This is a genomic window from Micromonospora sp. WMMD1128 (genome assembly GCF_027497235.1).
Lineage (GTDB): Bacteria > Actinomycetota > Actinomycetes > Mycobacteriales > Micromonosporaceae > Micromonospora.
Map to the genome: position 1 here is coordinate 6,720,644 of NZ_CP114902.1, position 57,671 is coordinate 6,778,314.

The 57,671-nt window shown below is 72.2% G+C and carries 52 protein-coding genes and 1 riboswitch (2 of these 53 running past the window's edge); of the genes, 29 read left to right on the top strand and 23 right to left on the bottom strand.

Features of this window, described 5'->3' with window-relative positions; translation table 11 throughout:
* Positions 1–219, bottom strand: the beginning of a protein-coding gene (locus O7602_RS30495) for a hypothetical protein (protein ID WP_281586033.1). It extends 327 nt beyond the left edge of the window; only the first 219 of its 546 coding nucleotides appear in the window; its start codon is at positions 217–219; the stop codon falls past the left edge of the window.
* 98 nt (positions 220–317) lie between these two features.
* Positions 318–456: riboswitch (cobalamin riboswitch) on the bottom strand.
* 126 nt (positions 457–582) lie between these two features.
* Here O7602_RS30495 and O7602_RS30500 point away from each other — a divergent pair.
* Positions 583–1,314, top strand: a complete 732-nt coding sequence (locus tag O7602_RS30500) for a DUF2470 domain-containing protein (protein WP_281586034.1) — start codon at positions 583–585, stop codon at positions 1,312–1,314.
* 54 nt (positions 1,315–1,368) lie between these two features.
* On the opposite strand, the gene O7602_RS30505 is transcribed toward O7602_RS30500, so the two are convergent.
* The 4 genes from O7602_RS30505 to O7602_RS30520 all read right to left on the bottom strand — a co-directional run bounded on the left by O7602_RS30505 (position 1,369) and on the right by O7602_RS30520 (position 4,795).
* The gene (locus tag O7602_RS30505; RefSeq protein WP_281586036.1) at positions 1,369–2,055 is read right to left on the bottom strand and encodes a VTT domain-containing protein; all 687 of its coding nucleotides are present in this window, start codon (positions 2,053–2,055) and stop codon (positions 1,369–1,371) included.
* Between the two features lie 36 nt (positions 2,056–2,091).
* Entirely contained in the window at positions 2,092–2,631 is a 540-nt protein-coding gene (locus O7602_RS30510; RefSeq protein ID WP_281586037.1) for a phosphatase PAP2 family protein, read from the bottom strand.
* 98 nt (positions 2,632–2,729) lie between these two features.
* On the bottom strand, positions 2,730–4,115 hold the full coding sequence (locus O7602_RS30515; RefSeq protein WP_281586039.1) for a HAMP domain-containing sensor histidine kinase: 1,386 nt from the start codon (positions 4,113–4,115) through the stop codon (positions 2,730–2,732).
* A 2-nt stretch (positions 4,116–4,117) separates the two neighbouring features.
* On the bottom strand, positions 4,118–4,795 hold the full coding sequence (locus tag O7602_RS30520; protein ID WP_281586041.1) for a response regulator transcription factor: 678 nt from the start codon (positions 4,793–4,795) through the stop codon (positions 4,118–4,120).
* 907 nt (positions 4,796–5,702) lie between these two features.
* On the opposite strand from O7602_RS30520, the gene O7602_RS30525 reads away from it, so the two are divergent.
* The 3 genes from O7602_RS30525 to O7602_RS30535 all read left to right on the top strand — a co-directional run bounded on the left by O7602_RS30525 (position 5,703) and on the right by O7602_RS30535 (position 8,506).
* On the top strand, positions 5,703–7,076 hold the full coding sequence (locus O7602_RS30525; protein WP_281586042.1) for a histidine kinase: 1,374 nt from the start codon (positions 5,703–5,705) through the stop codon (positions 7,074–7,076).
* On the top strand, positions 7,043–7,711 hold the full coding sequence (locus tag O7602_RS30530; RefSeq protein WP_281586043.1) for a response regulator transcription factor: 669 nt from the start codon (positions 7,043–7,045) through the stop codon (positions 7,709–7,711). The genes O7602_RS30525 and O7602_RS30530 overlap by 34 nt, the downstream gene beginning before the upstream one ends.
* Before the next feature lie 135 nt (positions 7,712–7,846).
* A complete protein-coding gene (locus O7602_RS30535; RefSeq protein ID WP_281586045.1) occupies positions 7,847–8,506 on the top strand; it encodes a LuxR C-terminal-related transcriptional regulator in 660 nt (219 codons plus the stop codon).
* Positions 8,507–8,588: 82 nt separating this feature from the next.
* Here O7602_RS30535 and O7602_RS30540 read toward each other — a convergent pair whose 3' ends face one another.
* The 4 genes from O7602_RS30540 to O7602_RS30555 form a co-directional block, all read right to left on the bottom strand.
* The gene (locus tag O7602_RS30540) at positions 8,589–9,269 is read right to left on the bottom strand and encodes a response regulator transcription factor (protein ID WP_281586046.1); all 681 of its coding nucleotides are present in this window, start codon (positions 9,267–9,269) and stop codon (positions 8,589–8,591) included.
* 102 nt (positions 9,270–9,371) lie between these two features.
* Positions 9,372–10,124, bottom strand: coding sequence for a hypothetical protein (locus O7602_RS30545; RefSeq protein ID WP_281586047.1), 753 nt, complete (start codon positions 10,122–10,124; stop codon positions 9,372–9,374).
* 28 nt (positions 10,125–10,152) lie between these two features.
* Positions 10,153–10,887, bottom strand: coding sequence for a sulfotransferase (locus tag O7602_RS30550; RefSeq protein WP_281586049.1), 735 nt, complete (start codon positions 10,885–10,887; stop codon positions 10,153–10,155).
* Entirely contained in the window at positions 10,884–11,708 is an 825-nt protein-coding gene (locus O7602_RS30555; RefSeq protein ID WP_281586050.1) for an inositol monophosphatase family protein, read from the bottom strand. The genes O7602_RS30550 and O7602_RS30555 overlap by 4 nt, the downstream gene beginning before the upstream one ends.
* A 267-nt stretch (positions 11,709–11,975) precedes the next feature.
* Here O7602_RS30555 and O7602_RS30560 point away from each other — a divergent pair, with 267 nt between their 5' ends.
* The 15 genes from O7602_RS30560 (at position 11,976) to O7602_RS30630 (ending at position 28,226) form a co-directional block, all read left to right on the top strand.
* Positions 11,976–13,253, top strand: coding sequence for an aspartate aminotransferase family protein (locus O7602_RS30560; RefSeq protein ID WP_281586051.1), 1,278 nt, complete (start codon positions 11,976–11,978; stop codon positions 13,251–13,253).
* The gene (locus O7602_RS30565) at positions 13,250–14,284 is read left to right on the top strand and encodes a Gfo/Idh/MocA family oxidoreductase (RefSeq protein WP_281586052.1); all 1,035 of its coding nucleotides are present in this window, start codon (positions 13,250–13,252) and stop codon (positions 14,282–14,284) included. Before O7602_RS30560 ends, O7602_RS30565 begins: the two co-directional genes overlap by 4 nt.
* Positions 14,281–15,435 carry a hypothetical protein gene (locus tag O7602_RS30570; protein ID WP_281586054.1) on the top strand — a complete coding sequence of 385 codons (1,155 nt, stop codon included), beginning with the start codon at positions 14,281–14,283 and terminating at the stop codon, positions 15,433–15,435. Before O7602_RS30565 ends, O7602_RS30570 begins: the two co-directional genes overlap by 4 nt.
* Positions 15,436–15,550: 115 nt before the next feature.
* Positions 15,551–17,323 (top strand): fatty acyl-AMP ligase, encoded by a 1,773-nt coding sequence (locus tag O7602_RS30575; RefSeq protein ID WP_281586055.1) that lies wholly within the window; start codon positions 15,551–15,553, stop codon positions 17,321–17,323.
* A gap of 1 nt (position 17,324) precedes the next feature.
* A complete protein-coding gene (locus O7602_RS30580) occupies positions 17,325–19,046 on the top strand; it encodes an acyl-CoA dehydrogenase family protein (RefSeq protein WP_281586057.1) in 1,722 nt (573 codons plus the stop codon).
* Positions 19,046–20,752 (top strand): acyl-CoA dehydrogenase family protein, encoded by a 1,707-nt coding sequence (locus O7602_RS30585; protein WP_281586059.1) that lies wholly within the window; start codon positions 19,046–19,048, stop codon positions 20,750–20,752. Before O7602_RS30580 ends, O7602_RS30585 begins: the two co-directional genes overlap by 1 nt.
* Positions 20,749–21,021, top strand: a complete 273-nt coding sequence (locus O7602_RS30590) for an acyl carrier protein (protein ID WP_281586060.1) — start codon at positions 20,749–20,751, stop codon at positions 21,019–21,021. The genes O7602_RS30585 and O7602_RS30590 overlap by 4 nt, the downstream gene beginning before the upstream one ends.
* The gene (locus O7602_RS30595) at positions 21,018–21,947 is read left to right on the top strand and encodes a 3-oxoacyl-[acyl-carrier-protein] synthase III C-terminal domain-containing protein (RefSeq protein WP_281586062.1); all 930 of its coding nucleotides are present in this window, start codon (positions 21,018–21,020) and stop codon (positions 21,945–21,947) included. Before O7602_RS30590 ends, O7602_RS30595 begins: the two co-directional genes overlap by 4 nt.
* 9 nt (positions 21,948–21,956) lie before the next feature.
* A complete protein-coding gene (locus tag O7602_RS30600; RefSeq protein WP_281586063.1) occupies positions 21,957–23,336 on the top strand; it encodes an ATP-grasp domain-containing protein in 1,380 nt (459 codons plus the stop codon).
* On the top strand, positions 23,333–24,589 hold the full coding sequence (gene lysA, locus O7602_RS30605) for a diaminopimelate decarboxylase (RefSeq protein WP_281586065.1): 1,257 nt from the start codon (positions 23,333–23,335) through the stop codon (positions 24,587–24,589). The genes O7602_RS30600 and lysA overlap by 4 nt, the downstream gene beginning before the upstream one ends.
* 36 nt (positions 24,590–24,625) lie before the next feature.
* Positions 24,626–24,901: an acyl carrier protein gene (locus tag O7602_RS30610; RefSeq protein WP_281586066.1), complete on the top strand. Its 276-nt coding sequence runs from the start codon at positions 24,626–24,628 to the stop codon at positions 24,899–24,901.
* A gap of 5 nt (positions 24,902–24,906) precedes the next feature.
* Positions 24,907–25,746: a hypothetical protein gene (locus O7602_RS30615; RefSeq protein ID WP_281586067.1), complete on the top strand. Its 840-nt coding sequence runs from the start codon at positions 24,907–24,909 to the stop codon at positions 25,744–25,746.
* Positions 25,743–26,396: a hypothetical protein gene (locus tag O7602_RS30620; RefSeq protein WP_281586069.1), complete on the top strand. Its 654-nt coding sequence runs from the start codon at positions 25,743–25,745 to the stop codon at positions 26,394–26,396. Before O7602_RS30615 ends, O7602_RS30620 begins: the two co-directional genes overlap by 4 nt.
* On the top strand, positions 26,393–27,550 hold the full coding sequence (locus O7602_RS30625) for an acyl-CoA dehydrogenase family protein (protein ID WP_281586070.1): 1,158 nt from the start codon (positions 26,393–26,395) through the stop codon (positions 27,548–27,550). Before O7602_RS30620 ends, O7602_RS30625 begins: the two co-directional genes overlap by 4 nt.
* The gene (locus O7602_RS30630; protein ID WP_281586072.1) at positions 27,543–28,226 is read left to right on the top strand and encodes a 4'-phosphopantetheinyl transferase superfamily protein; all 684 of its coding nucleotides are present in this window, start codon (positions 27,543–27,545) and stop codon (positions 28,224–28,226) included. The genes O7602_RS30625 and O7602_RS30630 overlap by 8 nt, the downstream gene beginning before the upstream one ends.
* A 52-nt stretch (positions 28,227–28,278) precedes the next feature.
* On the opposite strand, the gene O7602_RS30635 is transcribed toward O7602_RS30630, so the two are convergent.
* Positions 28,279–29,358 (bottom strand): inositol-3-phosphate synthase, encoded by a 1,080-nt coding sequence (locus O7602_RS30635; protein WP_281586074.1) that lies wholly within the window; start codon positions 29,356–29,358, stop codon positions 28,279–28,281.
* Positions 29,359–29,527: 169 nt separating this feature from the next.
* Here O7602_RS30635 and O7602_RS30640 point away from each other — a divergent pair, with 169 nt between their 5' ends.
* The 3 genes from O7602_RS30640 (at position 29,528) to O7602_RS30650 (ending at position 33,592) form a co-directional block, all read left to right on the top strand.
* The gene (locus O7602_RS30640) at positions 29,528–30,679 is read left to right on the top strand and encodes a histidine kinase (protein ID WP_281586076.1); all 1,152 of its coding nucleotides are present in this window, start codon (positions 29,528–29,530) and stop codon (positions 30,677–30,679) included.
* 28 nt (positions 30,680–30,707) lie between these two features.
* Positions 30,708–31,373 carry a response regulator transcription factor gene (locus O7602_RS30645; RefSeq protein WP_281586078.1) on the top strand — a complete coding sequence of 222 codons (666 nt, stop codon included), beginning with the start codon at positions 30,708–30,710 and terminating at the stop codon, positions 31,371–31,373.
* A 113-nt stretch (positions 31,374–31,486) separates the two neighbouring features.
* Entirely contained in the window at positions 31,487–33,592 is a 2,106-nt protein-coding gene (locus tag O7602_RS30650; protein ID WP_281586080.1) for an MMPL family transporter, read from the top strand.
* Between the two features lie 51 nt (positions 33,593–33,643).
* Here the strand turns inward: O7602_RS30650 and O7602_RS30655 are convergent, their stop codons facing one another.
* The 4 genes from O7602_RS30655 to O7602_RS30670 are packed head-to-tail and all read right to left on the bottom strand — an operon-like array spanning position 33,644 to position 38,295.
* Positions 33,644–35,080: a hypothetical protein gene (locus O7602_RS30655; RefSeq protein ID WP_281586082.1), complete on the bottom strand. Its 1,437-nt coding sequence runs from the start codon at positions 35,078–35,080 to the stop codon at positions 33,644–33,646.
* Positions 35,068–35,757 (bottom strand): hypothetical protein, encoded by a 690-nt coding sequence (locus O7602_RS30660; RefSeq protein WP_281586083.1) that lies wholly within the window; start codon positions 35,755–35,757, stop codon positions 35,068–35,070. Before O7602_RS30660 ends, O7602_RS30655 begins: the two co-directional genes overlap by 13 nt.
* Complete coding sequence (locus O7602_RS30665) at positions 35,732–36,958, bottom strand: hypothetical protein (RefSeq protein ID WP_281586085.1); 1,227 nt, start codon at positions 36,956–36,958, stop codon at positions 35,732–35,734. The genes O7602_RS30660 and O7602_RS30665 overlap by 26 nt, the downstream gene beginning before the upstream one ends.
* On the bottom strand, positions 36,955–38,295 hold the full coding sequence (locus O7602_RS30670; protein WP_281586086.1) for an MATE family efflux transporter: 1,341 nt from the start codon (positions 38,293–38,295) through the stop codon (positions 36,955–36,957). The genes O7602_RS30665 and O7602_RS30670 overlap by 4 nt, the downstream gene beginning before the upstream one ends.
* 748 nt (positions 38,296–39,043) lie before the next feature.
* Between O7602_RS30670 and O7602_RS30675 the strand changes: the two genes are divergently transcribed.
* Both O7602_RS30675 and O7602_RS30680 read left to right on the top strand, forming a co-directional pair.
* Positions 39,044–39,196 (top strand): hypothetical protein, encoded by a 153-nt coding sequence (locus tag O7602_RS30675; RefSeq protein ID WP_281586087.1) that lies wholly within the window; start codon positions 39,044–39,046, stop codon positions 39,194–39,196.
* A gap of 244 nt (positions 39,197–39,440) precedes the next feature.
* Entirely contained in the window at positions 39,441–41,099 is a 1,659-nt protein-coding gene (locus tag O7602_RS30680) for a cellulose-binding protein (protein WP_281586089.1), read from the top strand.
* A 52-nt stretch (positions 41,100–41,151) separates the two neighbouring features.
* Here O7602_RS30680 and O7602_RS30685 read toward each other — a convergent pair whose 3' ends face one another.
* The 6 genes from O7602_RS30685 to O7602_RS30710 all read right to left on the bottom strand — a co-directional run bounded on the left by O7602_RS30685 (position 41,152) and on the right by O7602_RS30710 (position 47,927).
* Positions 41,152–42,597, bottom strand: a complete 1,446-nt coding sequence (locus tag O7602_RS30685) for an FAD-dependent monooxygenase (protein ID WP_281586090.1) — start codon at positions 42,595–42,597, stop codon at positions 41,152–41,154.
* A 212-nt stretch (positions 42,598–42,809) separates the two neighbouring features.
* Complete coding sequence (locus O7602_RS30690; RefSeq protein WP_281586092.1) at positions 42,810–43,880, bottom strand: HAMP domain-containing sensor histidine kinase; 1,071 nt, start codon at positions 43,878–43,880, stop codon at positions 42,810–42,812.
* On the bottom strand, positions 43,873–44,556 hold the full coding sequence (locus O7602_RS30695) for a response regulator transcription factor (protein WP_281586094.1): 684 nt from the start codon (positions 44,554–44,556) through the stop codon (positions 43,873–43,875). Before O7602_RS30695 ends, O7602_RS30690 begins: the two co-directional genes overlap by 8 nt.
* 5 nt (positions 44,557–44,561) lie before the next feature.
* The gene (locus tag O7602_RS30700) at positions 44,562–45,215 is read right to left on the bottom strand and encodes a VanZ family protein (RefSeq protein WP_281586095.1); all 654 of its coding nucleotides are present in this window, start codon (positions 45,213–45,215) and stop codon (positions 44,562–44,564) included.
* Between the two features lie 250 nt (positions 45,216–45,465).
* Positions 45,466–46,686 carry a hypothetical protein gene (locus tag O7602_RS30705; protein ID WP_281586097.1) on the bottom strand — a complete coding sequence of 407 codons (1,221 nt, stop codon included), beginning with the start codon at positions 46,684–46,686 and terminating at the stop codon, positions 45,466–45,468.
* Positions 46,680–47,927, bottom strand: coding sequence for a DUF4145 domain-containing protein (locus O7602_RS30710; protein ID WP_281586098.1), 1,248 nt, complete (start codon positions 47,925–47,927; stop codon positions 46,680–46,682). Before O7602_RS30710 ends, O7602_RS30705 begins: the two co-directional genes overlap by 7 nt.
* A 294-nt stretch (positions 47,928–48,221) precedes the next feature.
* On the opposite strand from O7602_RS30710, the gene O7602_RS30715 reads away from it, so the two are divergent.
* The gene (locus tag O7602_RS30715; RefSeq protein WP_281586100.1) at positions 48,222–50,492 is read left to right on the top strand and encodes a glycoside hydrolase family 44 protein; all 2,271 of its coding nucleotides are present in this window, start codon (positions 48,222–48,224) and stop codon (positions 50,490–50,492) included.
* Positions 50,493–50,553: 61 nt separating this feature from the next.
* Here O7602_RS30715 and O7602_RS30720 read toward each other — a convergent pair whose 3' ends face one another.
* Entirely contained in the window at positions 50,554–52,341 is a 1,788-nt protein-coding gene (locus O7602_RS30720; RefSeq protein ID WP_281586101.1) for a HAMP domain-containing sensor histidine kinase, read from the bottom strand.
* Positions 52,338–53,027: a response regulator transcription factor gene (locus O7602_RS30725; RefSeq protein ID WP_281586103.1), complete on the bottom strand. Its 690-nt coding sequence runs from the start codon at positions 53,025–53,027 to the stop codon at positions 52,338–52,340. Before O7602_RS30725 ends, O7602_RS30720 begins: the two co-directional genes overlap by 4 nt.
* 99 nt (positions 53,028–53,126) lie before the next feature.
* Between O7602_RS30725 and O7602_RS30730 the strand changes: the two genes are divergently transcribed.
* Genes O7602_RS30730 through O7602_RS30740 form a run of 3 tightly spaced genes read left to right on the top strand, consistent with a single transcriptional unit; the run spans position 53,127 to position 56,199 of the window.
* Positions 53,127–54,326, top strand: a complete 1,200-nt coding sequence (locus O7602_RS30730) for an efflux RND transporter periplasmic adaptor subunit (protein ID WP_281586105.1) — start codon at positions 53,127–53,129, stop codon at positions 54,324–54,326.
* A 29-nt stretch (positions 54,327–54,355) separates the two neighbouring features.
* Positions 54,356–55,003 carry an ABC transporter ATP-binding protein gene (locus O7602_RS30735; RefSeq protein ID WP_281590635.1) on the top strand — a complete coding sequence of 216 codons (648 nt, stop codon included), beginning with the start codon at positions 54,356–54,358 and terminating at the stop codon, positions 55,001–55,003.
* Positions 55,000–56,199, top strand: a complete 1,200-nt coding sequence (locus tag O7602_RS30740; RefSeq protein WP_281586106.1) for an ABC transporter permease — start codon at positions 55,000–55,002, stop codon at positions 56,197–56,199. The genes O7602_RS30735 and O7602_RS30740 overlap by 4 nt, the downstream gene beginning before the upstream one ends.
* Before the next feature lie 63 nt (positions 56,200–56,262).
* Here the strand turns inward: O7602_RS30740 and O7602_RS30745 are convergent, their stop codons facing one another.
* On the bottom strand, positions 56,263–56,808 hold the full coding sequence (locus O7602_RS30745) for a hypothetical protein (RefSeq protein WP_281586108.1): 546 nt from the start codon (positions 56,806–56,808) through the stop codon (positions 56,263–56,265).
* A 415-nt stretch (positions 56,809–57,223) separates the two neighbouring features.
* On the opposite strand from O7602_RS30745, the gene O7602_RS30750 reads away from it, so the two are divergent.
* Positions 57,224–57,671, top strand: partial view of a non-reducing end alpha-L-arabinofuranosidase family hydrolase gene (locus O7602_RS30750; RefSeq protein WP_281586110.1) — the beginning only. 1,085 nt of this gene lie beyond the right edge of the window; the window shows 448 of its 1,533 coding nt (coding positions 1–448); the start codon lies at positions 57,224–57,226; its stop codon lies off the right edge, out of view.

The following is a 57,671-nucleotide window of genomic DNA, read 5'->3' on the forward strand; positions in this document are numbered from 1 at the left end:
GGCGTAGTCGACGACGACTGTGACGCCGGAGGTGCCGGTGCAGGCCGCCGCGTGCGCGGCCTGCGGCGCGGGCTCGACGGCGATCAGGGCGACGGCGGCCAGCGCGGCGGTCAGCAGACCGGCGAGCCGGGCCCGGACGGTGGACGGGCGGAGGGCGAGGGCGGCAAGTGTGCCGCGGAACAGGGCGAGCGGGGATTGCCGGCTCAGGCGAACGACCATCGGTAGCGCCTTTCCGGCCCGGCGGTCGTCAGAAACCCGGTCGCCCGGCGGTGCGCGGGGTCGACCGGGACTCCGACCCGTGGGCCACGACGGGTGGGGAGCGGATGCGCGCGTACGCCGGGTATTCGGGCTCACCGCCGGGTGTCTGCCACCTCGACGGCCTACCGTTGCGGGCCAGCGCCGGACTTCGACCGGACTTCCCCCGCACGGACGCGCGGTGTGTTCAGTTGTGGCCACAGTCTGTCCGCACCGGATTACCCATGTCAATCGTCCCTGCTCGGGGTGGTTGACGTCGACGACTCCGGTCCGATGGTCTAGCCTACCAGTTAGGTAAGGCTAACCTTTCTTGAGGAGGTCGGGACCATGCGCCCCAGCCCGGCGGAAATCGTGCGTACCCTCGTCGCGGGCTGGCTGCCCGCCCTTGTCCACCTGGCCCGACACGCCGGGCCGCACCAGGTCCGGCACGCCACCGACCCGGACGGCCGGGTGCTGCTGCTGGTGCCGATCGTCAGTGATCTCGCCGCGGCGCTGTCGCCGCCGGACGGGGGTGCCGACGTCGCCACCGTCCTCGACGTGCTCGACCTGCCGCCCGCCGCCGGCGCTCCCTCCCTCGGCCGGGCCTGGATCTCCGGCTGGGCGAAGCGGCTGGACGGGGACGAGGCGCGCCGGGCCGCCGTGGACTTCGCCGCCACCCAGCCGACCGGGGACCTGCTCGACGTGGGCCGCCGGTTCCGCCTGTACCGGTTCGAGGTGGCCGAGGTCCGATGGGAACACGCCGGCGGTGTCCGCCGGATCGACCCGGCGGCGTACGCGGAAGCCGAGCCCGACCCGCTGCACGCGGTCGAGGCGGAGTTGCTGGCCGACCTCGCCGACCACCACGCCGAGCAGGTCGCCGGCCACCTGCGCCAGCGGCTGAAGCTGTCCGGCGGCGAATCGCCCCGGGTGGTCCGCATCGACAGGTACGGGCTGCTCGTCGCGTACGGCCGGCCCGGCGCGACCCGGCGGATCCGGCTCGGCTTCGAGCGGCCCGTCGCCGGCGTCACCGAACTGTCCCGGCTGCTGCACCCGATGGTCTGCGCCCGGGCCGTCGCCTGACCCCCACCGGTTGATCGCCGGCCGGAGGTGCCGGCGGCGACCGCGGTGCGTCGTTCAGTCGGCGCCGGATGCGTCCGGAGCGGCCGTCGCGTCGACGGAGGCGGTTGCCGACCGATGGCGGGACCGCAGGAGTTGGATGCCGATGGGCAGGACGGAGATGAGCACGATGGCGATGAGGATGAGCTCGATGTGCGATGCGACGAAGCTGATCTGCCCGAGGAAGTAGCCGAGCACGGTCACGCCGGTTCCCCACAGGACCCCGCCGAGGACGCTGTAGGTGACGAAGGCGCGGTAGTGCATCCGGCTCACCCCGGCGATGACGGGGGTGAAGGTCCGCACGATCGGCACGAAGCGGGCCAGCACGATCGAGCGGGCGCCGTAGCGGGCGAAGAAGGCGTCGGCCCGGCGCACGTTCTCCTGCTTGAACAGGCGGGAGTTGGGGCGACGGAACAGGCTCGGGCCGACGCGCTTGCCGAACAGGTAGCCGGCCTGGTCGCCGATGACGGCGGCGACGGCGGCGAGCAGGCAGACGAGCCAGAGCGGTTGGTGCAGGTAGCGGCCGTCGGCGACGAGGAGTCCGGCGGTGAACAGCAGCGAGTCGCCGGGGAGGAACAATCCGATGAGCAACCCGGACTCGGCGAAGACGATCGCGAGGATCCCGATCAGCCCGAAGGTGGAGATCAGCCATTCCGGGTCGATCAGGCTGGGGCCCACGGCGAGTGTCGCCTGAGGCGTGGACATGGCATGACCTCCGGAACGAGGGGCGGGGGGTGGTGCTCAGGCGGTGGTGCCGAGGCGGCGGCCGGTACGGCGGTCGTAGGCGCGGCCGACGACGCCGATGGTGGCGACCGCTCCGGCGGCGATGAGTGCGCCGGCGAGGATGTCCCCGGGGTAGTGCACGCCGGTCCAGACCCGGGCGAAGCCGATGACGGCGGCGAGCACGCTCAGCGCCAGTCCCCATCGGCGGGACAGGAACGCCCCGACGGCGAACGCCACCGCGAACGCCGCCGTCGCGTGGTCGCTCGGCAGCGAGGGTCCGGCGGCGTGTGGGATCAGCTGGTGCACGGCATGGGCCTGGAAGGGCCGTACCTCGGTGCTGAACGCGGCAACGGCCTGCCCGACGGCGAAGGCCAGCCCGAGGGACGCGACGACGCGCACCAGGGCGGCGCGGCCGTACCGCAGGTGGGCCAGGACAGGTATGGCCGCGGTGGCGGCGAGGACGTAGATCAGCCACACCGCCGTCCATTCGAAGAAGTCGTCGACGAGGTCGCTGCGGCCGGCTGTGTCGTTGACGATCTGGAACAGGTGATAGTTCATCGCTCCCCCGTGACGGTGACGGCTCCGGCCCGTGCAGGCGCCTCCTGTCCAGGGTGCCGCCCGTCAGCTGAGAGGAGCCTGAAACCGCCGAGGTCGGTTCAGTGATCTTCGGAGTCGACGGCGTGGGGCAGACTGATCCGGACGGTCATGCCCGGTCCGGGCAGCACCTGTACGTGTCCGCCGTGCGCCGAGACGACCTCACGGGTGATGGCGAGGCCCAGCCCGCTGCCGCCGTCCGGGCGGGTGCGGCTGTCGTCGAGACGGACGAACCGGTCGAAGATCCGCTCCCGGTCGGCATCGGGGACACCGGGTCCGTCGTCGGTGACCTCGACGCACGCCCACGCGTCCCGCACCGACACGTTCAGGGTCACCCGGGTACGGGCGTGACGCGCGGCGTTGTCGGCCAGGTTCCGCAGAGCGCGGCCGAGGTCGTGGGCGTCCCCGGCCACCCGCACGGGGGTGAGGTGGGCCCGGACGGTCAGGTCCGGGCGGTGCGCCGCGAGCCGGTCCCGCTCGGTGTAGGCCAAGTCGTCGAGGTCGACGTCGTCGCGGCGCCCGGTACCGCCGCGCTCGTCGATGCGCGCGAGCAGGAGCAGGTCGGCGACGAGGTCACCCAGCCGGCTGGTCTCCCGGCGCAGCAGCTCGACCAGGTCGCGCTGGCCGTCGGGCGAGGTCGCCACGGCCAGCCGGTCGAGGCCGGCACGCAGGGTGGCCAGAGGGCTGCGCAGTTCGTGGCTGGCGTCGGCGACGAACCGGCGCTGGCTCGCCGCGGCGGTCTCCAGGCGTTCGAGCATCCGGTTCATCGTCTCGGCGAGCGCCGCGATCTCGTCCCGGGCGCCCGGCACGGGCACGCGGGCGTGCAGGTCACGGGCGGTGATCCCGGCGACCCGCCGGCGGATCGCCTCGACCGGGCGCAGGGAACGTCCGACGAACCAGAACACCGCCGCACCCACCACCAGCAGCATGGGCGCCAGCCCGGCGGCCATGATCGCCGCGACCGCCTCGGTGCTCTCGTCGACCGGCCGCAGTGACTGCGCGACCAGCACCGTGCGGACACCGGAGCCGTCGGCCACCCCTGCGGCGGCGATCCGGTACGGGTCTTCCCCGGCGAACGGCAGCAGCCGCTGCTCGCGCAGCAGTTGACCGGGTCGGGGCCGCAGCGGGGACAGCGGCGCGGCGTCGCCGAGCGCGGCCGAGGCCGCCTCGACTCGTCCGGACGGGTCGAGGACCTGCACCAACGTCTGTTCTTCCGGGCTCGGCCGCAGCGTCCGGGCGAGTGCGTCCTGATCACCGGCGGCCACCGCCGCGACCACCTCGGTCGCACGTTGCCGCGCGGCGGCGTCCACGTTGCCGGCGAGATCCGCGCGAGCGAGGTGGACGAACACCATGGCGCCGACGGCGAAGGCCGCCGCTACGACGGCGGCGGCAGCAAGGGCCGAACGCAGCCGTACCCCCGGCTGCCATCGCCTCCACCCGATGGCCATGCTCAGCCGCCGTCGGCTGCCAGGCGATAGCCCATGCCCCGCTCGGTCTGGATGGCCTGCCGCCCGAACGGTTGATCGATCTTGCGGCGGAGGTAGCCGACGTACACCTCGACGATGTTGGGATCGCCGTCGAAGTGCGCGTCCCAGACGTTGTCGAGGATCTGCCGTTTGGACATCACGTCGCCGCGGTGACGCATCAGGAACTCCAGCAGCGCGAACTCCCGCGCGGTGACCCGAACCGAGTGGCCGGCCCGGGTGACCTGCCGTCGGGCCGGATCCACGGTCAGATCCCCGGCGGTCAGCACGACCGGCCGGGCGGGCGCGCCCCGGCGTACGAGAGCCCGTAGCCGGGCCACCAGCACCACGAACGAGAACGGCTTGACCAGGTAGTCGTCGGCGCCGAGGTCGAAGGCATCCGCCTGGTCGTACTCCCCCTCCTTCGCGGTCAACATCAACACGGGCGTCCACACGTCCCGCGACCGCAGCCGCCGGCACACCTCGTAGCCGTTCAGGCCGGGCAGCATGATGTCCAGCACGATCACGTCGTAGGGGTTCTCGGTGGCCGCCCACAGCCCGTCGACCCCCGTGTGCTGCACATCCACGGCGAAGCCCTCGTCCGTCAGGCCGGCGCGCAGCACCTGCGCCAGGCCGGTCTCGTCCTCGACGACCAGCACCCGCACCCGCCCACCCCCTCCGGAACGTCGACACCGCACCGGGCGTCACCGCGGCACACCCCGATCATCGCGTGAACGGGTGAGCCAGGGGCACAGGAGTGCCGTGCCACTCACTGATCAGGGGTCGGGGCGGGGGTTGGTGCCGCGCAGCAGCCGAATTACGGTCGTGCCGCCTTTGGGTCGGCGCCGATGACTCCTTGGTGGGATCGCCTCAGTCGTGCCTCTATTGTTCGGGTCGCCGGCGAGTAGCTGCCGACGGTATACGCGAACCTGTTTCCTGGGCATGGACAACGATTATCCTGATTGCCGGAATGCGCGGGCTCGCCCTCCCCTGGGCGGCTTTATCGGGCCTGGTGCCCAACTGATCGCAGGCGGCCGGGTCGCCGACCTGTTCGAGCCCGCTTTCCAACCCGCGTCGGGGCGTTCGGAGCGCGGCTGTCGGCCCGCCGACGCTGGCGTGCACGATGGAATTCGATGCCGTATGGATGGAGTGGAGTGGATAAGAGGGTATGCCGACCCGCTGGTCCGAATGGGAGGGCAAATTCCACCAGACTCGTAGGTGATATCGGTTGACGGTCTGCGCAGCTGTCCGGTTCGAGCGCTTGGGGCCGCTACGGCGGCTGTGGGTGAGTAAGGACCGCTTTTGCGGAAACTCCTATGCAATTTACGGGCCCCCGGATTAATCGACGATGCGATAGCATTGATGTCGATCGCGGAGACCCGATCCAAGCGGATTGATCATCTTCAGGGATCGCGTCGCGACCGCCGAGCGAACGTTCGTCGGTCTCGCCACCCTCCAGTGGTCGGCTCCCATCGGCTACCGACCGCGGAGGGACGATTGGTCCGGCTTCCGATGCCCGTCAGGGTCAGCCGAGTCGACGCGGGACCAGCGTTGCGAAGCGCGGCTGTCGCGATGCTGGTCTGTGTGATGCTGGGCGGCAGCCTGGTCGCCACCGTTCGGGTGATCCGGTCCGGTGACCCGGAGACCACGCTATTCGTCGCGACCGCGCTGGCGCTTGTCTGTTCCTACGGCACCGCCGGGATGATCCTGATCGGGTCGACCGCCAACCCGTTGACCGGCATGCTGTTCTTCGCCGTCGCGATGGTCTGGTTGGCCCGTGGCATCGGGCCGCTGCAAGGCGTCTCGGGCACCGGCACGGCCGCCGTCGCGCACGTGCTGATCTGGACTCTCCTGGTGGCCATCCTGGTCACCCAGCCGCACAGCCGTACGCTCACCCGGGCGGACCGCGTCCTGCTGGTGGCCGCGCTCGGCGGGTTGCCGCTGCTGATCGTCGACAGTCGTGCCGCGCCGTCCAGCCCGATCGACCCGTGCCTGGCCTGCCTTCCCGCGCCGGGCTGGGCCACCGAGCCGTACCAGCCGGTGGCCGCGCGGCTGGTGGTCGCGGTGGTGGCGATCTGGCTCGCCGTCCACCTGATCCGGCGCTGGCAGGGCGCCCAACGGATCGTCGCGGTTCCGGGCGTCCTCATCTGTCTGCAGGTGTGCGCGGCGGCGGTGGTGCCCGTCCTGACCACCCCGGCGCACGTGGCCTGGCTGGTGGGCAATGCCGCGGGTGTGGTGCTGCAGATCCTGATACCGCCGCTGATTCTGCTCGCCCTTGCGCGTGGATGGCAGGCCGACGCCGCGCTCTGGGAACGCCGGTACGAGCAGGAGGCGCGGAACGGCCGGCACCGGGCACGCAGCGAGATCGAACGGGATCTGCACGACGGCGCGCAGTTCCGGCTGATCAACGCGACGCTGCTGTTGCAGATGGCGCGCAGGACCATCCGGGACACCGCCGAGGCCGACGCCCACCTGGACACGGCGGTGACCGAGCTGACCATGGCACTGACCGAGTTGCGGCTGCTGAGCAGAGGGCTGCGTCCGCCCGCCCTGGATCGGCGTGAGCTGCACGAGGCGCTTGCCGCGTTGACCGTCAACACGCCGGTGACGGTGCGGATCGAGGGTCGGCCTCGTCTGGTTCCCCGTGAGGTGGCGGAAGCCGCCTACTTCGTCGTGGCGGAGGCGTTGAGCAACGCGGTCCGGCACGGTGGCGCCTCGACGGTGGTGATCCGGATGCGCATGGAGGAGAACTGCCTGCACCTGGAGGTGTGCGACGACGGCTCCGGCTCGACCCGGGCCCTTGACGACGAGGACAGCCTGAGCCACCTCAGCCGCCGCGTGGAAGCGCTTGGTGGTCGGCTGGAACTGGAGAGCCGACCCGGGGTCGGCACGACGCTGCGGACGGTGATCCCGTGCGTATCGTCATCGCAGACGACGCGGTGCTGATCCGGGAGGGCTTGTCAGCCCTCCTGCGGCAGGCCGGGATGACCGTGCTCGCGGCGGTGAAGGACGCGCACGAACTGCTGGACGCGGTGGCCGCGCACCGTCCGGACGCGGCGATCGTCGACATCCGGATGCCCCCGACCTACACCACCGAGGGCCTGGCCGTCGCCGAGCGGATCCGGCGGGACTACCCCGGCATCGCGGTGCTGGTCCTCTCCATGCACATCGAGACGGAGTACGCGCTGGCGATCGTCAACTCCGGCGAGGGCGGCGTCGGATACCTGCTCAAGGAGCGCATCCTCGACGTCGAGCAGGTGGTCACCGCGTTGCGTGAGCTGACGAACGGCGGAGCGGTCATCGATCCGGCCCTGGTCGAGGAGTTGATGGCCCGGCACCGCACGGGCGGCCGGATCGACCGCCTGACCGTCCGGGAGCAGGAGGTGCTGGCACTGATGGCGCAGGGCCTCACCAACCGGGCGATCGCCGACCGCCTGCGTCTGAGCAGCAAGACCATCGAGTCGTATGTGACAAGCATCCTGGAGCGGCTGCAGATCGACGCGGCGGAGGGTGTGCACCGGCGGGTGCGGGCGGTGCTGATGTACCTCCGGTCCAACAGTTCCGCCGGCTGGGGGGCGTAGGGCGGTCGAGCCGGTGGAAATCCGACTCCCGGGCCAGGGATTCCCCGGTACCCGCCCCGTTCGCCGATGGCTACGTTTCAATCACTGTCCGCGTCGCACGCGCAGGGGCGCGTACGACGGCAACTCGGGGGAGAGATGACGCAGAACGGAGCCATGGAAGCGGAGCCGAAGGCCATCGAGGCCGAGGGCGCGGGGTGGCGCCTGGCAACGCGAGTGATCAGAGCGGCGCGCGACGAGGTGCTCGCGCTGATCCCGGCCAACTGTGCGCTGATGTCGGAACCGGACCCGACCCGGGTCGGCTGGTCGGGGGCCGCCCAGGTACGCGCGGTCGTGGCCGGGGAGACCCTACTGGACCGGAGCGCCCGGCTGAAGGCCCTACTGGGCGTCCGGGCCGATGTGCGGAGCGGAAAGCACTCACCGACCCTGATGGTCGTGCTGGACCGCAACCTGGCGATCGTGTCGCGGGGCGGGGCCGCGTCACCGCTGGCGGTTCGCTCGCCCACCGCGGTGCAGGCGCTGGTGACGATCTTCCAGCATCACTGGTCCGAGGCTCGGGCGGATGAGAACAACCTGCACGGCAGGCTCAACCCGTTGCAGCGTGACGTGCTGCGGCGGTTGGCCGGCGGGGCCACCGACGACGTGGTCGCGCGGGCGCTGGCGGTGTCCACCCGCACCGTCCAGCGGCAGGTCACGCAGATCATGCTGATGCTCGGTGCCCGGAGTCGGCTCGAGCTCGGCATCAAGCTGGCCGCGCACGGGCTCTACGAGCGGCCCCCGCTGCCGCAGGCGGCCTGAGGAAGAGTCAAAGGTGGCGGCGCCGGGGGGCGTCGCCACCTTCGTGGTCTCCGAGCGCCGGCACGATTGCCCGGCGCCCGCCCTACGCGCACTCCACCAGGCCGGAGCGGATGGCGGTGACCACCGCCGACGTCCGATTGGTGCAGCCCAGCTTGAGCAACACCCCGGCCACCAGCCGCTTCGCCCCGTGGTCGGAGATCTTGAGGCGTCGCGCGATCTGCTTGTTGCTCAGCCCCTCGACAAGCAGCAACAACGTCTCGTGCTCGCGCGGCGTCAGCTTGATGGGCGCCATCGACGAGGGCGTGCGGCGGATGCCCGCCCGGGCCAGCAGTTGCTGCGCCAGGACCGCGGGCATCGGCACCTCACCGGTCATGATCGCTCGCAGCGCGTTCTCCAGGGTGCGACCGGACAGGTCCTGCTGGAGCAGGAAGCCGTCCACCACGACGCCGTCGGCCAGCACCGCCTCGGCGGCACGGGCGTCGTGGATCAGCATGACGATCTTGCTGTCCGGGGCGATCAGCGCGGCGGCCGCGATGCCGGCGACGCCGTCTGCCGCGTTGACGACGAGCACTTCCGGTCGCTTGTCGACGGCCTCGGTGAGCAGCTCGGGCATCGAGCGGTAGGCGCGGACGGAAGTGGTCATGGCCAGCCCGCGGAGAGCCACGCTGAGGCCGTCCCGCAGGATGTCGTTGATCATTACCAGGCCGATGCGCAGGCTTGCCGACTCGCGGTGCGGATGGTGTTCGACGATCGTCGCGGTCATGACCGCGCTCCTCTCACTCGGAGTCACACGAATCATCGAAACCGACAACGGCACGCTCCATCCAGGACCATGTCTCGTTCCGGACATGCTCCCGCCGGGGGGTCATCCGCCGGGAGAGGTCTCCAGCAGGGTGCCGAGCACCTTGCCGAACTCCGGCGAGGCCAGATAGTTGCGCGCGCCGCGCACCCGGGGATCGCAGTCGAGCGACACCCGCCCGGTGACGCCGGCCGGAGCGGTCCCGGTGGCCAGGAGCAGCGTGTCCTGCACGTCGGTGAGATCCACCCAGGTGGCCGGCCCGGACGCCGGCGGTCCGACGACCGGGGGATGTGGTGCGCCCAGGGTGATCAACGCCGGAGCGGCGGCGCCGGCGTCGGCCAGGGCCAGCGCGGCGGCCACCCCACCCAGACAGTGGCCGATCACGATCTCGGTGTCCGGGCCGAGCGCCGCGCGTACGTCGTCGACCGCCGGGTGCCCGGCCGCCGGGCCGCCGGCGAACGCCAGCACCTGACGCAGGGTCCCGGTCAGCTCCTCGACGGTGAGGCCGCAGAAGTATCGGGACCAGGCCAGGCGGGCGGCCAACGCGTCCTCGCCGACGGGCTCCGCACCGGCTTCGGCGTCGAAGGTGGCGGCCCGCCAGCAGCGCCGCAGCAGTGCCGCCTCGGCGGCCGGATCACCGTCCCCGAGGGCCGGCACGCGGTCCGGGGCGTCGAGGTTGACCAGGGCGGCATCCGGCGCCACCGCCGGATAGCCGGCCAGCGCGAGGCCGTCCTCGATCGAGCTGATCCACTCCCGGCGGACCGAGTCGTCGGAGCGTCGTGGTCCGCCGGTGCCGTGCACGATGAGCAACCGGGACATCCGTTCTCTCCTCTCAGACGAAGCCGGTTCAGGCGGCTGCGGGCAGCCGGTAGCCGTACCGTTCGACCCGGTCGGCGAGGTCGGCGAGGTCGTCGTCGGCCCCCGGGCCCTGCCGCCAGGCGTGCAGGTATCGGGTGTTGGTGTCCCGGTCCAGGTCGCCGACGTCGAAGGTGGGTGGGATGCCGGCGAAGGCCGCGATGGCATCAAGCGTCCGCCCCGGGTCGTCCATCAGGTCCTCGTAGCGGACGGTGAGCAGCGCGTCGAGGTGCGTGGCGTCGGCCCGGGCCAGTTCGTAGGCGTGCAGCCAGTGCTCGACGAGCTGCCGCACGGTCAGTGCCGGCGTCCACTTCCGGGTGCTCATCGCCACCCCCACCGGATGCCTGGTGACGAGCACGAACCGGGAGCCCGGGAAGAGCCGCTGGAAGAACCGGAACCGCAACAAGTTCGGCGGCGACTTCTCCAGCAGGACCGGACGGTCGGGATCGAGATAGCGGCCCCACTGCTCACGCAGCAGGCGGGCGGTGGCCGGGGTGGCCAGCTCGTGGTGCTCGGTCATGTGCGCCCCGGGCGCGTACGCGAACCGCCCCGGACCGCCGTGCTGCTCGTCGTAGGGGCAGACGGTCTGCAGGTACTGACCCTCGTCCATCGGCGCGCCGGTCTGCCGGAACCCGGCCACCTGCGGATTCGTGCCGACAAGCGCGGCCAGCAGGGTGGTGCCGCTGCGGTGCATGCCGCCCATGAACAGAAAGCGCCCGGGTGTCACCTGGTCTCCGTGAGGCTGTCGGTGTGCAGGGCCTCGCCGACCGCGCGGCCGAGGGTCTCGTACGCCGGGGCCCACGCGACGAAGCTGCCCCGCCGCCGGGTCGGCAGCGGATCGGGGTGGCTCAGGTAACCGCCGCCGGTCGCGGTGACGAGCGCCCGCCCGGCGGCGGTGTCCCAGTCGTAGACGTCCGCGTTGGCGGCCAGGTCGGCGCGGCCGGCCGCGACGTACGCCAGTGCCAGCGCGGACGAACCGAGCCGTCGTACGTCCGCGGCGGCGGTGAGCAGCGCGGCCAGCAGATCGGTCTCGGCGCGGGCCGGCGGCCCGCCGGCGTTCGGGATGTCGCACAGCACGAGCGGCGGCGCCGACGGCGCGGACGTACGCCCGGACAGCCGGGCGCCGTTCAGCCACGCGTAGCCGTCGGCCGCGGTGAACAGCTCCTCGTGCACCGGGTCGTAGACGCAGCCGCCCACGGTACGACCGGCGATCCGCAGGCCGATCGAGACGCAGAAGAACGGGATGCCCCGGACGAAGTTGTAGGTGCCGTCGATCGGGTCGACGAGCCACACCGGATCGTCCGCCCCGACGGCGGGGCCGTGCTGCCGGCCGCCTTCCTCACCCACCACCGTCGAGTTCGCGGCAGCGCCACGCAACGCGGCGCGGATCAGCTCCTCGGCGGCCAGGTCGGCCTCGGTCACGACGTCGTGGGCCGCCTCCTTCGTGGATGCCTCCATCGGAGCGCCGAACCGCTGCCGGAGCAGCCGGCCGGCGTCGACCGCGGACTGCGCCGCCACGTCGATGAGGTCCTGCACGGTGCTGGTCACGGCGCCACGCTAGCCGCGTCCCCCGCGGTGCCGCGCTGCCCGGACGTGTCAGCCGTCCGGGCATGCCCATTCGTCGTGGCCGATCGAGGCTCCCGGGCTCGCCGCCGGATCCCGAGCATGGGCGGAAGCGGCCCGCGGTCGGCGTGACCGGTGCACCGGCCGCACCCGAGAGGCGGAGCGATGGCAGAAAGTTCAGGCGGCGGCCGACGTTTCGGGCGTTCTCCCGACCGGCCGCGTGGTGCTCAGCACTGGGCCGCTGAGCAGGAAGTGATCGGACCCGGCCTGCAGGCCGTCATGCTCTGGGCACAGTTGTGCGTCGAGTCCGCCGCCGGCGCGGTCCTGGTCGACTCGGACGGCAACGAGATCATCGACTTCCAGGGGGCCGGCGGGGTCAACTCGATCGGCCACGCCAACCCACGCCTGATCGCCGCCCTCACCGCCGAGCTGGCCACCGCGCCGGCCGGGGCGTTCGGGTCGGCCGGCCGCCGGGCGATGGCCGAGTCGCTGCGTGAGTTCCTGCCGCCGCCACTGGACCGGATCCAGCTCTACAGCGGTGGCACCGAGGCGGTGGAAGCGGCGCTGCGGCTGGCCAAGTCGGTCACCGGCAAGCACGAGTTCCTGTCGTTCTGGGGTGGCTTCCACGGCAAGACGCTCGGCAGCCTGGCGCTCACCGCCGGGGCGCGGGCCGGCCTCGGGCCGCTGCCCCCGGGCTATTTCAGCGCGCCGTACGCCAACTGCTACCACTGCCCGCTCAAGATGACGTTCCCGAGCTGCGGCTTCGCTTGCGTGGAGACGGTGCGGGACACCATCAAGGAGAACTCCACCGGCGCGCTGGCGGCCCTCGTCGTCGAGCCGGTGCAGGGCCGGTCGGGAAACGTGGTGCCGCCACCGGGCTACCTGAACGCGCTGGCCTCGGTCGCCGACGAGTTCGACGCGCTGCTGATCGTCGACGAGATGATGACCGGTTTCGGCCGTACCGGTGAGTCGTTCGCCTTCCTGCGTGACGAGGTGGCGCCGGACATCGTCACGGTCGGCAAGGGGATGGGCGCCGGATACCCGGTCACCGGGGTGATCTCCACCGCGGAGCTGATGGCCGCCAGCCCGTTCTCCGACCCGAGCGCCAGCTCGTCCAGCTTCGGCGCGTTCCCGCTGGCCTGCCGGGCGGTCGCCACCACCACGGACGTCCTGGTCGACGAGGACCTGCCCACCCGGGTGGGCAAGCTCGGCGCCGAGATGCTCGCGGCGCTCGAACCGCTCGTCGACGAGTCCCCGCTCGTCGGCGACGTCCGGGGCGCCGGGTTCGCGATCGGCATCGAGCTGGTCGCCGACAAGCAGTCCCGCCGGCCGCTGGACAAGGGCACCTTCCGGGAGACGTTCCTGGCGTTGCTCGACGCCGGGGTGCTGGTGATGACCGGGGGCACCACCCTGCGCCTCTACCCACCGCTGAACGTGGACGCGGAGCTGGCCGAGCAGGCCGTCGAGATCATTCGCCGCGTGTTGACCGACGGCGCGGCGCCACAGCACCTTGAGGAGGGACCGGCATGAGGATCGCCGTCATCGGCTTCGGCACCGCGGGGGAAGGGCGACTGCACGCATACCGTACGGTCACCGCCGGCCGGGTCGTCGCGGTGCTCGACCCGTCACCGGAGCGGCGGGCCCGGGCCCGGCGGCTCGACCCCGGCCTGGCCACCTACACGACGTTGGCCGAGCTGCTCGCCGCCCAGCCGGTGGACGCGGTCGACATCTGCACCCCACCGAACCACCACGTCGAGCTGGAACGCGAAGCGCTCGCCGCCGGTCTGCACGTGATCTGCGAGAAGCCGGTCGCGGTGCGCACCGACGAGGCACTCGACCTGATCAACCTGGCCCGGGACCGGGGCCTGCTGCTCTACCCCGCGCACAACTACGGGTTCTCGCCGATGATGCGGGTGCTCACCGGCGCGGTCACCGGCGGGCGGCTCGGCGGTCCGCTGCGGGCCCGGTTCCGGATCGCCCGTGACTCGCACGCCCGCGGGGTGCCGGGATGGCAACCGGACTGGCGTCGGGACATCTCGGTGGCCCGGGGCGGGATCATGCTCGACCACGGGACGCACTGCGCGTACATGGCGACCCAGATCTTCGGCGAGGCGCCGCGGACGGTCTCCTGCGTCGCGCAGTGGGCGGACGGCGGCGCCGCCGACGGGATGGACGTGGCCGCCCGGCTGGACCTGGATTTCGGCGACGGCGGGACCTGCGAGATCGACCTGAGCTGGGTCAGTGACACCCGGTCGAACCGCTATCTGGTCAGCGGCCCGGACGGCACGGCCGACGTGCACGACGGGGTGGCCGAGGTGCGTACGGCGGGCGGGGTGGAGCGCACCGACCTGGCCCCGCCGACCCGCGACCAGACCCACCAGGAGTGGTTCGGCGGCATGTTCGCCGACTTCGCCGGCCTGATCGCCACGGGCACCGGCTGGGACCGGCCGATGCGGGAGGTCGTCACCACGACGGCGCTGATCGAGGCGGCCTACCGGTCAGCCGGCCGCGGTGGAGAGCCGGTCGTCCCGGGCGGCCTCTCGGCCGCGGAAGCGCGGTGACGGCCACCGAGATCCGGCTCAGCGTGGCGATCATGCACCACCCGCGCCGACGGGAGCGCATCCCACCGCTGGTGCGCGACTGCGCCCCGCTGGCCGCCCGGGTGGTGACCGACCCGGAACCGGACGGGTTGCCCAGCCCGTTGCGTACCGCGAAGGTGGCCTGGCGCTCGGTCGCCGCCGGCGCCACCCACCACCTGGTGTTGCAGGACGACATCCGGCTGATCCGGGGCTTCGCCACCCAGGTGCACCGGGCGATCGCGGCCCGTCCGGAACACGGGATCTCGCTCTACTCGCACTGGGACAGCCCGCAGAACTCGTACCTGGTCCGCCGCGCGGTGATCGCCGGTTGGCCGTTCGCGCCGCTGTCGCGGGTCGAGTGGACCCCCACCCAGGGGTTCGTCCTGCCGGTGACGTTGGCCCGGCAGTTGGCCGACTACCTGGCCGGCATTCCGGACGACGTCAAGGACGACGACGAGATGGTGGTGATGTTCTGCCGGGAGGCCGGCATCCCGGTCGTCGGGACCGTGCCGCACCTGGTCGACCACCGGTTCGATCCGACGATCGTCGGGCATCCGGGCCGGTTCCACGCCACCGTGTTCCTGCCGGCCCCGGCGCTGTCGTCGGCGTACTGGCAGTTCAGCGCGAGCGCCGAGGAGGCCCTGGGCCGGCGGTGCCGCTTCGACGAGAAGCTGCCCTACACCGTGCAGCTGCATCGCAACCGCTGCCTGCTGCGACCGCTGCGGCCGGGCACCGGGGAACCTGTCGAACACGGTTTCGGCTGGTACTGGGCTGATCACTGCGGCCTGGTCGGGGTGACCGTGAGTCAGGTGGTGGACGGGTTCGACCGGCTGCTCGAGGTGACCGGCCTGCCGCCGGGTCTCCACTGGCGACTCGCCCTTGAGGTGTGGGCGGCCGGCTACCTGCTCGGCGCGGACGCGGTGACGGTCCGCCGTAAGGAGGCGGACGGGGTCTGGCCCCCGGCGGCGGTCGGGGCCGGGCTCGCCCAGGCCGCGATGACCAGTTGGATCACCTCCGGCCTGGCGGAGCCGGACGCCACCGCTCTGACCGACGAACAGCGGGCGGCGCTGGTCGCGGTCGGCCTGGCCGGGGTGTCGCAGGGGTGGCTCGGCGGCTGGCAGGAGACGCCGTGACGGCCTGGCATACCTGTTCGGCTACCCCAACCGCCCGCTCGATCGAGCCTTCTGCATCTGCCGGATCCGGCGGGACGCTGGTCCGGCACGTCACCGACACGCGGGGGAGCGCCTGATGCCCGATCACGAAACCTTCGTCGACCTGCTGCAGGAGCGTGCCGCCAGCCACCCGGAGCGACCGGCGTTGATCTTCGACGCCGACCCCGGACCGGGCGACGCCGCGGTGCGTACGGTGTCGTGGGCCGACCTGGCCGCCCGGGCCCGGCAGATCGCCGCGCTGCTCGCCGGCACCGTCCGCCCCGGTGACCGGGTGCTCGTGCTGAACGAGCCCGGCACCGCCTTCGCGGAGAACTTCCTCGGCGTCCAGCACGCCGGGGCGATCCCGGTGCCGGCCCCGCTGCCGGACGGATACCGTCGGCAACGGGACCGGCTGGCCGGCATCGCCCACAACGCCCGGGTGGCCGCCGTGGTCACCGACGCCGCGGCCCTCGACGCGGTCCGCGACTGGGCGGCCGAGTGCGGGCTGTCCGACGTGCCGTGCCTGGCCTTCGACGACGTTCCCGCGGACCGGACGACGGCGTGGCGGCGGCCGGACATCGACGGGTCCACCATCGCCTTCCTGCAGTACACCTCCGGCTCCACGAGCGACCCCAAGGGCGTCGTCGTGGACCACGCCAACCTGGTGCCCAACCTGCGGGCGTTCAACGAGATCCTGGGTGGCGGCGAGGGCGTACGGGTCGGCGGCTGGCTGCCCATGTATCACGACTTCGGCCTCATCGGACAGTTGTTGGCGCCGCTCTCGCGGGGCGGGTGCAGCGTCGGGATGTCGGCCACCACGTTCCTCAAACGCCCCGTCACCTGGCTCCGGCTGATCGAGCGGCACGACGTCGAGATCTCCCCGGCGCCGAACTTCGCGTACGACCTGTGCACCCGACGGATCACCGACGAGCAGATCGCCGGCCTCGACCTGTCCCGGTGGAAGCGCGCGGTCAACGGCTCGGAACCGGTGCAGGCGACCACCCTGGCCGCGTTCGGCAGGCGATTCGCCGCCGCCGGGCTGCGACCGGAGGCCATCTGTCCCGGGTACGGCCTGGCCGAGATCACGCTCAGCGTCAGCGGCGCCACCATCGGTCGCCCGCCGGTGGTGCTCACGGTCGACGCCGAACAGCTGGAACGACACGTCGTGACCCCGGTCGACGACGGCCACCCGGAACCGGTGCGTGACCTGGTCAGCAGCGGCGAGTCCACCCCGGAGTTCGACATCCGGATCGTCGATCCCGCCACCCGGTCGCCGCAGCCGCCGGACCGGATCGGCGAGATCTGGCTGCGTGGCGCCAGCGTGGCCCGGGGCTACTGGGCCAACCCGGAGGCCACCCGGGAGGTGTTCGACAACGAGCTGGCCGACGGCGAGGGCGGCTTCCTGCGTACCGGGGACCTGGGCCTGCTGCGCGACGGCCAGCTCTTCGTGACCGGCCGGATCAAGGAGCTGCTGATCGTCAACGGCCGCAACCTGTACCCGCACGACATCGAGGTGGCGGTGCGCGCGGTGGACGAGAGTCTGTCCCGAGGCGTCGGCGCCGCCTTCACCGTCGAGGTGCCGCACGAGGAACTCGTCGTGGTGCAGGAGTGCCGGGCCCGCTCCCTCGACCCGGCGGCCCGCGCCGCCGTGGTCGCCGCGATCCGCCACCTGCTGTCGCGGGAGTTCGGGACCGGCGCGGTGAGCGTGGTGCTGGTCCGACCCGGCACGGTGCCCCGCACCACAAGCGGCAAGATCCAGCGCGGCCTGGCCCGGATGCTCTTCCTGACCGACGCCCTCGGCGCCGAGCACGAGCAGCTCACCGACGGCGCGCGGGCCGCGCGCCGGGCCGGCGACCCGGTGCGGGCCTGAGATGGCCGCGCCCACCCTGCCCCTGGCCGCGACCGTGGCCCGGCAGCTCGACGAGCGGCTCGGCGACCCGGACGACGCCGACGTCGTCTTCAACCACGCCCGGGTCGCCGCCGCGGACGAGATCGAGGCGTTCCCGGCGGAGATCTGCGCGCACCTGGACCGGCTCGGCCTGCCGGCGCACTACGTGCCGGCCGCGTACGGCGGCGAGCTGCGCGGCTTCGACACTCTGGTCCAGGTCCTGCGGGTGATCGCACGCCGGGACCTGACCACAGCCATCGGGCACGGCAAGACGTTCCTCGGCGCGGCCTCGGTCTGGGCCCGGTCGCCGCGGGACGAGGCGGACCTGGCGCAGGCCCGTGCGCTCGCCGGCACGGTCCTGGCCGGGGTGCCGGTCTGCTGGGCACTCACCGAGCCGGGCCACGGCAGCGACCTGCTCGCCGGTGAGGTCTCGGCGGTCCGGCACGACGACGGGTACCGGGTGACCGGTACGAAATGGCTGATCAACAACGCCACCCGGGCCGGTGTGGTGTGCCTGCTGGCGCGGACCGACCCGGCCGGCGGGCCACGGGGGTTCACGGTGCTGCTCGCCGACAAGCGGGAACTTCCCGCGCAGTCGTACCGGTGCCTGCCCGGGGAGCCGACCCACGGCATCCGGGGCGCCGACATCAGCGGGATCGTCCTCGACGACGCGCCGGTGCCGGTGACGGCCCTGGTCGGTGCGCCCGGCGCCGGGCTGGAGACGGTGCTGCGCGCCCTGCAGTTGACCCGTACGACGTGTGCCGCGTTGTCGCTCGGCGCGGCCGACCACGCGCTGGCGCTGGTCCGGCGATACCTGGACGAGCGCCGGCTCTACGGACGGCGGCTGGCCGACGTGCCGTACCTGCGGCGCGGGGTGGGCCGGCTGCACACCGTGCTGTTCCTGGCCGAAGCGGTGACCGCCCTGGTCAGCCGGGCGGTGACGGCGGAGACCGAGGAGCTGGGGGTGCTTGCCCCGGTGCTCAAGGCCCTCGTGCCGACGCTCACCGACGAACTGATCGCCGGGTGCGGCGAGCAGCTCGGTGCCCGCGCGTTCCTCACCGGCATCCCGGACTACGGACGCTTCCAGAAGGTCGAGCGGGACCACCGGATCGTCGGGATCTTCGACGGCAGCACCCCGGTCAACCGCAACGCGCTGATCAACCAGTTCCCGCACCTGGCTCGGGGCTGGCCCGGCGACCCGGTGGACGTGTCCCGCCTACGGTCGCTGGCCGACCTGCGGATACCGGTGCCCGAGCTGGATCCGGACCGGATCTCGCTGGCCGCCGGCCGTGGGTGCCTACCGTTGCGTGGGCTGGCTCCGGCGGTGGCGGCCGTCCGCGCGGCCGGTGGCCCGGCGGCCCGGGCCGAGTCGCTCCTGGCCGCGACCGAGCTGCTGCACACCGAGCTGGCCCGATACCGCCCCCGGCCGCACGACGTGGAAGCCGCCGCCTACGACCTGGCCCACCGGTACGAGCTGTGTGTGGCCGGCGCGAGCGCGGTGCACCTGTGGCTGCACAACCACGAGCACGCCGGCGCCGACCCGCTGTGGGCGGACGGGCTGTGGCTCGACGCGGCGTTGACCTGGGTGCTGCACCGCCTCGGCGCCGCGCCCGACCACCCCGAGAGCTACGACCGGGTGTACGCGGCGCTTCCCCCGGGCCGTCGCCCCTCCGTGCTCGATCTCGACGGCGCCGAGGAGGCGTGATGACCACCGTGCGGGAGTTGGAGAGCCGCTTCGGTGATCCGTGGGACCCGGCGAACCCCCTCGGGAACCGGGCCGTGCTGGCGGCAGACGAGCGGCAGGAGATGTTCGCCGACGGTGAGCGGATGCTCGACGACTTCGGGCTCAACGCCGAGTTCGTGCCGGTCGCCCGGGGCGGCCGGATGGCCGGCCTGGACCGGCTGATCCGGATGATGCGCGCGGTGTTCCGGCGGGACCCCTGCCTGGGCCTCGGTTACGGCGCCAGCTCGTTCATCGCCTCGGTCAACGTGTGGGCCGGCGGCGACGAGGCCCAACAGCGGCGGCTGGCGGAGCTGCTGCTCTCCGGCCGGCGGGTGGCGTCGGTCTACCACGAGCTGGCGCACGGCAACGACTTCGCCCGGGTGGACTTCCGGGCCGACCCGGGCCGGCCGGGCGAGCTGCTGCTCACCGGTCGCAAGGAGGTGGTCACCAACGCGCAGCGGTGCAGCGCGATGGTGATCTTCAGTCGCACCTCTGACGCGGCCGGTGGCCGCAGCCACACCCAGCTGTTCGTGGAGAAGGACGCGCTGCCCCCGGGCGGGCTGCGGTATCTGCCGCGGTTCCCCAGCAGCGGGATGCGCGGGGTGCAGCTCGGCGGGATCGAGCTGGACCGGTGCCCGGTCGACGCCGGTGTGGCGCTCGGGCCGCTCGGCTCGGCCATGGAGGTCGCGCTGCGCTCGTTCCAGCTGACCCGGACCGGGCTGCCGGCGATGACGCTCGGCGTGCTGGACACCGGCCTGCGCGCGGTGCTGCGGTTCGGCGAGGACCGGCGGCTGCGCGGGCGGCCGGTGGGCGCCATGCCCGTGGTCCGCACCGCTCTGGCCGAAGCGTTCGTGGACCTGCTGATCGCCGACTGCCTGTCCACCACCGTCGCCCGCGCCGTGCACCTGCTGCCCGAGGACACCAACGCGTACGCCTCGGCCGTCAAGTACGTCGTGTCCGGCCGGTCCATCCGGGCCATGGCCCGGCTCGGCGAGCTGCTCGGCGCGCAGAGTTACCTGCGCACCGGCGAGTACGGCATCTTCCAGAAGTTGCAGCGCGACCTGGCCCCGGCCGGATTCGGGCACGCCGCCCGGATCGCCTGCCTGGCCACCGTCCTCCCGCAGCTCCCCCGGCTGGCCCGGCGCTCCTGGGCGACCGGCCAGGAGCCGCCACCGGCCCTGTACGACCTGGGCGCCGACCTCCCGGCACTGCCGTTCGACCGGCTCCGGATCGCCTCGACCGCCGACCCGCTCACGGCGCAGCTGCTCACCGCCGCCGAGGCGATGCCGGCCGGCGACGACCGGCTGCGCGGCCTGGTCCGGCGGTTCACCGGCGAACTGGCCCGGCTGCGTACGGCGGCGCTCGGCCTGCGCCCGGCGGACCTGGCGATCGGCGGGGACCCGGCGGCGCTCGACCTGACCGCCCGCTACACCACGGTGCTGACCGCCGCGACCTGCCTGAACCTCTGGCTGGCCGAGCAGCGCCGCCCGGGCACCTTCCTGGCCGATCCGGCCTGGGTGACGGCGGCCCTGCTGCGGCTGGCCGACGAGCTGGACGGCACGTCCCGGTCGCTGCCGGCCGCGCTGGCCGGCCCGATCCACGCGGAGCTGACCCGCCGGTACGCCGCCGGCCGGGCCTTCGACCTGTCCGACAGCGTGCTGCCCGACCTTCCAAGGAGCCGGAATTGACCATCTTGCCGAACCACCGGGCCGCCGGACAGCTCCGTCCGTGGCTACAGGACCGCGTCGCCGCTTTCACCGACCGGGACCCGGCCACCATCGACACCGCCGCACCCCTGTCCGACCTGGGCCTCGACTCGGTGTACGCGCTCGCGCTCTGCGGCGAGATCGAGGACCACCTCGGGGTGCCGCTGGAACCGACGATCGTGTGGGACCACCCGAGCATCGACGCGCTCACCGAGTACCTGACCGGCCTGCCGCTGGACGCCGGGACGTGACCGCCCTCGAAGCGGTCTCCGCCTACCTGCCGCCGGAACGGGTGCCGATCGACTCGTTTGCCGGCGAACTGGGACTGACCGACACGCAGATCCGGATGTTCCACCGCTACTACGGACTGGCCGAGGTGCTGCGGGAACCGACCGGCACGATCGCCGACCTGATGCTGAACGCCGCGGCGAAACTGTCCGAGCTGCGGGGCCGCGAATCCCAGGTGCGGTACGTGGTGCAGGCCCGGACCCTCCAGGCGATCGCGCCGTACCCGGAGGATCCGCTGCACGACGTGGTACGGGCCCTCGGCCTGCGGCACGCCCAGGCGTTCGCGGTCACCCAGCACGCCTGCGCCTCGGGTCTGCTCGCCGTCGAGATGGCCGGTCGGCTGCTCGCCGAGGACGGCGAGCCGGAGGCGCTGGCCCTGGTCTTCGTCGGGGAGAAGGCGTTCACCCCGTCGGCCCGGATGATCCCGGGCACCGCCCTGATGGGGGAGGGTTGCGCCGCCGTCCTGGTCGGCACCGGCCGGCGCGACCGGCTGCTGTCGTACGCCGCGGCCATGCACGGCGAGTTCAACGCCGGGTTGTCCCTGAGCGCGGAGATGTCCCTGGAGTTCCAGCAGCGCTATCCGGACGCGCTCGCCGAGGTGATCCTGGCGGCGGTGGCCCGCGCCGGGATCACCGTCACGGACCTGGACCTGGTGCTGCCGCACAACGTGAACCGGGTGTCCTGGGTGCGGGTGGCGCGCAAGGTCGGCATCCCGGTGGAACGCCTGTTCCTGGACAACATGCCGGTCACCGGCCACTGCTTCTGCGCCGACTCCTTCCTCAACTACGTGGCGGCCCGCGACCTGGGCCGGTTACGGCCCGGCGACCGCTACCTGATGGCCGCGGTCGGGCTGGGCTCGACCTTCGCCGCCGCGGTCTTCGAGCACTGATAGGACGCTATGACGACGACACAGGAACCTTTCGTCAGACGGCTGCGGACGGCGCTGCTGGGCACCGACCGGACCCCCCTGGTGTTCCTCGGCAACTTCGAGGTCGAGCAGCGGTGGGGCGGTGACGAGCCGGGCCTGCCCCGGGTCGCGCTGACCGCGGGTGACGCGATGGTGAACCGGATGGACGAGTTCGCCCTGCTGCTGGCCGGTCCGGACGACCACGTGGTTCTCAAGGACCAGCCGGACCCGGAGCACCTGGCCCACCTGGAGAAACTCGGGGCCGCCCTGCCGCATCTGCTGGTCACCGACCGGCAGGACCCGCACCACACGGTGACCCAGGACGCGCTGGACAGCCCGGCCCTGCTGACCCGGCTGTCCGCCCTGGCCGGGGCGGCGGCGATCGTCCCGCACGGCGTCTCCGCGGACGAGGAGGCGCTCGCCGCGCGTACCGGGGTGGCGCTGGCCGGGTCGCCGGCGGCCGTCTGCAAGGCCGTCAACGGCAAGATCTACAGCCGGCGGATCGCCACCGAGCTGGGGCTGCGCCAGTCCGCGGGCTGGACCTGCGAGACCATCGAGGAACTGGACGAGGCGGTGGAACACGCGCGGGCTCTGCTCGCGGCCGGGCGGCCGGTGGTGCTCAAGGACTCGTACGGGGTGTCCGGCAAGGGCCTGCTGCTGATCCGGGACGAGGCGCGCCTGGACCAGATCCACCGGACGCTGCGTCGCCGGGCCGACCGTTCCGGCGACCACCGGCTGGCGCTGCTGGTCGAGGAGTGGGTCGCCAAGACCACCGACCTCAACTACCAGTTCACCGTGTTCCGCGACGGCGGGGTGCACTTCGACTTCGTCAAGGAGGCGGTCACCGCCAACGGCGTACACAAGGGGCACCGGATGCCGGCGGGGCTGACCGCGCGGCAGCTCGCGGCCGTGACGCACAGCGCCGCGGCGCTCGGCGCCCGGCTCGCCCGCGACGGCTACCACGGCGTGGTCGGGGTGGACGCGATGCTCGACCCGGAGGGCGGCGTCTACCCGGTCGTGGAGATCAACGCGCGGCACAACATGTCCACCTATCAGGTCGGGCTCCAGGAACACCTGGTGCCGGCGGGCTGGTGCGCGCTGGCCCGGCAGTATCCGCTGCGCCTGGCCCGGCCGCTCCGCTTCGGCGAGGTCCGTGACGGGCTCGGGCCGTGGCTGCTGGGCGACGCCGGCCGGGCCGGAATGGTGGTGCAGAACTTCTCGACGGTGAACGCCCTGGTGCGGGAAGGCACGGGGGCCGCCGACGGCCGCCTGTACGGCTTCCTGACCGCGCCGACGACCGACGAGTTGATGGCGATGGACGGGGAGATCGCGGGCCGCCTGGCGGCCGTGGCGGAAGGAACACGACGGTGACCGGAGAAGTGGCGATCCAGGGCGTTGCGATGTCCGAACTGGCCGAGCGGTTCGGCACGCCCCTCTACGTGTACGACGGGGACAGCCTGCGTGGGCAGTACCTGGGGTTGCGCGAGCGGCTGCACCCGGCGATGGAGATCTTCTATTCGCTCAAGGCCAACCCGAACGTGGCCGTCTGCGCCCTGCTCGGCGCGCAGGGCGCCCGGGCGGAGGTGTCGTCCATGGTGGAGCTGCGCACCGCGCTCGCCGCCGGGGTGGCCCCGGGCGACATCATCTTCCTGGGCCCCGGCAAGAGCCGCGCCGAACTTGAGGCGTGCCTGTCCGAAGGCGTCTTCGCGCTTGTCTGCGAGTCGTTCGGGGAGCTGGCGCTGATCGACGAGCTGGCCCGGGAACGGGGCGTCATCGCCCCGGTGATGCTGCGGGTCAACCCGAGCTTCGCGGTCAAGGGCTCCGGCCTCACCATGGGCGGCAAGCCGCGCCAGTTCGGGATCGACGAGCAGCAGCTCTTCGACGAGGTCGACCTGGTCAAGAACCATCCCGGGGTACGCGTCCTGGGCGTGCACGCCTACCTGGGCACCCGCATCCTCGATCCCGAGGTGGTCGCCGAGAACGCCCGCCGGATCATCGACCTGGCCGAGCGGCTCGCCGAGCGGCTGGACTTCGTCCTGGAGGCGGTCGACGTGGGCGGTGGCCTCGGCGTGGCCTACTTCCCCGGCGAACCGGACCTCGACCCGGCCGCGGTCGCCGGCCTGCTCAACCCGGTGGTCGAGGCGTTCCAGGCCGCGCACCCCGGGGCCCGGCTGCTGCTGGAGCTGGGCCGTTACCTGACCGCGCCGTGCGGCACGTACGTCACCCGGGTGCGGTACGTGAAGAGTTCCATGGGGGAGCGTTTCGCGGTCACCGACGGCGGCACCAACCACCACATGGCGGCCGTCGGCATCGGCTCCTACGTCAAGCGCAACTTCCCGATGCGGCTGCTCAACCGGGCCGGCACGGACGCCGCCCCGTGGAACGTCACCGGCCCGCTGTGCACGCCGAACGACACCGTCGGCCGCAACGTGGAACTGCCCGAGCTGCGGCCGGGCGACCTGGTCGGCGTGCTGCGCTCCGGCGCGTACGGCCCGAGCGCCTCACCTGTGCTCTTCCTCAGCCACGGCCACCCGGCCGAGGTGCTCGTGGACGGCGGCCGGGCCCGCCTGGTCCGCCGCCGCGACACCGTCGAGGACCTGCTCGGACCGCAGATCCTCGACTGACGACCCATCCCGACCGGCACACACAGGAGGACCGCCATGACCATGGCTTCGGAGGCCACCGTCGACCGCGCCGCGGTCGTCGACCACGTGATCGACGCCGTTGTCGCGGTGCTGAACCGCGACTCGGTCCAGGTGACCGAGCAGACCCGGCTGATGGACGAGCTGGGCCTGGACTCCACGAACGTTCTCGAGCTGCTGATGCACATCGAGGACCGGCTGGACGTCGTGATCGACTCGGACACGCTGGAGCAGCACCACTTCGAATCGGTCGGCAGCCTCGCCGACTACATCCTCGAGCAGGGCCTGGCCTGACGCCGATGTTCCTGTCCATCGCTCCGGCCCCGTCGACCCGTACGGGTCGGCTCCGGCCGACTCAGGTGATCGCCCGCCGGTTCGGCCCCGACCCGGAGCCGTACCGGGGCGATCCGCTGCTCGAGGAATACCTCTCGGACATGACCGAGCTGTACGGCCGCCGGTTCGACCGGGACCGGCACGCGGCGGCCGGCCGGAACTCGTTCACCGACATGGCGGACCGCCTGGTGCGTGATCTCGACCTGGCGGTGCCGGTGGACCTGATCGCCATCGCGCACTCCACCCCGGACGCCGACCCGCGCCGGGTCACCGCCTGCTATCTGAGCGAGCTCGTGCACGGCGATCCCCTCGCCTTCGCGGTGTCCGACCAGGGACCGGTGGCGGCGTTCACCGCCCTGCGGCTGCTCGGGACCTACTCCGGCGACTTCCCGGGCTGCCGGGCGTTGCTGCTGGTCCTGGAGCAGACGACGATGTCGTACGAGGTGGTCGGGGCCCGCTATCCGGTGCCCGGACACGACGCCGGGGTGGCCGTGCTGCTCGAACCGGCCGGCTCGGACGGGGCGACCGTGCACCAGCGTCCGGACGTCGCGCCCACGGCGGTCGGGACGCTGCTCGACGAGCTGGTGCCGGCGGACGCCGTCGTGATCGCCGGTCCCGGCCTGACCGCCGGCCCGGGCCGTCCGGTGGTCCGGGCGCCGGACCTGGGCGCGGCAGGTGTCTGGGCCGAGTTCGCCAGGCACCGGGCGGGCACCGCCGGGCCGATCGCGGTGGCGGACCACGACCCGGTGTCGGGCACTCTCTGCGCGGCGGTCTTCGCCGGCTCGGACCCGGAGACCCGGTCGTGATCGCCGACCAGGCCCGGCGCAGCGCCCGGACCGGCGGGCTCACCGCCACGCTCACCACGATGCACGACACGCTTGCGGGCGGGGTCCTGCCGTGCGGCCCGACCGGGTGCTGCGTGCTGCCCGAGCCGACGCTGCGCGACGCCGGCCGGGTCTGGACCGGGGACACGGTCGCCGCCCTGGACCCGGCCGCCGTCGAGCGGCTCGGCACGGTCGAGACAGCGGACGGCCGGCTGGCGGCCGTCCGCTACCGGGGCGCCGCCGACCCGGCCGGCGCCCCGGCGCCCTGGCCGGAGTGGATGGCCGCGCTGGCCGGGCTCCGGCTCGGGCTGTCCGAGGCACTGCTCGACCTCACCGTCGCCCACCTCGGCGACCGCCGCGCCGGGGACACCCCGCTGTTGCTGCAACAGATGATCAAGGGCGCGCTGGCGGACGTCGTCACCGAGCAGATCGAGATCAAGGTCCGGCTGACCGGTACGCCGCCACCGGCCGGATCCCTGGCCGCCCTGCACCGGCAGATCACCACCGCCGACCGGATGCTGCTGCGCCTGCTCGGGGCCAGCGGGTTCGTCGCGGACGGCCCGGGCCTGGCGGTGAACGCGTCGGAGTTGCTGGCCGACGCCTGGATCGGTGGAGAGGGGTGGACGGCGTGATCGAACTCGACGACCGGCTCGGCACCGCCCGGGCGCACGCCCGGGACTGGGCGCGCGACCTGCGCTCGACGGCGTTGGAGCTGGACCGTGACCCGGACACCGTGTACCGGTGCCTGGACAACCCGGCGGTACGGCACCTGTCCACCATGCTCATCCCGGCGCCGTGGCTGCCGGACCGGACGCTCATCGGCGGACACCGGTTCGACGGCATGACCGCGATGGAGCGAGTGGTGTTCGCCGAGGAGATCGCCGCCGGTGACGCCGGCATGATGCTCGCGTCCCCCGGCGCCTCGCTGTCCGGGGTGCTCATCGACCTGCTCGCCGACCAGGACCAGAAGGAGTGGTTCTACGGCCGGCTACTGGCCGCGCCGACCTGGACCTTCTTCGCGCTCACCGAACCCGACCACGGCTCGGACGCGGCGGCGATGGGCACGACGCTCGACCCGGACGGCGACGGGGGCCTGCTCCTGCGGGGTGCCAAGCGCTACATCGGCAACGGCGCCCGGGCCCAGGTCGGCGTCGTCTTCGCCCGGGACCGGCCCGGCCCGCTCGGCGCCACCGCGGTGCTCGTCGAGACCGACGCGCCCGGCTTCAAGGCCGAGCCGATCCCGACGATCGGCCTGCGCGGCGCCCAGCTCAGCGCGATCACACTCGACGGCGTGCCGGTCCCGGCCGGTCGGGTGCTCGGGCACCACCTCAGTCCCACCCGGCGCGGGGTGTGGAGCGGCGTGCAGATGTTCAACCGGCTCCGACCGGGCGTGGCGGCGATCGCCCTGGGCATCGCCCGGTCCGCGCACGACTACGTCATCGAGCAGCGTGGTTCGCTGTCCAAGGCCGATCGGCTGCGTTGGGAACGCACCGGCCGGCGGATCGACGGCGTACGACAGCTCATCTGGCAGGCGGCCTCGATCGTGGACGCCCAGCCGGCGAACGGCCACCTGGCGTCGGCGGCGAAGGCCCGGGCGGCCCGACTCGCCGAGGAGGTGACGCTTGAGGCGCTCGACTACTTCGGCCCGGGCGCGCGGCTGACTCAGCCGATGCTGGACAAGCTGATCCGCGACGCCCGGGGGGTGGAATTCATGGAAGGCACCGGCAACATCCAGCGACTCAACACCTTCCAGGGCCTCATACAGGGCAAACTCGGCCGTGACTGACCCGGGCGGCGTCGACGTCTGGACCGTACACCTGGACCGGGACGTCGACGCCGCCCACTGGCTCAGCGCGGCCGAGCTGCGGCGGGCCGCCGCCGTCGGCGACCCGGACGGACGCCGCCGCTTCGTGGTGGCGCACGCCGCGTTGAACGCGATCCTCGCCGACCGGCTGGACCTGCGCCCCACCGCGCTGCCGCTGCGCCGCAACCCGCGCGGGCGGCCGTACCTGCCGGGCCGGTCGCTGCACTTCAGCCTGGCGCACGCCGGGGATCGGGCGTTGATCGCGGTCGCCGGCCGGGAGGTCGGTGTGGACCTCGACCATCCCCGGCCGGGGCTGGATCCGCGGCGGATGGCCGCACGTTTCTTCACCCCCGCGGAGGCCGCCCGGGTGGCGGCGGCGGGCACCGCGGCCTACGCGGCGTACCTGCGGCTGTGGACCCGCAAGGAGGCGTGCGTCAAGGCCGCCGGCGCGCGCCTGGCGCTCGGGCTGCGGCTGCCGGTCCCCGGCGCGGCGGGCGGGGCGGTGGTCCGCGACCCGTCCAACCGGCTGCCCGGCGCCTACTTCCTCCGGGACCTGCCCGACCACGGACTCTTCCGCGCTGCCGTGGCACTGGCCGGCACGGATCCGGCACGCTGCCACCGCCGCGAGTTCCGCCGCGATCTCCGACGGAAGCCGTGACGGACGACGACGGGGGAGCCGGACGTCCGGCTCCCCCGTCATCGTCCGACGGTCAGCGTTCGACCTCGCCGCGGATGAAGCGCTCCACGGCGTCCCGGGCGGCGGCGTCGTCGTACTGCTCGGGCGGCGACTTCATGAAGTACGAGGAGGCGGAGAGGATCGGCCCGCCGACCCCCCGGTCCAGGGCGATCTTGGCCGCCCGGACCGCGTCGATGATCACGCCGGCGGAGTTGGGGGAGTCCCAGACCTCGAGCTTGTACTCCAATTGCAGGGGCACGTCGCCGAACGCCCGCCCCTCCAGGCGCACCAGCGCGTACTTGCGGTCCTCCAGGAACGGCACGTAGTCGCTGGGGCCGATGTGCACGTCGCCGGCGGCCATCTCGCGGGGCACCTGCGAGGTGACGGCCCGGGTCTTGGACAGCTTCTTCGACGCCAGGCGCTTACGCTCCAGCATGTTCATGAAGTCCATGTTGCCGCCGAAGTTGAGCTGGTAGGTGCGCTCCAGCCGGACCCCGCGATCCTCGAAGAGCTTCGCCAGCACCCGGTGGGTGATGGTGGCGCCCACCTGCGACTTGATGTCGTCGCCGATGATCGGCACGCCGGCGTCGGTGAACCGGGCCGCCCACGCCGGGTCCGAGGCGATGAACACCGGCAGCGCGTTGACGAACCCCACCCCCGCCTCCAGCGCACACTGTGCGTAGAACCGGTCGGCGTCCTCCGATCCCACCGGCAGGTATGACACGAGGACGTCGGCCCCGGACTCGCGCAGGGTACGCACCACGTCGACGGCCTGCTCGTCGGACTCCTCGATCATCTCCCGGTAGTAGTCACCGAGACCGTCGAACGTCGGGCCGCGCCGCACGACGACCCCGGACGGCGGGACGTCGCAGATCTTGATGGTGTTGTTGCCGCTCGCGACGATGGCCTCGGAGAGGTCCCGGCCCACCTTCTTGGCGTCCACGTCGAAGGCCGCGACGAACTCGATGTCGCCGACGTGATAGCCGCCGAAGGCGACGTGCATGAGGCCGGGAACGGTGTCGGTGACCCTCGCGTCCCGGTAGTACTCAACGCCTTGCACCAGCGACGCGGCACAGTTGCCGACCCCGGCGATGGCGACGCGGACTGCGCCCACGTGGTGCCTCCTTCTCTCTTCGACTGAACTCCATTCAACCGATCCGCTCGTTCCGGTCTCCACCTCGATGTCCTGAACAGGACATCGACGAGGGCCCACCTCGCGTGGGTCCCGGCCGGACGGTTCCGGGGCCGCATACTGGGGACCGCCGTGCGTTGAGGAGCCGATCGTGCCGTTGTCCATGTCCCTTCCGGCCACCGTCCGATCGCGGGCCTGGCCCACGCGGCTGCCCCGCAACGCCACGCTCTGGCTGGACGGGTTGATCGCATTGGCGGTGTTCGTCGGCACCGCCCTGCCGGTGACGTTCTCGCAGGACGGGAAGGTCTGGCACATCCTGGTGGCCGCCGGAGCCTCGCTGCCGCTGATCTGGCGTCGGCGGGCTCCGCTGCTCACCACGGTGACCGTGGGCCTGGCGATCAGCGTCCTCGGGCTGTCGCACCAACTGCCGCCGCTGCCCTTCGGGCCGCTCGTCGCGACGTACACGTTCGCCTTGCTGAGCCCGTCGCCCTGGCGGCAGATCGCGATCGGGGTGCAGGCCGTCGGCGTGGTGGTCTCGCTCGTGGTGCCCGGCGAGAGCGCCGCCACCTTCGGATACGTGGGGATGGCGTACGTGGCGGCGTACAGCATGGGGATCGCCTCCCGGGGTCGCGGCGACCGGATCGCGGTGCTCGAGGAACGGGCGGCCCGCCAGGAGGAGGAACGAGCCACCGCCGCCGCCCGCGACCGCAACCGGATCGCCCGCGAGGTGCACGACATCGTCGCGCACACGGTCGCGATCATGGTGGTCCAGGCGGAGGCCGGGCCGGTGGTGGCCCGCACCGACCCGGCCCGGGTGGAGAAGACCTTCGAGGTGATCGCCGAGAGCGGCCGGTCCGCGATCGCCCAGCTCCGGCGATCGTTGGCCGCGCTGCGTTCGGCGGAGGGCGAGGAGCCGCCGGCCCCGGTGCGCGGGGTGGGCGACGTGCCGCAGCTGCTCGGCGAGGTGCGTCAGGGCGGCCTGGAGGCGGCGCTGCGCTGGCGCGGGCAGCAGCGGCCACTGCCCGCCGACGTGGACGCCACGATCTTCCGGGTGGTGCAGGAGGCGCTGACCAACACCATCCGGCACGCGCGGGCGTCGATGGTGGACGTGCTGATCGAGTTCGGTCCGCGCGACATCCGGGTCACGGTCACCGACGACGGTGTCGGCGCGGTGGACGTCGGTGGCGGATACGGAATGATGGGCATGCGGGAGCGGGTCACCGCCTGTGGCGGTGAGCTGTCCGTCGGAGCGGGTCCCGACGGCGGCGGCTTCACGGTGAGCGCCGTCCTGCCCGCCGAGTGAGTTGCTACGTATCGAGGAGTGGCGCCCCATGGTGCGCATCGTGGTCGTCGACGACCAGGACCTGGTTCGGGGCGGCTTCGCCATGATCCTGGACGCGGAGCCGGATCTGACCGTGGTGGGCGAGGCGGCGGACGGCCTGGAGGCCCTGCGGGTGGTGGCCGAGAAGAAGCCGGACGTGGTGGTCATGGACATCCGGATGGAGGGCCCGATCGACGGCATCGAGGCCACCCGCCGGATCTGCGCCACCACGGACGCCCGGGTGCTCATCCTCACCACGTTCGACGTCGACGAACACGTGCACGACGCGCTGCGGGCCGGCGCGAACGGCTTCCTCCTCAAGACCATGCGCCGGGCGGAGCTGGTCGAGGCGGTCCGGGTGATCGCCAAGGGGGAGGCGCTGCTCGCCCCGACGGTGACCCGGCGGGTGATCGCCGACCTGCTGCGTCGGCCCCGGGGCGCGATCCGCCCGCCGGCCCGGTTGGACGAGTTGACCGGCCGGGAGCGGGAGACTTTGTCCCTGGTCGCCCGTGGGCTCTCCAACGCCGAGATCGCCGCCCGACTGACGGTGAGCGACCACACCGTCAAGACCCATGTCAGCAACGTGCTGGCCAAGCTGGGCCTGCGGGACCGGGTGCAGGCGGTGGTCTTCTCCTACGAGGCCGGCCTGATCAGTCCCGGTGAGGATCTCGACTGAACGCTCTCCCTCGCACGGGTGAGTCCAGATTTCGCTCTCGGCGGCGATCTGCTGGGGCGCTCGCTTCTTCAGGATGAGATCACATCGATTTTTATGTCCTGAGGAGCTGTGTGATGATCCGTGTCGTTACGCGTTTCGCTCGCCGGCGCCCCGCCGTCGTGCTCGTCATCTGGCTGGTGATCGCCGCGGCCGGGTTCACGGTCGGCAACGGCGTCTTCGCCCGGATGACGACCACGGTGGGTGCCATCGCCGGCAGTGAGTCGCAGCAGGGCGCCAAGGCGCTCGGTGACGCCAAGCTCGCGCCACCCGTGATCAACGCGGTCATCTCCGGCGGCTCGGCCACCGACCCCGCCTTCCGCACCAAGGTCTCCACGGCGCTCACCGAGCTGCGCGCCACCGACGGCGTGCTCGCGGTGAACGACCCGTTCGCCCCCGGGGCCCCGGTCGCCACCGACGGCGCGGCGGTCGTGGTGAACGTGGAACTGGCACACCAGGGCGACCTGCTGGCCGACAAGGTGCGCAACCAGTTGACCGGGATCGACGGGACGACCGCGGTGGTCGCCGGTGGGCCGCTCACCGACCGCGAGTTCAACGACCAGGCCACCTCGGACACCCGGCGAGCCGAGATCATCTCCGCGCCGTTGCTGCTGCTCCTGCTGCTGTTGGTCTTCATGTCGCTGATCGCCGCCGGGCTGCCGCTGCTGATCGCGCTGGTAGGCGTCGGCGGCACCTTCACCACGCTGCTGGTGATGAGCTTCTTCACCGACGTGTCGATCTACTCGATCCAGGTCACCACGATGCTCGCCATCGGTCTCGGCGTCGACTACGCGCTGCTGATGGTCAGCCGGTTCCGGGAGGAACGGGCGCTCACCGAGGACGCGGCGGAGGCGCTCGTGCGGGCCTCCGAACGCGCCGGCCGTACCATCGTCTTCTCCGGTCTGACCATCGCGGTCAGCCTGGCCAGCCTGGTGGTCTTCGCCGATCCGTTCCTGCGGTCGATCGGCGTGGCCGGCGCCGCCGTGGTGCTTATCGACATGCTCGCCGCGATCACCCTGCTTCCCGCGCTGCTCCAGTTGCTGCGTAACAGGATCAAGCCGGTCCGGGCGCGGAAGGAGCGCGGCCGGTCCTTCGCCGCGGTCGCCCGTGGGGTGCAGAAGATGCCGGTGCTGACCCTGCTGGTGGTGCTCGCCGGCCTGATCGTGGCCGGACTGTCGGTGACCAACCTGAGGCTGGACACCAGCAACCCCAAGTCGCTGCCGGCCGACAGCGCCACCCGCCAGCTCACCGAGGAACTGCGGGAGCACTTCCCGGCGCTCGCCGGTCCGAGCGCGATCACGATCGTCGCCCGGACCTCGGCCGACGACCCCGACCTGGCCGAGTTCCGGCAGCGGGTCGCCGCGGTACCCGGCGTGTCCGGGGTGTATCCGGGGCGCAGCGGCGGCGGGTTGGCCGTCCTGCAGGCGACCCCGAAGAACCCGACGAGCGACCCGGACACCATCCGGGCGGTACGCGACATCCGCGCCCTGAACGCCCCCTTCACGGTGCAGGTCACCGGGGACGCGGCCCGCCTCAGCGACTATCAGCAGGAGCTGCGCGACCGCCTCCCGATCGCCGGCGGCATCGTGCTGCTTGCCACCTTCATCCTGCTGCTGGCCTTCACCCGATCGGTGCTGATCCCGCTGAAGGCCGTGCTCACCAACCTGCTGAGCCTGGTCGCCGCGCTCGGTCTGGTGGTCTGGGTGTTCCAGGAGGGCCACCTGGTCGGCCTGCTCGGCGGTGAGCGGCTCGACGGCATCGACCTGACCGTGCCGGTGGTGGTCGCGGCGATCGCGTTCGGTCTCTCCACCGACTACGAGGTCTTCGTCCTGTCCCGGATCCGCGAGCGCCGGTTCGCCGGCGCGGCCCCGGACCAGGCCGTCCGGGAGGGCCTGCAGCGCAGCGGCGGCATCGTGACCGCGGCTGCCCTGCTCCTCGCGGTCACCTTCGCCGGGTTCATGACCGGGGGCTTCGCCCCGATCAAGGAGGTCGGCCTGGGCCTGGTGCTGGCCGTCCTGATCGACGCGGTGATCGTCCGGATGCTGCTGGTTCCGGCGACGATGGCGATTCTCGGACGCGCCGCGTGGTGGGCGCCCCGCTTCCTGGGTGGCCGGCCGCCGGTCCCCTCCGCCCCGGCCGCCGGTGACGTGCAGCCGGAGCTGACGGCCACCGCCCAGGGCTGAAAGACCGGGGCGGGGCAGCCCCTGCTGCCCCGCCCCGGTTGATCGGTTCGTTCAGTGCGGGGCCACCACGCCGCGGTGCAGACCGGCGGCCTCGCCGACCTCGGAGAGGAGGAGATCCGTGTCGAGCAGCCGCAGCAGCGTCCGATCCACTCCGACCAGGACGGCACGGATGAGGTCCGGGGGCAGCAGAGTGGTGTCCGCGAGCAACGTCCAGCGCAGGTGCCCCGGCGCGTCGAGCACGTCACCGACCTCCATGAAGAACGAGGACCCGGCCGGCCGGCGCTCGGTCCACCGGAAGCTCGGCTCGGCCAGGGCCCGCCGCACCTCGTCGGGGTCGAGCGACACGGCGGCGGGCGGTGTCTCCGGCGCGCCGCGCATGTCGTTGAAGAAGCATCGGATCTCCGGCTCGGCGCCGCGTTCCCGGCTCACTTCGGCCAGCGCCGCCCACCCGTCGACCGGGTCGAAGCGGCCATGCCGGAACGACCGCACGGCCGTGATCCAGCAGTGCCGGACCAGGTCGGAGAAGGCCGGCCCGGTCAGGTCGACGACGGCCGGCATGTGCTGGGTCAGCGTGCCGACCGAGGCCCGCAGCGGCGCGGTGGTGCGGTTGCCGGTGACCAGCAGCAGCCCGCACCTGTCGGTCTCGGCGACCACACCCAGCAGGGCCGCGGTCACCGCGAGCGCGACCGTGGCGGTGCTGGTGCGGTACCGCTCGGCGAGCGCCCCCAGCATCGGCGCCGAGACCGGCGAGTCCAGGACACCGCGCCAGAACCGGGGTTCGGCCGGGTCCACCGGCCGGATCCCGGCGAAGTTGTCGAGCGGCACCGCGTCCAACTGCCGGCGCAGGTGGGCCACGGCGGCGGCGCTGACCTTCCGGCCCCGGGGGGAACGCTCGAAGGCGGCGAGGTCGGCGGGATGAACCAGTTCCGGAGCCGCCGGATCGGGGCGCCCCGCCGCCCGGCAGGCGAGCATCTCCGCCAGCACCCGTGCCGCCAGACGGCTGCTCTGCAGGTCGGCCGCCAGGTGGGAGATGCAGAGCACCAGAGCCCGGGGCACACCCGCGTGCACGTAGACCAGAACGCGCATCGGCAGTTCCCGATCGTGATCGAACGGTGTCGCCTCGAGCTGCTCGTCCAGGTCCCGGGCGGTCGCCGCGAACTGCTCGGCCGGACCGGTGCCGGAGAAGACCCCGACCGGGATGCTGCCGCGGTCGAGCACCTCCTGGACCAGCCGGCCGTCCCGTCGCGGGAACCGCGTGCGCAGTGCCTCGAAGCGACCCGCCAGCGCACCCACCGCGGCGCACACCATGGCCAGGTCCACTCCCGCAGGGATCAGCACCGGCACCGTGACGTTGTAGGCGGTGCCCGGCGGCATCCGGCGGATGTCGCGTTCCACGAGCACCTGCCCCCAGGTCAGGTGCTCGGTGAGCGCCCGGGAGCCGGTGAAGTGCGCCGGCTGCCAGCGCACGTCGGCGGTCAGGCCGGACACGATGCGTAGCCATCCAGTGTCCGGACCGCCGCGTCCCGGCGGTTCTCCAGGTAGAGCTCGTTCCACCGGCCCAGCGCCACGTCGGACGCGTGCGGGCCGAGGAACCGGGCGGTGACCGAGGCGCGGTAGGCGGCCCAGGTGGTCGCCGGGCTGACCAGCCGGCTGGCAGCCGGCACGGTCCGCGCCGGCCCGACCGGCAGGTCGCTGCCGGCGGACACGGCGTCGGCCCAGCTCTCCTGCGCGTCGAGGGCGGCCAGCACGGCGTCGAACGGCAGGCCCCGCAGCTCGGTGGCCGCCACCGCGCGGCTGCGGAAGCCGGTCGCCGATACCGGGCCGAACCGCTCGATCGCGATCGCCACCGGCAGCATCGCCCGCGGCGCGAACCACTCGCAGCCGAGCACGGCCAGCGTGGGCAGGCCGCCGGTGTCGGGGTCGTCCGCCGTGACGATCCGCCACTCCGCGAAGGGCAGCGCGATGCCCGCGGACCGGAACGTGGCCGCGTCGGCGCCGCAGTCCGGGCAGGCCATCACCCGGACCGCCATCGGCGGTGCGGGCGGGCGGATCACCCCCGGCGGCTGATCGGCCGGGATGAGGAAGTGCGCCGCGACCTCGCGGCGCGCCATCCGTTCGACAAGGGTGCCCAGGGCCGGGTCAGGAGTCGTGGCAAGCGTGGTCATGTCGGAAGTCCTCTCCACGGGCGCCGGCCGGAACGCCGGCCGTGACGAAGGTGCCGGGGCTCCGGCCGTGCAGGCCGAGGGCGACCGCCGCCGCGCCGAGGTCGATGAGCGCCGTGCGGCCGGCGGCGCCGAGGGCCGTACCGTCCGCGCCGGTCAGGCCGGAGTCCACCCAGGACGACACGGCCGCACGGATCCGGGCCGGGTGGGCGGGATCGAGTGGGACGGGCAGGTCACGGCGTACCGCCGCGGCCTCCAGCCCGAGCAGGTATCCGGCAGCCCAGATCTCCAGCGCGGCCCGCGCCGACGGCTGCGGTCCCGGCCGGTGGTCCAGGTACGCGGCCAGCGCGTTCGTCACCTGCTCGGCGCTGACCCCGATCAGGTCGCACCAGTCCTCCCAGTACCAGCAGAACTCGTTGCCGGCGGGCTCACCCGTGTGCGGGCGGAGCAGTCGGATCAGGCAGCGGGAGTCCTTGACCTGCACGACGTACTCGTCGTGGGACCGGTAGCGGGAACCCAGGGCCAGTGCCGTCTCGATCCGGGGGTCGAGCGCCCAGTGCGTGGCGGACGGCACCGGCGGCGCCCACACGGTGGCGTGGTGCCGGCCGCCGTGCCCGGCGATCAGGGTCGGCAGCCCACGGTTGTCGACCAGGTGGGGCACGGTCGTCAGCAGCGGCACGCCGCGCTCCCGGCAGTATCTGGCGATCATCTGGTCGTCGTCGGTGACCTCGTCCGGGATCGGCCGCAGATAGTCGGCCAGGTCCGCGGCCACGCCGGCCGGCAGCAGGAACGCCAGCGCCGGGGTCCACTCCATCGGGGACAGCGGCGCCCACGGCGATCCGACGACCGCGGCCAGGCGGGACAGGAAGCTGTTCTGCGGGCTGCTCCAGTCGGTGTAGAGGGCGATGCCGTGTGCCGGGCGGTGCGCGATCGCGGCGACCACGCGCGCGGCGAAGTCGTCGCAGACCCGGGCGTCGTCCTGGAGCACCAGGTGGTGCGTGGCGCCCTCGGCGATCGAGGCCCAGGCGACCTTCGCGGTCCGCAACGGGCTGCGTGCGGCGTCGGGTGCCGGGTCCGGCACGATGCGCGCGGACAGCGGGCGGCACGCCTCGACGAGGGTGTCCAGGACGACGTCCCGCGCCGGATGATGCATGATCGTCACGCTGAGGCGTACGTCCTCCGGCCGCCACTCGGGACGGCTCACCGGGCGTCCACCCGGCTGATCCGGCGGACGTGTCGCCACGTCAACAGCGGGACGACGAACATGCCGCAGGCGTTGAGCACCGCGATCGTCCAGTACAGGGCCGACGGATCCTGTTGGGTCCGGGCCAGCGCGCTGCCGACCACCACCATGCCCCCGAAATAGGGCACGTTCAGCAGCAGCGCGATCAGGCCCCCGCCGACCTGTTCGAGCAGGAGCAGCGTCATCACGTTCAAGCCCAGGCCGAAGTAGGTCAGGCCGACGATCGCCAGGAACCGCCCGGTCTCCGCCGACACCGTCGGGTCACCGGCCAGCACCGCGGCCAACGGCTCCCGGCACAACCAGATCGCGGCGGCGAGCACCGCGTACACCGCGGCGGTCAGGCGCAGCCCGGCAGCGAGCGTGGCCGGCCCGTCCCCGGGCCGACCCGCCCCCCGCGACTGATTGAGCACGATCGCGGTCGCCGAACCGAGCGCCGAGGCGGGCACGATGAGCAGATTCTGCAGGGCGCCGGCCGCCGAGTATCCGGACACCACGTCCGGCCCGAACGGGCTGAGCGCCCAGAGCAGGCCCGCGTTCGCGACGGCCATCACCACGAACGACACCGTGACCGGCAGCCCGGTGCCGGTCAGCCGCCCGATCGCCTCCGGACGCCAGGTCAGCGGCCCGCTCGCCGTCCAGAGCCCGCAGCGGTACACCTGCACCAGGCCGACGGCGAGCGCGGCCACGCCGCCGACCGCGATCGCGACCGGAAGCGCGTACACCCCGAGGTCGGTGCCGAAGCCCAGGACCGCGACGCCGCCGACCTCCAGGGTCGCGCCGGTCAGCACCACGGCCGCCGCGGAGCCCGGCCGGCCGTAGCCGCGCAGGCTCGACGAGAGCAGCACCGTCGGGAAGAAGATCAGGTTGGCCAGGCAGGCCCAGCGGGTGAAGGCGACGAAATCCCCCACGGACGCGTCCGGGACGTTCAGCAGCGTCGCCAGCCACGGCGCCGCCACGATCAGCGCGAGGCTGACGGTGCCCCAGACGGCCGCGCCGACGCGGGCCATGCTGGCGGCCACCGGAAGGACGTCCCCCGGCCGGCCCGCGCCGCGGCTCACCGAGGCGGAGACCTGGTTGCTCACGTCGAAACCCACCTGGAGGGCGGCGAAGAGCAGCGCCAGCGGTACGTAGAGGGAGCGCACGTACATCGCCTCGACGCTGATCCGGGCCATCAGCGCGATCACCATCACCGGCACCAGCACGCCGGCCGTCTCGCCGAGCGCGATCGTGCCGGCGAGGCGGCGGATCCGAGCCGGGCCGTCCCAGACGACCGGGGTCGGTGCTTCCGTGGTGCTCACGACGGCGTCACCGCCGATGCACCGGCAGTCGGACGTACGGGCATGAGACCCACCCCCATTTTGGGCTCGCGGCTCGCGGTGACGCACCGAACATAGGTTCGGACGAATCAGGCCCACAAGCTGCCCAAAGGGCTATGCCCATGGGAGATGCGCGACGGCGGCCCCGAGGCGTGTGACGAGCTGACCGTCTCGGCGATGCGGGACGGGATCCGTCAGGTCGTGCCCGTGCGGAAAGTCCGGGACGAGAAAGTCGCCGCTTCCACAGTGGCGATCGCGGATATTCCGCCGTCTGTCGATTACGCTGACTCGGCCGGCCGCCAGCACCGGTTGCCCGAGCCGTAGGCATTCGCCCACGGTGTTGCCCGCATCGGCTGGATGCGGGGTGGTCTCGTTCGCCTCGTCGAGAATTCTTCGCCTTCGCGTCTGAATCACTGCTTTGCAGGAAATGACAGACCAGCGCTCTCGGCGAAGGAGCAGTTCATGACGGCACCAGTGGCCGACCCGAATTCTTCCCCGCGCCGAGTCAGCTTCACCTCCTCCGAGCCGGCCGAGGTGCGGGATTTCGTCAGCCGGACGTACGGCGCGCACCTGGTGATGGACCCGCCGGCACAGGGGACCCCGCTGATCAGCATCGACCGGGTGGAGAGCGACGGGATCAGCCTGAGCGTGGTGCGCTGCGCGGCGGACCTCGCGTTCCCCGCACGTCGATCTCGGCGTCGTCGACGTCGCCCGGGCCGCCGGGGTCAGCGTGCGGGCTCTCCAGCTCGCGTTCCGCCGTCACCTCGACACCACCCCGAGCGCCTACCTGCGCCGGATCCGCGTCGACGTGCCCCGGGAGGAGTTGGGCTGGCAGTACCACGACGAGTACGGGAAGCCACCCGACGAGACCCTGCGGCGGTGACCTCGGGCCAGCCGTCGGCGCTCGGTGCCGGGACCGGTTGGCGTCGATGCCCCGAGAAGCGGGGCGCACCTCGTTGCAACAAACCTGCACGTCCCAGGTCTTGCTTCGCCGGTAAGCGCTTTCTTAGCCTGTGTTTCATCGATGTTTCGGTCCTTGGTCGGCCGAGTGCGCGCACGCGAAACCACACGCGGTGGCGGGCTGTGGAGACAGTCCCGCACCGTGCCTACTCCTGTGAGGAGAAACCGTGCGATCTGTAGTGCGACGCAAGCTTCTAGCCGGCGGCACCACCGTAGCCGCCCTGGCCGTCATCGCCGCGGCGCTGCCGATGTCCCAGGCATCCGGAGCGTTCGGCAAATCGAGTAATGCATTGGTCTCTGCAAATGCAACAAACCTCAGCCTCGGTGCCGGCGCCGACGGTTCCAGCAAGGCCGGCGGCACCAGTTACGGCAACGCGATCGACGGCGACATGAACAGTTGGTGGTCGCCGTCCGGCGCGACCGGCCGCGTCTCGGTGAAGTGGGGTTCCGCCACCACGGTTTCCTCGATCAACATCCGGGAGGCGGCCGGCGCCGTCGGGGCCATCGGGTCCTGGCGGGTCGTGAACAACGACACCGGCGCCACCCTGACCAGCGGCACCGGCGCGGGCGTCATCACCTTCACCGCGACCGCACTCCGCAAGATCAACTTTGAGATCACCAGCTCGACCGGCACGCCGCGGGTCGCCGAGTTCGAGACGTACGCCTCGGGCGCGACCCCGCCGCCGACCACCCCGCCGCCGACCACCGGACCGACCACCCCGCCGCCGACCACGCCCCCGCCGTCGGGCAACTCGCTGTACGTGGCGCCGACCGGCACCGACGGCGCGGCCGGCACGCAGGCGAACCCGACGACGCTCGCCTCCGCGATCACCCGGATCGCCGCCGGCGGCACCATCTACCTGCGCGGCGGCACCTACCGCTACTCGCAGACCATCACCATCGGCCAGGGCAACAACGGCACGTCGAGCGCGCGTAAGAACATCTTCGCCTACCCGGGCGAGACCCCGATCCTGAACTTCTCGGCCCAGAGCGAGGACCCGGCGAACCGCGGCCTCCAGGTGGGCGGATCGTACTGGCACATCCGCGGCATCGTCGTCGAGCGGGCCGGGGACAACGGCATCCTGCTCGCCGGTAACAACAACATCATCGAGCGTGTGGTCACGCGCCACAACCGGGACTCGGGGCTCCAACTCTCCCGACTGGTCGCCAACGCCCCACGCGACCAGTGGCCCGCCAACAACCTCATCGTCAGCACCGAGTCGCACGACAACGTCGACTCCGACGGTGAGGACGCCGACGGCTTCGCCCCGAAGCTCACCGTCGGCCCCGGCAACGTCTTCCGCTACACCGTGTCCCACAACAACATCGACGACGGCTACGACCTCTACACCAAGAGCGACACCGGCGCCATCGGCGCGGTGACCATCGAGTCCTCCCTCGCCTACGACAACGGCACCCTGAGCAACGGCGGTCAGGCCGGCAACGGCGACCGCAACGGGTTCAAGCTCGGCGGCGAGGACATCGGGGTGAACCACGTCGTCCGGGGCAACATCGCCTACCACAACGGACAGCACGGGTTCACGTACAACCGCAACGTCGGCTCGATGACGGTGTCGAACAACGCCAGCGTCGGCAACACCGAGCGGAACTTCAACTTCGACGGCGGCTCCTCGGTGTTCCGGAACAACACGTCCTGCAACAGCGGCTCGAACGACCGGATCGTCGGCAACTCCGACAGCTCGAACCAGTTCTGGTCCGGCACCAACGGATCCCGTTGCTCCGCGTACTCCGGTGCCCTGGGTTGGTCCTTCGCCTCCGACGGACGCCTCGTCGTCACCTTCGGCGGCCGGGTGGTCACGCCGTAACCGCCGGGCGACGCCGGCGTCACCGCAGTGGTGACGCCGGCGTCCCGTGGCGTCAGGCCGCGGGTTCGCCGAACCAGCGGGTGAGGTGCGCGTCCAGCTCCTGCTGATCGTCGCCGATCCACGCGACGTGGCCGTCGGGGCGGAGCAGGACGGCCGGAACGTCAAGCGCCGCGGTGGGATCCGGGAGGAGGTCGACCCGGTCCGACCAGCCGCCGACGGTGAGGCGTTCGGTGCGGTCCAGCAGCAGGCCACGACCGCGGTGCATCAGGTCGTAGAGGCGGCCCGGTTTCACGTCGATGTCCCGCAGCCGGCGACCCAGCAGGTCGGGGCCTTCGCCGACGTCGTATCGGACGGTGATACCGACGATCTTCTCGGTCAGCAGGCGGTTCACCTCGTCGATGTCCATCAGTTCGGTGAGCAGTCGGCGTAGGGCCTGCGGGCCGGGTTCGGTGGACGACAGCTCCGTCTGGGCGTGGATGGTGTCCAGCACGGCGCCGGCGACCGGATGGCGCTCGGCATGGTAGGTGTCCAGCAGCGTCGCCGGCGCCCAGCCGCGGACCTGTGCGGCAAGCTTCCAGCCGAGGTTCACCGCGTCCTGCACGCCCAGGTTGAGGCCCTGGCCACCGATGGGTGGGTGGATGTGTGCCGCGTCGCCGGCCAGCAGCACCCGCCCGACCCGATACCGTTCGGCCAGCCGGCTGGCATCGCCGAAGCGGGACAGCCAGCGCGGGGAGTGCACGCCGAAATCGGTCCCGACGATGGCGCGCAGTTGCCTGCTGAAGTCCTCCAGCACGGGCGGCTGAGCGCGATCACTGACGCCCGCGGCCGGGACCACGACGCTGTAGACCCCGTCGCCCACCGGCCTGAGCCAGAACGACCGATGGGTCCGGCCCAGGTCCGCCATCCTGGCGGCGATCTCCTCGGGCGGTACGCCCACCCGCATCTCGCCCATCAGCGTCTCGGTCCGCGCGGGTTCGCCGGGGAAGCCGACGCCGAGCCGTTTGCGCACCGTGCTGCGCCCGCCGTCGCAGCCGACGAGATAGCGCGTACGCAGTCGCTCCCCGCCGGCCAACTCGACGGTCACGCCGTCGTCGTCCTGCTCGAAACCGGTCACCGCACCACCGCGTCGGACCCGCGCGCCCAGGTCGATCGCGTGTTCTTCGAGCAGGCGGACGATGACCGGCTGCGGGATGCCCAGCAGGTAGGCGTGCGCGGAGTCCAGGCCGCGGGGCGCTGGTTTGTCGATGGCGGCGAAGAAGCCACCGGCCGGACGCTGTCGTGCGTGTGCGCGAATGCGCTCCAGCAGCCCACGCATCGCCATCAGCTCGATACTGCGGACGTGCAGGCCGACTATGCGGGCGAAGGACACCGGCTCGGTTTCCGGATCCAGGACGAGGACCCGCACACCGTGCAGCCGGAGTTCGGCGGCCAGCATCGCGCCGGTCGGTCCGCATCCGGCGATGACCACATCGAACGCGGGGGACTTCAGAGGGTGCATGGTGTTGCCTTTCGGGAGAGCCCGGTGGGCGAGGCGCTCCCGGCGACACCTACGTCAGTCGCCCGACCGTGACGACAGGGGGGAGCACCCACTTCGATACGACGTTCATGGGTCTCACCTCCTCGATCGGTCACGGCCAGCCGCAAGATACGAGCCGGCGCCACACTCCGTCCAGCCATTTCCCGGAAAGCCGACGACCGCCCCGTCCACCCTCAGGTAACCGATACGCCCGAGCGAGGGTCCGGGTTGTCGCCGGGGCGGGGAATTCTCCGGCCATCCGCGGGGAGCCGGACCGTGACCGACAGCCCCCCGCCGGGGCGGGGTACGAGGCCCAACGTCCCGTGGTGCGTCCGGACGACGCGGTGCACGATGGCCAGGCCGAGGCCGACACCGTCGTGGTCGCCGGTCCGCGCGCGGTCCGTTCCCCGCTGGAAGGGCTCGGTGAGGGTCGGCACCACACCGGTGGGCAGGTTGTGCGCGATGGCGTTCTGGACGAGATTCGTCACCACCCGCGCCAGAAGTTCGGCGGAGCCGGTGGCGGGGGCCGGCCCGCCGGTGACGTCGAGGGTGATCCGACGCTCCTCGGCGACGGGCAGCAGCGTTTCGACCGCCTCCTCGGCGAGGAGCGAGAGGTCGACGCGTTCCCGGGTGACGTCGCCGCGGCTGAGCAGCAGGAGCGCCTCGGTGAGGTCGATCGCCCGCCGGTTGACCTGGCGCAGGCGATCGATGAGTTCGTCCCGGTCGCCGGCGGGGTCGGCGCGGGCCACCTCGAGGAGCGTCCGCGAGATGGCCAGCGGGGTACGCAGTTCGTGCGAGGCGTTCGCGGCGAACCTCCGCTGCTCGGCGACGTGGGACTCGAGCCGGTCGAGCATCGTGTCGAACGCGTCGGAGAGCTCCCGGAACTCGTCCTGCCGGCCGGTCATGCGGATCCGGTGCGACAGCGACCCGGTCCCGGCCGTCCGGGCCGCGTCCGTGATCCGGGTCAGTGGCGCGAGCATCCGGCCGGCGAGGATCCACCCTCCGACGAGACCGAACGCCAGCAGGATCGCCAGGGTCTCGGCCGCCCTCGGGGCGAAGACGCGCAGGAGGTTGGACCGGACCGGGAAGACGCCGGTGGTGAGGGTGTCGGTGGAGCCGGGGTCGATGAGCATCGCCCGGTCGGGGACGTAGCGCAGGAGGAACACCCACACCGCCGCGAGCAGCAGCACGCCGGCGAGCACGAGGAACCCGGCGTAGCTGAGGGTGAGCTTGCCCCGAACGCTCAGCCCCGGCGTCCTAGCCACGCCCGTCCCCGGCCGCCGGTGTCCCGATGCGGTAGCCGACGCCGGGCACGGTGGCGATGACCCACGGTTCGCCGAGCCGTTTCCGCAGCGCGGAGACGGTGATGCGGACCGCGTTGGTGAACGGGTCGGCGTGGGCGTCCCAGGCCCGTTCCAGCAACTCCTCGGCGCTCACCACCCCGCCTTCGGCGGCGACGAGGACTTCCAGCACGGCGAACTGCTTACGGGTGAGCGCGACGTAGCGCCCGTCGCGGAACACCTCCCGCCGGAACGGGTCGAGCCGCAGGCCGGCGATCTGGCGCACCGGCGGCCGGGCGTACGCGCGCCGACGGTCGAGCGCCCGTAGCCGCAGGACGAGTTCCCGCAGCTCGAACGGCTTGGTGAGGTAGTCGTCGGCGCCCAGCTCGAACCCGGAGGCCTTGTCGTCGATCCGGTCGGCGGCGGTGAGCATCAGGATCGGGATGCCGCTGCCGGAGGCGACGATGCGCCGGGCCACCTCGTCGCCGGACGGGCCGGGGATGTCGCGGTCGAGCACCGCCAGGTCGTAGGCGTTGACGCTGAGCAGTTCCAGCGCGGAGTCGCCGTCACCGGCGACGTCCGCGGCGATCGCCGCCAGGCGCAGACCGTCCCGGACGGCTTCGGCCAGGTAGGGCTCGTCCTCCACGATCAGTACGCGCATGCGACTCAGTCTGCCGCCACCGACGCCCGGCGGGGCCGTTCCGATGGCGGCTGCGCCGCGACACGCCACCAGCGTCGCGACGCCAGCCCGAACAGCGCCGCGCCGGCGGCGTTGACCAGGACGTCGTCCACGGACGACACCCGGTCCAGCCGCAGCGCGTACTGGAGGATCTCGACCACGGTCGAGCAGCCCGCACCGAGCGCCAGGAGGCGCGGCACGGACGCCATCGCCGCGGACCGGATCGGGGCGAAGAACCCCAGCGCCGCGAAGACCAGCAGGTTGCCCCCGATCCCGAGCGGACCCATGGTGACCAGATCCCGGAGCGGGACCAGGCTCAGCCGGCCCGGAACGACGCCGGCGCCCGGTCCGGGCATCATGGTCAGCCAGACGAACGGCACGGTCCCGTAGACCATCCCCACCTCGGCCAGCGACACCCGCCACGCCGGGGCGTGCCCGGCGGCCCGCCGGGCCGACGCCAGGGCGCACCCGACCAGCGCGGCCAGCGGCAGCCCGACGAGCATCATGAGCAGCACGCCGTTCTCGGTGTCGAAACAGCCGTGCCACCGGCCGGCGCGGCACGCCGGGGCGGCCATCAGGAGCGGCCGGCGCGCGGCGAACACCGCGCCCGCCAGGCCGAGGACCGCCAGACCGACAAGCACGATCCTCGGTGTACGGGGCGCCCACCGGCTCCGGTCGCCCACCTCAGCCAACCGATCCGTCGCTCGGCGCGGGGGCGAGGCCGCCGCCGACGGCATCGATGACGTGGTGAAGGATCACTGTTCCGCCGATCTCCTGGCGAGGCCGGTCAGGTGCCGTCGCCCCTCCATTGAAGAGATCGGGCTGTCGCGGTGGCGTATGCGTTTTCCGATACGTCCGCGATAACCCGGTCCAGCAGGGGACCGCCGAGAGCTAGTCGTGCGCGCGTTTCGGCATCGGGGGAGAATCCGCCTGCCAGGTCACCAGCCACTCCGGGGGCTCCGCCCGGTCCAGTCGCCAGCCGACCAGCAATGCCAGTTGTCGGGATATCGCGAGATCCAGGAGAGGCCACGCGGTGTCGAAGCCGTTGTCGCGCACGGGCATCCGCTTCCATCCGGAGCCGTCGACGGAGTACCAGACCAGACCGGACTGCTCCTGCCCATCGCTGCCGTAGGTGTGTCCGACGGCGACGAATCCGCTGCCCCAGGTCCGCACCGCGGCCACCCGGCGTTGATCCGGCGGGACGACACCGGCGTCGGGCAGATGTCCCGGCTCGATGGTCGCCCGCCTCCACTTCCCCTGACGGCGGTACCAGGCCAGCGGTTCCTCGGATCCCGCTCGATGGGCCAGGAGCACCGTCGTGTCGGCGTTGCCGCTCACGTGGTCGACGGCGCCGACGTCTCCGAGCCCTTCGGTGATGTCCTGCCACCGGCCATTGTCCCGGGAGAAGAGGATCTTCGTTTCCTTCGCGGTGGTCATGGCCAGGAGGAAGCCGTCCGGCGTCGCCGCCAACGTGGTGAGGGGCGGATCCGGGTCGACCGGGCCGGGCACCTTGACCATCGCGGTGAAGGTGTGACCGTCCGGCGAGTACCACACATAGACGCCGTGGTGCCGGGCGGGCGTGACGGCATCCCGGCCGACCACCAGCACACCCTCCGGGCCTGCCGCGATGGCGACGGCGAGATCCCCCCGGTAGCGCACGGCCAGATCCCCGAACTCCAATCGGGTTGTGTCCCAGGTGTCGCCATCCTCGGTGCGTCGTACCACGAGGTCGTTCCGCGTGTCCCAGCCGAGGAGGTAGGCCGCCTCGCCATAGGCTGCCGCGAACCGGTCGCAGCAGCTAGGTGGCTTCATCGTCCCTTTCGGCGTGCTCAGGTGCCAGGTACGACCATCCGTGGACGTGTAGGTCTCCTCGTCGCGCCCTTCCAGGCCACCGGCGTCGTGGGCGAGCAGGAAACCGCCGTCCCATCCCACCGCCTCCAGATCGACGCCGATCGTCCCCAGCCGGGTCGGCGGCATCCTGAGCCACTCGGGCGGCTGGAAGGTGACCTGTCCGGGTGGCCTGGAGCTGGTTGTCGGGCGGGACCGCGAGGCGTCGTCCGTGCACCCCGATGCGAGCAGCAGGAGCAGCGCGGTTGCCAGTCGGGTCAGCACGACGGCCTCCACTGTGAGTCGGCGAGGTGCAGGCAGAATTTTCGGGCGGCGGTGGGAGCGGTGACGCGGAACGGCGGCTGTGCGGGGTCCGGAAGCACCAGAGATCCCGCATCGGCGCCGGAGGTCCAGCTCAGGACCAGCCGGAACTCGACCTCCGCGCCGCTCACTCTCGGCGTGATCAGGAACTGCTCCGGCTCGGTCTGGTTGATCTTGTACGGAAACGGGACCGAGCCAGCCTCCGCGACGACCCGGGGACGGACGGCGTCGAGATCCAGCAGGAACTTCCGGGGCCGGAGGCCTCCCTCGCAGCCCACCGGCAGGTACGTCCCGATCATCGCCGGGTCGCGCCGCTGCACCTCCACCTTCATCGACTGGAGCACGACTGACCGGTCGGCCAGGCCCTGCACGGTGAGGGTGATTTCTCCGTTGCTGGCCAGCACCGCCTCCGCCGAGGGACGGCTCGGGGAGTAGGGGACCGGGGCACTGCCCCGGCCGGGGACCACCCAGCCGGAGGATCGGCAGGCGACCGCGTCGAACGAGACAGCAGCCGCGATCGGGGGCCCCGACGGCGGTCCCGGGGAGGGAGGACCGTCGGTCGCGGGGTCGCGTGTCGACGGGAGTTGGGACGATCCCACGAGAATGGCTACGGCTACCGCCGCCGCGATCGCGGCGCTGCCGGCGGCCACCTTCAACCCGGTCGACACCGACCGGTCCCGCCCCACCTCGGACTCGAATGCCTGTTGGAGCTTGTCCAACCTCTTGTTGATGTTGCTGAGTGAATCGCGCAGCGAGGTTGTCTCGGCCGCCGGCCGGCGTGTGAATGAATGAGTGACTTCGCGACCGGTCTGGGCGCGGTACCACCATGCTCCCAGCTCGAAGCAGGCGGCGACCACCGATGCCGCTTTCTCGGTTTCGCCGCAGTACTCGTGAACCGCCTGGTTGCCGTCACGTCGGATGAGGTGAAAGATTTGCGCGACGTGTTCCGGGACGACCCCGACCCGCGCCAGTTCCCTAATCCGGAAGTTCTGGTCCTTGATCTTCCTCGGTTCGAGTCCCGCCTGCTTGGCCAGCATCTTCGCCATGGTTTCGGCGAACCTGCGCGCTTTCGCCAGCGCCGCGTCCGGGTCGGAGTCGACATACATCTCCGCCGCTGCCGCGTCCGCCGCCAGGACGAGCGCCGGCTCTGCCAGGAAACGGAAGTTGTCCGACGATTCCACGAGGAGTGTCAGTTGATCAGTCATCGCTCTCCCAGGTGCCAAGATGCGAGCAGGACAGAATAGCGGGAGGCGACGATCAGCAGAAGAGGCGGCGCGGGCGAATCGAGCTCGAATCCGCCCGGTTGCGAGGCGGTGGAATCCGAATTGATCTCGCATTGATGTCTGTCAAGCGAGTTGCCCCGCTCTCGTCCGGACCGATGCGGCGTGCGGGCCGCTGCCCCTCTCCGGCCGTGGGGTATTGACGTGATCGGAGAATCGCGCCAGGCTGTGGCGGCGCTCCCAACGGCGAGCTTCGATTTCCTTCGGAAGGAAAAGCTCGTGCGTCCCACCACCGCACTGCTCCCGGTCGTGCTGGCCGCCACCCTCGGCGGCCTGGCCCTGCCGGAACCCGCCCTGGCTGCGGCCGGCCCGGCGCTGGCCGTCGACGCCACCGCCGGCCGGCACGCGATCAGCCCGTACGTCTACGGCATGAACTTCGCCGACGAGGCCCTCGCCCGGGAGCTGCGGCTGCCGGTGCACCGGTACGGCGGCAACGCCACCACCAGGTACAACTTCCGCAACGACACCACCAACCGGGCCGCGGACTGGTATTTCGAGAACATCCCGAACGACAACCCGGACCCGGACAGCCTTCCCGACGGCTCGGACAGCGACCGGTTCGTGGCGCGGAACAAGGCCACCGGCACCGACACCATCATGACCGTGCCGATGATCGGCTGGGTCGCCAAGGACCGGGCCAGGGCGTGCGGTTTCAGCGTCGCCAAGTACGGCCCGCAGGAGTCCACCGACCCGTGGGCGCCGGACTGTGGCAACGGGAAGAAGCCGGACGGCAGCCTGATCACCGGCAACGACCCGGAGGACACCAGCGTGGCGGTCGGGACGCAGTACGCCGCCGACTTCGTCACCCACCTCAAGGAGCGGTTCGGCGCGGCCGGGAACGGCGGGGTTCGGTTCTACAACCTGGACAACGAGCCGGACCTGTGGCACTCCACCCACCGCGACGTCCGCCCGGCCGGGCTGGGCTACGACGAGCTGCGCGACCGCACCTACCAGTACGCCGCGGCGATCAAGGCGGCCGACCCGGGGGCGAAGACGCTCGGCCCGGTCGGCTGGGGCCTGAACTCGATCTTCTACTCGGGCCTGGACCAGGACACCTGCTCCCGGACCGGCTGCTGGTCCAACCCGCCGGACAAGGCCGTGCACGGGGGCCAGGATCTCGGCCCGTGGTATCTGGACCGGATGCGGGAGTACGAGCAGGAGCACGGCAACCGAATCCTCGACTACTTCGACGTGCACCTCTACCCGCAGCAGTCCGGCGTCAGCGGGTCGGACGCAGGCGACGCCACCACCCAGGCGCTGCGCCTGCGCTCGACGCGTCAGCTCTGGGATCCGACGTACGTGGACGAGAGCTGGATCAACCAGCCGGTCCGCTTCATTCCCCGGATGCGGGAGCTGGCCGACAAGCACTACCCCGGCACGAAGATCGCGATGACCGAGTACAGCTGGGGCGGGTTCGGTTCGCTCAACGGCGCGCTCGCCCAGGCGGACGTGCTCGGCATCTTCGGCCGGGAGGGGCTCGACCTGGCCAGCCTCTGGACCGCGCCGACGGCCGACCAGCCGGTGGCCAACGCCTTCCGCATCTACCGCAACTACGACGGCAAGGGCGGCGCGTTCGGTGAGACGTCCGTCCGGGCGACGAGCGCCGACCAGGACAAACTGGCCGTGTACGCGGCCGAGCGCACCTCCGACAAGGCGACCACCCTGGTGGTGGTGAACAAGAGCGGGGACGACCTGACCAGCCCGGTGGCGCTCACCGGCGTCACCGCCAGCAGCGCCGAGGTGTACCGCTACAGCGCGGCGAACCTCACCGGGATCACCCGGGAGGCCGACCAGTCGGTGACCGCCAACCGCTTCACCGCCACGTTCCCGGCCAACTCGATCACCCACCTGGTGCTGCCGCGTGGCGCCGCGCCCGGCGACACCGAGCCGCCGACCGCGCCGGGCAAGCCGACCGCCGGCACGGTCACCGCCGACAGTGTCGCGCTGAGCTGGGCGCCGTCCACCGACGACACCGGCGTGACCGGGTACGACGTGCACCGGGTCGACGCCACCGGCACGGTGAAGGTGGGCAGCGCCACCGGCACCTCGTACACCGCGACCGGGTTGAGCCCGGACACCCCATACACCTTCGTGGTGACCGCTCGCGACGCGGCGGGCAACGTCTCGACGGCCTCGCCCGGGCTGGCGGTGCGGACCGCGCCCACCACCCCGGCCGGCGGCTGCTCGGTGGCATACGCGGCGAACAGTTGGCCGGGCGGCTTCACCGCGACCGTCACGATCAAGAACACCGGCACCACCGCGATCGACGGCTGGAAGTTGGGCTTCGACTTCCCGACCGCCACCCAGAAGGTCGGTCAGGGCTGGTCGGCGACGTGGGAGCAGAGCGGGGTGGGTGTGACTGCGGAGAGCCTGAGTTGGAACGCCCGGCTGGCCCCCGGCGCGTCGACGAGCATCGGCTTCAACGGCTCGTGGAGCGGCACCAACCCGGCGCCGGCCGTCTTCGTGCTCAACGGCAGGCGCTGCGGCTGACCCCGATCCGGGCCGGGGGTGCGGCGACGCCCCCGGCCCGGCCCCCGCCGGCGCCGCCCGGTCACTGCGGAACGGGTGCGACGATCGGCAGCCGGATGGTGAAGGTGCTGCCCTGACCGAGGACGCTCGCCACCGAGATCGTGCCGTCATGTGCCTCGGCCAGCTTGCGGGCGATCGACAGGCCGAGACCGCTCCCGCCGGTGCTACGCGTCCGCGAGTCGTCGGCCCGCCAGAAACGGTCGAAGACCTTCGCCGTGTCGGCGGGCGCGATGCCGGTGCCGGTGTCGGAGACGGCGATGGTGAGCTGGTCGTCCACCACCACGCAGCGGACCGTGACCGATCCGCCGGCGGGGGTGTGCCGGATCGCGTTGGCGACCACGTTTCCGACGAGCTGCCGCAGCCGGGCGCCGTCGACCGCCGTCTCCGGGTCGGCGACCACCTCGGTGGCCAGCCGCACGCCGGCGGCCTCGGCGGCGCCCCGATGCGCCTCGACGACCTGCTCCAGCAGGTCGGCCACGAAGTGCGGTTCACGGTGGATGCGCAGGTCACCGGCGTCGGCGGCGGCCAGGTCCCGCAGGTCGTCGATGATGTGCTGGAGCAGCAACGCCTCGTCGAGCAGCAGGTTGAGCAGTTGCGCGTCGGGCTGGGCGAGCCCGTCCTGGGCGGCCTCCAGCCAACTGCGGATGTTGCTCAGCGGCGTCCGCAACTCGTGCGCCACGTCGCTGACCATGCTCTTGCGCAACGCCTCGGTCTGTTCCCGCCGGGCGGCGAGGTCGTTGAGGGCGGTGGCCAGCAGGCCGATCTCGTCGCGGGTGGTCACCGGCACCCGGGCCTGCTCGTCCGCCGGCAGCCGGGTGGCGTCGGTGAGCGCCCGCAGCGGTCGCACCAGCCGCCGCCCGACCAGCACGGTGACGAGCACGGTGGCGGCCAGCACCGCGCCTGTCACCTCGACGATGCGGATCACGTTCGCCCGGGACAGGTTGAACACGGGCTCGGTGGTGCCCTGGGCCTCGTCGGTCACGAAGAGCAGGGCCGGCGGCGCCACGTACGGCCGCAACTGGGCGAGCTGTGCCTTCTGGAGGCAGGCGTCGACCTGCTTGTCGAACTCGGCGTCGCCGCTCGGGATCGCCGTACGGTCGAGTTGGATCGCGACCCGTTCCGGCGCTCCCGCCTTGCGCATGCAGGACCTTGTCGCGGCCTCGAGCTGCTCGATCGGCTCGGCCTCGCTCCGCAACGGTCGGGTCAGCTCGGCCGGCTCGCAGGAGCTGACGATGTCGCGCGGATCCGTTCCGGTCACCTGGACCGACGCCCGACCGGTCGGGCCCATCACGACCTTCACGCCCAGCTTGGAGTCGCGGCGGATGCAGTCGTGCCACTGTCCGGCGAGTGTCCGGGTGAAGGCGCTCTCCCGCTTGGTCAGCACGTACGGCCCGAGCACGCGCGGGTCGATCCGCGCGCTCCCACCGGTCAGGCCCAGGTCCACCTGCAACGGGTCGACGGTCGCCGAGGGGCGCGCCGCCCGCAACGACGGGCCGTCCGGCGCGGAGTCGGCGATCACCTGCCGCTCCGGGGTCATCAGCGTGATCCGGCGTTCGAGCGTGTCGGCCCGCTCGGCGAGCACGGCGGTCACCCCCGACCAGTCCCGGTGGGAAGCGGCGTAGCCCACCAGGGTGTCGTAGATGTCCTTGTCGTCGGCGAGGGAACGGCCCTGCGCCTGCTGGATGGCCTGCGTCGTCGACTGCACGGCCAGCCACGTCGTCGCGAGGATCGCGCAGACCGCCACCAGCAGGGAGGTGGCCAGCAGCCGCACCACCAGGCTGCGGTGCGGTGGCACCCGCTGGCGTCTCACGGCGTACCGGCGGTCAGCTTGTAGCCGACGCCGTACACGGTCAGCAGCTGCCGGGGGCGGCGGGGGTTCGCCTCGATCTTCCGGCGCAGGTTCATCACGTGCACGTCGATGGTGCGTCCGGTCGACTCCCGGTCGATGCCCCGGGTGTGTGCCAGCAGTTGGCCGCGGGTGAACACCCGGCCGGGCTGACGCGTCATCGCCGCGAGGATCGCGAACTCGCCGGCGGTGCAGTCGACCGGGACACCGCCGGCGGTCACGGTGTGCCGGGCCTCGTCCACGGCGAGGCGCCCGACCCGGTGCACCGGCGCCTGCTGAGTGGTCGTGGGCACCCGGCGCAGCAGCGTCCGGACCCGGGCCACCAGTTCCCGGGGGCTGAACGGCTTGGTCATGTAGTCGTCGGCGCCGAGGTCCAGCCCGCGCAGGAGATCGTCCTCACCGGACCGCGCGGTCAGCATCAGCATCAGCACGTCCGACTCCTGCCGGAGGATCCGGCAGACCTCCATGCCGTCCAGCTTCGGCAGCATCACGTCGAGCAGCAGCAGGTCGAACGCCTGCTGCCGAGCCTGCCGCAGCGCCGCCTCGCCGTCGTGCACGATCGTCGCCTCGTGTCCCTCCGCGGCGAGGTAGCGGCGCAGCGCCTCGGCCTGCCGCTCGTCGTCCTCGGCGAGCATCACCCGTGCGCACATGGTGGGGACTATAGGTCAGGCACAACGCTGTCAATCCGGTGAAAAAGACCATGCTCCGGTCTGACAGGTTCCTGATATTCCCGCGCCACCATCGGCGCCATGCCACTGACCCGAACGGTGCCGCAGTCGGACACCGAAACCCAGGTCATCCCCCGCGTCGAGGCGCCACCGGCGCCGCGCCGCCGATATCTCAGGGTGATGATTCCCGCGGTCGTCCTCGCCGCGGTGACCACCGCGGCCGTCGTCGCCTGGTCCGGCCGAAACGCCGGCCCGGCGCCGACCGCCGACGAACCGACAGGCGTACGGAGCGTCGCGGTGGTGAAGCAGGACATCTCGACGTCGCAGTCGCTGCCGGGCACGCTCGGCTTCGGCGCCGCCCGGTTGCTCAAGGGCAGCGGGAGCGGCACGGTGACCTGGCTGCCCGCGCAGGGCGCGTCGGTGCGGCGGGGCCAGCAGCTCTACCGGGTCGACGACCGGCCCGTGCCGCTGTTCTACGGCGGGATGCCGCTGTTCCGCCCGCTGCACGACCTCGACACGGTCGGCCGGGACGTGCGGATCGTCGTCGACAACCTGCGCGCCCTCGGCTACGACGTCGGCGACCAGCCGAAGCCCGGCACCCGACTGACCCGTACGCCGTCCACGCCCACCCCGGCGCGCACGGTGGCCAGGGGCGACGGCGTGCTGACCACCGCGCTGCGGGACGCCGTCAAACGCTGGCAGAACGACCTCGGGGTGCCGGCGACCGGCGCGATCGAGCCGGGGGACGTGGTGGTGCTCGTCGGCGCGGTCCGGGTCGACTCCGTCGCCGCCCAGCCCGGGGACGGCGCGGACGCCACGTTGATGTCGGTCACCCAGACCTCGAAGGTGGTCACCGTGCAGGCCGGCATCAGCGACGCGGGCTCCATCGAGCAGGGCGACGCGGTCACCGTGCACCTGCCCGACGAGAGCACGATCAACGGCCGGGTGACCGCCGTCGGTCAGGCGGTGCAGGCGGCGGAGGGCGAGGCCGGCGCCGGCGGCGCCCCGCCCACTGTCACCGTGACGATTGCCGTGAAGAACTCCGCCGCCACCGCCCGGATCAGCCTCGCCGACGTGCGGGTCGACTTCGCCGCCGAGACCCACAAGGACGTCCTCGTCGTCCCGGTCGGCGCGTTGCTCGCGCTCAGCGAGGGCGGCTACGGGGTACAGATCTCCGGCGGCGGCCTGGTCGCGGTCGAGACCGGTCTCTTCGCACAGGGACTCGTCGAGGTCGAAGGGGACGGCCTCGACGCGGGCACGATGGTGGTGACCACCTCGTGAGTCCGGTGCTCTCGGCGCGCGGCGTCAGCATGCGTTACCCGGGTGGGGTCGAGGCGTTGCGGGACGTGTCCCTCGACATCGCCGAGGGCGAGCTGGTCGCCATCGTCGGGCCGTCCGGCTCGGGCAAGTCGACCCTGCTCAACCTCATGGGCACCCTGGACCGGCCCACCTCCGGCACGATCTCGATCGCCGGGCAGGACGTGGCCGCGCTCTCCGACCGCCGGCTCTCCGCCCTGCGGGGGCGCTGGCTCGGTTTCGTCTTCCAACAGTTCCACCTCGCCGACGGCCTCACCGCCGCCGAGAACGTGGCCACCGGCCTGCTCTACGCGGGTGTGCCGCGCCGCCGCCGCCGCGCGCTGGCGCTGGAGGCGCTCGACCGGGTCGGCCTCGCCCACCGCGTCGCCCACCGTCCGGCCCAACTCTCCGGTGGGGAGCGTCAGCGCGTCGCCATCGCGCGGGCCCTCGTCAACGGCCCCGCGCTGGTGCTTGCCGACGAACCCACGGGCGCCCTGGACACCGGCAACGGGCTCGCCGTGCTCCGCCTGCTGCGCCGACTCAACGAGGAGGGCACCACCATCGCCATCATCACCCACGACAACGAGATCGCCGCCGGGCTCCCGCGCCGGGTCGAGTTGCGCGACGGCCGGCTGGTGCGCGACCTGTCGGTGGTCCGGTGACGCGCCGGGTCCGGCTCTCCCCGGTCGACCTGCTCGACGTGGGACTGCTCGGCATCCGTACCCGCAAGGCGAGGGCCGCGTTCTCGGCGTTGGGCATCGCGATCGGCATCGCCACCACGGTCCTCGTCACCGGCGTACCGGCCTCCGGCCAGGCGGCGCTGCTGCGCGAACTCTCCGCCCTGGGCACCGACCACCTCCAGGCCATGGCGCAGCCCAACCGGGACTCACCGCCGGAGTTTCCCGCGGAGTCCGTGACGATGGTCAAGCGCATCGGGCCGGTCACGGCCGCGAGCGCGGTCGCGAACACCCATGCGCTGGTACGCCGCAACGACCGCGTCGACGCCACGGACGGCTCCGGCCTGACCGTGCTCGCCGCCCGCCCGGACCTGCTGCGGGCGGTCGACGGGAAGGTGCGCGCCGGGCGGTGGCTGGACGCGGTCACGGAGCGGTTCCCGACCGTGGTGCTCGGCTCCGTGGCCGCCACCCGCCTGGGTTTCGCGGATCTGCCCACCACCGGCGGTCCCGGCCCGTCCGTGTTCATCGGCGACAGGTGGTTCACCGTCGTCGGCATCCTCGCCCGGATGCCGCTCTCGCCGGACCTGGACCGCTCGGTGCTGGTCGGCTGGGAGGCGGCCCGTAGCCACCTCCGCTTCGACGGGCGTCCCACGGTCATCTACCTGCGGTGCCGGGAGTCGGCGGTCGAGGCCGTCCGGGAGGTCCTGCCGGCCACCATCTCACCCGTCGAACCCGGGCAGGTGGTGGTCACCCGCCCGTCGGACGCCCTCGCGGCGAAGCGGGCCACCGAGAGCAACTTCTCCACCCTGTTCCTCGGCCTGGCCGCGATCGCGCTGCTGGTCGGCGGCATCGGCGTGGCGAACACGATGGTGGTCTCGGTGCTGGAGCGGCGCACCGAGATCGGCCTGCGTCGCGCGTTGGGCGCGCACCGCGGCCAGATCCGCGCCCAGTTCCTCACCGAGTCGGCCGCGCTCGCCGCGCTCGGTGGTGCCGCCGGGACCCTGATCGGTGTGGCCGTGACCGCCGGTTACGCGACCTGGCAGGGCTGGCCGGTCGTGGTCTCGGTGCCGGCGACGCTCGCAGGGCTCGGTGGCGCGGTCGTGGTCGGTGTGCTCGCCGGTGTCTACCCGTCGATCCGGGCGTCCCGTCTCACGCCGACCGAGGCGCTCGCCTCGACCTGAGGCATGCCGGAGTACGACCGGAGGCGCCACCCGGTGCGGGTGGCGCCTCCGGTGTCGAGGGGGTTACTTCCGCTTGGCGGTGACCTCCCGCTCGCACTCCGGCGAGAGCTCCATCCCCTTCGAGATCGACCGCGCGTCGTTCTGCTTGCCGCCGAACGCCCAGCCCGGACCGTCGGCGTTCACCTCGACGTACCGGACGCCCTTCTTCTTGAGGCACGCGACGACGTCGCGGGCGAAGTCCTTCGCCTCCGGATTGGCCGGGTCGAACTCCCACGGCGGCAGCGGCATGAAGTTCTCGCAGGCATTGTTCGCCGCGCCGGCCCGGCCCGTGGTGAGACCTTCGACCCGGCTCCTCTTGGTGTCGAAGCCGTGCTCGGACATGCACTTCTCGTACGGCTCGTAGAGGGCCTTGGTGTCCTCGGGGGTGTCGTCGAGGCGGGCGCGAGGCCGTTCCACCTTCGGTGCCGAGGTCGCGGCGGCGGGTGTCTCGGTGCGGAGCGTGGCCACCTCGGCCTCGCCGGTGTCCGCCCGGTCGTCGTCGGGGGTCGAGCACCCGGCGCCGCCGATCGTGACCGCCACCACGAGCGCGGCCATCGCGTACTTCCTCATCCTGACGCCTTCCTGTCGGGCCCGCGGAGTGGTGCGGGGCTACCGATGCCCAGGGTCGCCGCAAGTTGTCAGGAAGCTGTTTGTCGCGCATCGCACACGTAACGCCCGTCGGCCGGAGCATGCGCGGGAGTCGATGTTAACGCCATCATGGCGTCGATGCGCCGGCGGTCCGGCACCGGCGGGCAGGGGTGATGCCCGTGGAATCGGGGCCTTCGGCAGGTGTCGATCGATGATTCGGGGAAGTTACGACTTGACGAACGCCATGTTATCGCCCACATTCGATGGTCAAGGACGAGGCTGGGGCTTTCCGGGCAGGTCTGCCTTGTCGAGATCGCACGCGTACCCAACGTGCACGAGATCTTGTTAGCGCTAACACTCGGACGGGTCCGTCCGGGTCAGGCCATCGAGGAGGATCATGTTCGCCTTTGCTAGAACCCCGTCGGATGCGCCGCCGCGGCGGCGCAGATGGATGCCGCGGGTCGTCGCGGCCGGCGTGACGGCCGTGTTGGCAGGCGTCGGCGCCACGGCGGTGATGTCGACCCCCGCCGCCGCGGCCTCGGTCGACACCAGCGCCTGGTATGTGCTCGTCAACCGCAACAGCGGCAAGGCCCTGGACGTCTACAACCTGGCCACGAACGACGGCGCGCGGATCGTGCAGTGGGCGCGCAACAACGGCAACCAGCAGCAGTGGCAGTTCGTCGACTCGGGCGGCGGCTACTACCGGCTGCGGTCCCGGCTGTCCGGCAAGGTGCTCGACGTCTACAACTTCTCCACCGCCAACGGCGCCAACATCGTGCAGTGGTCCGACGGCAACGGGACCAACCAGCAGTTCCGGCTGGCCGACTCCGACAGCGGCTACGTCC

Excerpts from the sequence above, each read along its gene's own strand:
- O7602_RS30585 (WP_281586059.1), top strand. The coding sequence starts at position 19,046 with ATGACCACCGTGCGGGAGTTGGAGAGCCGCTTCGGTGATCCGTGGGAC.
- O7602_RS30645 (WP_281586078.1), top strand. The coding sequence starts at position 30,708 with ATGGTGCGCATCGTGGTCGTCGACGACCAGGACCTGGTTCGGGGCGGC.
- O7602_RS30575 (WP_281586055.1), top strand. The coding sequence starts at position 15,551 with ATGCCCGATCACGAAACCTTCGTCGACCTGCTGCAGGAGCGTGCCGCC.
- O7602_RS30600 (WP_281586063.1), top strand. The coding sequence starts at position 21,957 with ATGACGACGACACAGGAACCTTTCGTCAGACGGCTGCGGACGGCGCTG.
- O7602_RS30695 (WP_281586094.1), bottom strand. The coding sequence starts at position 44,556 with ATGCGCGTACTGATCGTGGAGGACGAGCCCTACCTGGCCGAAGCCGTC.
- O7602_RS30580 (WP_281586057.1), top strand. The coding sequence starts at position 17,325 with ATGGCCGCGCCCACCCTGCCCCTGGCCGCGACCGTGGCCCGGCAGCTC.
- O7602_RS30505 (WP_281586036.1), bottom strand. The coding sequence starts at position 2,055 with ATGTCCACGCCTCAGGCGACACTCGCCGTGGGCCCCAGCCTGATCGAC.
- O7602_RS30540 (WP_281586046.1), bottom strand. The coding sequence starts at position 9,269 with ATGACCGCGACGATCGTCGAACACCATCCGCACCGCGAGTCGGCAAGC.
- O7602_RS30730 (WP_281586105.1), top strand. The coding sequence starts at position 53,127 with ATGCCACTGACCCGAACGGTGCCGCAGTCGGACACCGAAACCCAGGTC.
- O7602_RS30510 (WP_281586037.1), bottom strand. The coding sequence starts at position 2,631 with ATGAACTATCACCTGTTCCAGATCGTCAACGACACAGCCGGCCGCAGC.
- O7602_RS30725 (WP_281586103.1), bottom strand. The coding sequence starts at position 53,027 with ATGTGCGCACGGGTGATGCTCGCCGAGGACGACGAGCGGCAGGCCGAG.
- O7602_RS30565 (WP_281586052.1), top strand. The coding sequence starts at position 13,250 with ATGAGGATCGCCGTCATCGGCTTCGGCACCGCGGGGGAAGGGCGACTG.
- O7602_RS30610 (WP_281586066.1), top strand. The coding sequence starts at position 24,626 with ATGACCATGGCTTCGGAGGCCACCGTCGACCGCGCCGCGGTCGTCGAC.
- O7602_RS30545 (WP_281586047.1), bottom strand. The coding sequence starts at position 10,124 with ATGTCCCGGTTGCTCATCGTGCACGGCACCGGCGGACCACGACGCTCC.
- O7602_RS30525 (WP_281586042.1), top strand. The coding sequence starts at position 5,703 with ATGCTGGTCTGTGTGATGCTGGGCGGCAGCCTGGTCGCCACCGTTCGG.
- O7602_RS30650 (WP_281586080.1), top strand. The coding sequence starts at position 31,487 with ATGATCCGTGTCGTTACGCGTTTCGCTCGCCGGCGCCCCGCCGTCGTG.
- O7602_RS30535 (WP_281586045.1), top strand. The coding sequence starts at position 7,847 with ATGACGCAGAACGGAGCCATGGAAGCGGAGCCGAAGGCCATCGAGGCC.
- O7602_RS30660 (WP_281586083.1), bottom strand. The coding sequence starts at position 35,757 with ATGACCACGCTTGCCACGACTCCTGACCCGGCCCTGGGCACCCTTGTC.
- O7602_RS30710 (WP_281586098.1), bottom strand. The coding sequence starts at position 47,927 with ATGACTGATCAACTGACACTCCTCGTGGAATCGTCGGACAACTTCCGT.
- O7602_RS30735 (WP_281590635.1), top strand. The coding sequence starts at position 54,356 with ATGCGTTACCCGGGTGGGGTCGAGGCGTTGCGGGACGTGTCCCTCGAC.
- O7602_RS30685 (WP_281586090.1), bottom strand. The coding sequence starts at position 42,597 with ATGCACCCTCTGAAGTCCCCCGCGTTCGATGTGGTCATCGCCGGATGC.
- O7602_RS30500 (WP_281586034.1), top strand. The coding sequence starts at position 583 with ATGCGCCCCAGCCCGGCGGAAATCGTGCGTACCCTCGTCGCGGGCTGG.
- O7602_RS30515 (WP_281586039.1), bottom strand. The coding sequence starts at position 4,115 with ATGGCCATCGGGTGGAGGCGATGGCAGCCGGGGGTACGGCTGCGTTCG.
- O7602_RS30615 (WP_281586067.1), top strand. The coding sequence starts at position 24,907 with ATGTTCCTGTCCATCGCTCCGGCCCCGTCGACCCGTACGGGTCGGCTC.
- O7602_RS30745 (WP_281586108.1), bottom strand. The coding sequence starts at position 56,808 with ATGAGGAAGTACGCGATGGCCGCGCTCGTGGTGGCGGTCACGATCGGC.